This window comes from Flavobacterium keumense, assembly GCF_029866485.1.
GTDB classification, from domain to species: domain Bacteria; phylum Bacteroidota; class Bacteroidia; order Flavobacteriales; family Flavobacteriaceae; genus Flavobacterium; species Flavobacterium keumense.
Genome location: NZ_CP092332.1, coordinates 519,043 through 576,713, shown reverse-complemented (window position 1 = coordinate 576,713; position 57,671 = coordinate 519,043). Strand labels below are relative to the sequence as shown.

Genomic DNA, 57,671 nt, shown 5'->3' with positions numbered 1-57,671 from the left:
CTCTATAAAGAATAAATATTAGCCAAAGTTTAACGGCTAAACTAAAAAAATATAACTGATTGAATTTTAATTTTAGGTTTTTTATTGCTGGGAATTAGATCGGAAGACATTCCTATCAAATTCCTAGTGAGAGTTTTAGATGTCTTTAGTTATATTGTCGCAGTAAATAGTAACAATTTCGTTCAATCTTGTTGTATACCAATAAGACAATTTTTCTTATCTCGTCTTTCATCTTTTCTTTTAGTCCGTTACCGCCAAACGGAATTTTATTTCCTGTTTTGAGGTTGATTTGGTCAATGGCTTCTAAGATACTTTATAACCTTCATAAAATCAATGAGTTGATTTTATTTTAAATTTATAGTGTTCACAAGTTGAACCAATGACCTTAAATTCATTTTTAAGGTCATTTGTTGTTTTATATCGAACCGATAACCTTAAGAAAATCAATAAGTTGGTTTGATTTTAAATCAATATCGGGAGCAAGCAACAATAAGCCTTTACAGAAATGTAAAGGTTTTTTTGTTTTTACAGGTCAAACATAGGTCAAACAAATGGTTATTTTATTTTCTAAATTTTAAACATTTCTAATGTTTTTTAAACCAGAGTTCGAAACCGACATACTCAAAAAAATACTATCAAAATTTTTAGAATTGAAAATTTGTTTGGGTTAGATGTTGAAGGATATATAAAAGATTTAACACAAGAATCTAATTAGATAAATGTAATTATACTAATTGTTGGCAATTACAAGTGAGAGTACTTAAATATTGAATTTGATACAGTAGAAAAATTAAATCAACGGATAGATTATAGTGTTGCAGAACTTGTCATTGGAAGTGTTTCCGTCGATATAGAGGATACAGATCATTTTTCTCAAGAAGAAATATTGTATCTTGAAAACCAACATATTGTAATTTAATTTTTGAAAATCCGAAACAATTTTAAAACAAATGTTACAAATTTGAAATTTATTTAATCCTAATCAGTTGTTTTAAAATGATATATTTGGAATTTAATCTATAATTGATTTTGATAACTCAGGAGTAATGAAAAAAAGACAGTCTTTTTTAATAGTTTTCATCCTAATAATTGGGTTGATTTCTTGTGAAAATTATTCAGACAAGAGTTCTAGGATTAAAATTGGATTCTCACAAAGTATTTCAGAAGATGATAGTTGGAGAAAATCAATGGATAATTCGATGAAGGTTGAGGCGTCTCTGCATCCTGAAATAGACCTCTCCATTTATAATGCAAATAGTAGCTCCAAAAAACAAATAAATGATATTGAAAATATGATTGACAATCATATGGATGTCATTATTATTGCCCCTTTAGGAAATGATTCAATTACACCTGTTATAGACAAAGCTTTTAAAAAAGGAATTCCAATTATAATACTTGACAGAAAAGTTAATACGTCAAATTATACCACATTCATTGGGTCTGATAATGTAGAAGTTGGAAAAATTGCAGGAAAATATATTGCATCTAGAGCGAATAAAGTAACAAATGTACTTGAAATTAGAGCGACCACAAATATTTCTCCTGGAGTTGAAAGAAGTCTTGGTTTTAAACAAGTATTAAATCAATTCTCTAATATTAATAGAAAAAGTATTACTGCGGTTAGTCTGGATTCTTTAAATCAATCATTTAGCAGAGTCTTAGATAGTATTCCAAATTTGGATTATGTATTTGCGTTTAATGATAACATTGCACTACAAGTTTGGGATGTTGCTAAGAAAAAAAATAAAATAGGTAATATTAAATTCATCGGAGTCGATGGGTTAAATGGTCCTGTTGGAGGAATTCAAGCAGTTAAAGAAGGAAAACTAACAGCTACAGTTTTATATCCAACAGGAGGGAGTGAAGCTATAAAAATTGCATTACAAATTGTAAATAAAGAAATCGTACCCAAAAATACTAAACTTGCAACTACACTAATTGATTCTCTGAATGCTGATATAATGAGTAACCAATTTGATAAGGTTTCTCAACAAATGCTTAATATAGAACAACAGCAAAATGTAATTAAAGAACAAGAAAAAGAATATATCACACTTTTTAACTTAATTAAATTACTAACTTTCTTTATAGTTGTTATTGTTTTTTTGGTGCTTTTTAGTGTATACAGTATGATTTCTATACGGAATAAGAATAGAATGCTTCAGATAAATAACGATAAAATTAGTATTCAAAAAAATGAAATACAGAAATATGCAAAAAAATTAAAAATCAGTAATGAAGCTAAAATTAATTTTTTTACTGGAATTTCTCATGAATTCAAAACACCTCTTACATTAATTTTAAGTGCTGTCGAATCTTTGAATGATGAGTTCCAAAATAAAAACCAACATCTCAAGAAGGAATTAGTTTTGATGCACAATAATTCAATGAGATTGTTGCGCTTAATAAATCAGTTATTAGACTTCAGAAGAATCGAAAATAAAGATTTTACAATTAGGCCTAGTAAAATCAACTTATATAAATTCTCTGTTGAAATCTTTGAAGAATTTAAAAGAGAAGCTAAAAAGAAAAATATTGAATACACTATTGTTTCTAATTGTGAAGAATTGGAACTGTATGTTGACCAAAATTTAATGGATAAGGTTTATTATAATTTACTTTCGAACGCCTTTAAGTTTACACCCGATAATGGTAAAATACAAATTGAGATTAAAAAGAATGATGAATTAAGAAATGTTTGTATTTCATTCAAGGACAATGGAATTGGTATTCCAAAGGGAGAGAGAGATAAGATTTTTGAAATTTATTATCAAGGTTCAAACAGTACAAAAAATGGTTCTGGAATAGGGCTAAATTTATCTAAGAAATTCATTGATTTACACCATGGTACAATTGAAGTTCTTTCTGAAATTGGCACAGAATTTAGAGTGATTTTACCCATAGATAATCAATTTCCTGAATCAATTGTACAACTGCCTGATTCTACTTCAGGTACAACTAAATTAGACTATGAGTATTTCGATACAGACAGTAATACTCGCTCCTCAAATTTGGATTCAGAGGAAAAACAATCCATTTTAATAATTGAGGATAATTCTGAGTTATTAGAATTTCTGATTGCTAAAATGCAAATAGAATATTCCGTCTTTAGTTCAGACGGCAATGATGCAATTGAAAAAGCTTTTGAAACTATTCCAGATATAATACTATGTGATTTAAATCTTCCTGGTAAGAATGGGTTTGAAATCTGTAAAATTTTAAAATCAAATGAATTAACATCTCATATACCTACCATAATTTTAACCGCCATGGATGGTCAAGAAAATTATATTAAATCGTTAGAATCGGGTGCTGATTTATTTTTAAATAAACCGTTTAATTTAAAAGTTTTACAACAGTCTATAAAAAACTTACTTTTTAATAGAGAAAGAATAAGAACATTTTACTCCAAGAATAATAGTATCATTACTGATATTGTAGGAGTAGGAAAAAATGAAAAAGAGTTTTTAAATAAAATCGACGCCATTTTAAATTCCAATCTAGATAATTCTAATTTTTCAGTAGAAGAGTTAGCATCATGTTTACATATATCACGGGTACAATTGTATCGTAAAGTAAAAGCTATTTTGAATATTGGAATTGGAGATTATATTGTCAATTTTAGACTTGACAAAGCAATTCAAATGTTAAAAGATTCGGATTTAAATATTTCTGAAATTGCTTACTCGTGCGGATTTGCCTCCCCTAATTATTTTTCTACAGCTTTCAAAAACAAATATTTAATCTCTCCAAAAGAATACAGGAATTCGTTATAGAAATTGTACGGTGTAACATTTTTATAAATCACATTATTTTTCTTAAAATAAAAAAAATATAATTTTTATAAAATATTGATTTTTAGCATTTTAAAATAATATTTTAATTTTTATATAGATGTAACAATATCTAATACTCTTTAAAGGCACCCTCCTTATTTTTATAAAAAAATATAAAGATGAAGAAATGTATCTTTTTGGGTTTCCTATCTATGGTTATATTAGTGAGTTGTAGTTCTAAAAAAACATCAACACCACCTTCTCCAATTGACCCTAATCCAAAACCGCCAACAACTATCAATGCTAAAGAAATAGTATCATTCAAGTTTAATGAATCAAATGGAGAAACAACAAATGAAAGTAAAACCGGTTCAAATTTAACGATTAATGTTCCTAGTGGGGCTGCAGAGAGAATAGTAGGCGTAGAGGGTAATGCCATAGTTGTAAATGGTTTTTATGGTTGGGCCTCTGGGAAAATTAATGTCACTTATCCAACTTCAAATGTTGCAATAACTGGATGGGTAGCTCCTTCTGCTTTTCCTGTACAGAGAAAAGATGCTGACCCAATTACTGAAAATACTGTAGCTTCTATTTTCTCAAACGTGAATCCTTCAACAGGGGCTGGAGTTGCTTTAGGAGTTGATCAGTATGGGAGAATAATTGGTCAATGTATGGTAGGAAGCACATTAAGTCAGATCGTTTCGGACGTTCAAATTCCACTTAAAAAATGGAGTTTTATTACAATGAATGTGACTGGAACAAATGGAAAAGCCGAGCTTTATCTAAATGGAGATTTGGTACAAACTAAAACATTTACTGGAGGTAGTCTGGTGTGGGATAATTCAGCGTCAGTATTTATTGGGAAAGAGTCTAAGGTTAAAACTGTTGCGGGTTTTGATACTAATGGATTGACTGGGGCGATTGATAAAGTGAGTGTTTGGGACAATATTTTAACTACTAATGAAATTAAATCTCAATTTAGTACAGTGACTGTACCAACACCTAATTTGTCAATACCTATAGCAGAAAGATATAAAAACGATAAGCACAGACCTAAGTATCATTTAGCGCCTTCTGCTGGATGGACAAATGAGTCACATGGATTGTTTTATTTACAAGGAAAATACCATCTATTTAGTCAGCGTAACTTTAACGGTCCCTATTTAGAACATATCAATTGGGGACATTATGTGAGCACTGATTTGGTGAATTGGGAAGAAAAACAACAAGTATTATGGCCTCAGCCAGGTTTTGATGAAGTTGGTATTTGGTCAGGTCATGTTGTTGTTACGGGCGATAATCCTTATTTATTCTATACAGGAGTGAACAAAGCAAAAGCCGCAATTGGACTTGCTAAATCAAATTCACCTTTTGACACATGGAATAAAAACACTTCTCCTGTTATTACAAGTGCTCCTACAACCGGATATACTCATGCCGATTTTAGAGACCCTTTTGTTTTTGAATATAACTCAAATTGGTATATGATGGTGGGTACCGGATTAAGAAACGGAACCGCTAGAGGTGGATTGTTTTTATATAAATCAGCTTTGCCAGATTTTACTAAATGGGATTTACAAGGGACTATGTTAGAAGGTAGTCCTAGTGTAGATCAGACTGGTGAATTCTGGGAGATGCCTATATATTATAATTTTGGGTCTAAATCGATTCTTTTGATTAATAAACTTCCGAATGCGAATTCTTTATACTGGACAGGTAATTTTAATGGCTCAAAATTTATTGTTGATTCACAAGTTCCTACAAGTTTAGAATTAATCAATCAATTATTATCCCCTTCCATTGGTAAGGATGCTAATGGAAATTTAACTGCGATTGGGATTATTCCTGATAATGTAACTTCTGCAAAGCATAAGAGTCAAGGTTGGGCTAATGTATTCAGTTTACCAAGAGCATGGACTCTTGTAAATTCTAAAATCAAGCAGGTACCCCATCCCAATCTTCTAAATTTGAGAAGTGGTCAATCAACGTCTTTTAGTAATTTAAGTTATGATGACTCTAGTACCAATATCTTAAATGGAGCAAGTGGTTCTCAATATGAAATTGTTGCCACTACAAATCCAGGGACAGCAACTAAAGTAGGTTTCGTTTTACATAAAAATACAGCAACTACTGAACAAACACTTATATATTATGATGTAGCTAATAAAAGTTTTGTTGTAGATAGAAGTAAATCATCAGTACTTAGCGATGTGCCAAAAACAAATCAATCTACTGCATACGAACTTCCAGCCGGCGATATTAAATGGCGAATTTTTGTTGATGCTTCAGTAGTAGAGGTATTTATTAATGAAGAACTAGCTTTCGCTACAAGAGTATTTCCATCAGGTGTTGTTAATGGAATTGATCTCTATGCAAGGGGAGGAACCGCAAACGCTTCAGAAGTTAAAATTTATAATATAAGTACTGGAGGCGTAACCTCGGTCGCAAAAACCACCTCGGAAAAGGAGGAATTAATTCATCCTATTGTTTTTCCAAATCCATCTAATTCGTTTTTTAATTTTCATTTTGAAAATATTAAATCATTAAGCTCAATTTATGCATATGTATTTGATTTAAATGGTTTTCCTGTTAAAAAAATTGAAACAACAGTAGATAATTCTAATCCAACGTTCTATTGGGATGGGTTTTTAGATAATGGATTTAAAGCGAATCAAGGTGTATATATTGTAAAAGGATTTATTAATAATAGCTTATTTGAAGCTAAAATAATTTTGAATTAAAGATGATAAAACTAAAGATTGAACAACTAATTCTATGTGTATTTTCTCTATACTTTGTAAATGCTCAAGATATAAAACAAGCTGAAGAATTCAGGCCTAAAGTACATTTTACGCCTCAAAAAAATTGGATAAATGACCCTAATGGGATGTTTTATTATAACGGAGAATACCATCTATTTTACCAATATAATCCATATGCTGATGTATGGGGTCATATAAGTTGGGGTCATGCAAAAACTAAAGATTTAGTAAAATGGGAGCATTTGCCAATTGCATTAGAAGAGGAAAACAAAATAATGAATTTTTCAGGTTCAGCTGTAGTTGATTGGGAAAACACCAGTGGTTTTGGAAGTAAAAAAAATCCGCCAATAGTAGCTATCTATACCAGCTATGATGCAACAACGGGTTTTCAACATCAAAGTATAGCATACAGTAATGACAATGCTCGTACGTTCACTAAATATTCGAATAATCCAGTCTTAAATTTAAATAGCAAAGATTTTCGTGACCCAAAAGTATTTTGGGATGAAATTCATAAAAACTGGGTTATGATTGTAGCAATGTCTATGGAAAAGAAAATCCTATTTTATAGTTCTACTAATTTAAAAGAATGGACTAAAATGAGTGAGTTTGGCTCAAAAGGAATCACTGAAGGAGTTTGGGAATGTCCGGATTTATTTCCTTTAAGTTATAAAGATAAAACGAAATGGATATTAACGGTCAATTTGGGGAATGGAAATATAGCAGGGGGTTCTGGAATTCATTACTTTATTGGTGAATTCGACGGAAAAAATTTCGTTTTAGATGGAACTAAGACTTCATCTGGTTTAGAGTATCAATTTTTGGATTATGGTAAGGATTTTTATGCTGCTGTAACCTGGGATGGAATTCCTAATCAAACTACGAAATCGAGAAAATGGCTAGGATGGATGAATAATTGGCAATATGCTTCTGACATACCCTCAAGAGGGTGGAGAGGTTCAATGACTATCCCAAGAAATTTATATTTAGACAAAGACGATACAGGCTATCTATTAAGACAGGAGCCAATTAACTTAACTGAATCTTATGATAAGGGAATGTGTGTTCTGTCTAAAAAAATATCTATTGATGAGGTAAATACCCTTTTTGAAACAAATAATTCATATAGTTTGTCATTTGATTTGAGTTTTTCTTTCCTTCCTCAAAAAGCAAATGGAGATTTAATATTTCAAATTGTAAATGATGAAAAGCAATATATTAATTTGACTTATAATTCAAACACTGACAACTGGATTATAATTAGAAAAGATAAAGAGATTAATAAACAAGAATATCAATCTATTCAAACTCTAAAAGAAACAAGTTCTTATTCAAAAAAGAGAAAGCATGTTCGAATAATCATTGATAAAAATTCAGCTGAGATATTTTTAGACAATGGAAAGAAGGTAGCTACTAATTTATTTTTCCCTTCAGGCGAAAAGTCGGCTAGAGTTGAGATAAAATCTTTAAATCCAAAGATTAAATTATTAGATTTTTCTCTTCAAAAATTTAAATAAAAAATGAAAATCAATTTGAAAAAGACTGTTTTTAAGCAGTCTTTTTTTTTTGAACTATATTTTTTTCCTCATAAAAAAATGAATTTGATAAATGTAATTGTGTTCTTTTCTAGGTTTTAAGTAGATATTTTGCAATTGGTATTTTTAACTTCATTTTTTAAGATACATTTTTAGAACATCTTGTTACATATTTGAAATTTTATTAATAATAATCTACATAAATAAATTTTAAAATATTGATAATCAGGTTTTTGATTAAAATGTAACTTAATTGAATGTAATTGATACATTATGTAATTGTTAAAAAATCGATTTCGGATAGTTTTGGATAAAATTAAATACAATTCTATTATGAAGTTCAAAATTTTAATATGGTCATTGATTGCATCATTTGCAGGTTTTTTATTTGGATTTGATACAGTAGTTATTTCTGGTGCAGACAAAGCCTTGCAGCAATTGTGGCATTCGAGTGATTTCTTCCATGGATCAGTAGTGATGGCAATGGCATTATGGGGTACTGTAATAGGGGCTCTTTTTGGAGGAATACCTACAAACAAAATAGGTCGTAAAAAAACGTTGCTAATTATTGGATTCTTATTTTCAATTTCGGCTTTAGGGTCATCTCTAGCAAATAATCCATGGGTATTTGCATTTTTTAGATTTATAGGTGGATTAGGAATAGGTGCATCTACAATTGCAGCTCCTTCTTATATTTCAGAAATTGCTCCAGCTAAAGAAAGAGGACGCTTAGTAGGGTTTTATCAATTCAATATAGTTCTAGGGATTTTATGTGCTTTTTTATCCAATTTTTTCTTGAGTGATTTTGGAGAGAACTCTTGGAGATGGATGTTGGGAATTCAGTTATTTCCTTCCATTGTATATTCAATTCTAGTATTGTACATTCCTGAAAGTCCTAGGTGGCTATTGTCTAATAACAGAATTGAAGAAGCAAAAGAAGTTTTAAATCTTTTTACAACTCAAGATGAACAAGACCTTTTAGTTTCAGGGATTGAAAATACTAATATACCGTTAAGTGAAACTATTTTTATAAAAAAATATAGATACCCTTTAATACTAGTTTTTCTTATTTCTAGCTTCAATCAGTTGTCTGGAATTAATGCTTTTTTATATTATGCACCTAGAATTTTTGAAGAAGCAGGTCTAGGTTCTAAAACTGCATTGTTGAGTAGTATAGGTATTGGTATTATTAATTTAATTTTTACGATGCTAGGGGTCTACTTAATTGATAAGTTAGGTAGAAGAATATTAATGATTATTGGCTCTATTGGATATATAGCATCACTTTCATTAGTTGCATTAGCATTTTTTCTTCAATGGACAGGTTTAGCGGTACCTATTTTCCTTTTTGTTTTTATTGCGTCTCATGCAATAGGGCAAGGTGCTGTTATTTGGGTATTCATTTCTGAAATATTTCCCAATCATCTTCGAGCTTCTGGTCAATCTTTTGGAAGTTCGGTCCATTGGGTATTAGCCGCTATTATCCCATCGATGATACCAATTTTATTTTCAAATTATGGAGTGGGTAATGTATTTGCCTTCTTTGCCTTAATGATGGTTCTTCAGTTAGTTTTTGTACTCTTCATGATGCCAGAAACTAAAGGAATAACTCTAGAGGAAATGAATCAGAATCTTTCTAAACAAAAATAATTTTTAACTATTTACAAACCAAAACCAAATTATGTATGAAAATTAAGTATTTCAAAAATCAGAAAAGCATTTATACAATTATGATGCTTTTCATTGTACTTATCTCTTTTGCTCAGCAAAACAGGCTGAAAGGGAAGGTATACTCAGATGATGGAGCCCCTTTGCCAGGAGCTAGTGTACTTGTCCAAGGGACAAAACAAGGAACGGTTACTGATTTTGACGGTAATTTTACTATCAACGCTAACATAGGCAGTGTTTTAATAATAACTTATGTTGGCTATATCGATGGGAAAGTTGAGGTGAATTCGCAAACTAGTTATAAGATCACATTGAAATCAGCTACAAATACCCTGAATGAAATTGTAGTTACAGGATATAGTAGAGAGAAAAAATCTGACATATCCGGTGCTATTACAGTAGTAAAGGTTGCGGATATTGCTCAGGAATCTAGTCCTAATATTCTTACCGCTTTACAAGGGAGAGTTGCAGGATTACAGATAAATTCCGGAGGTACTCCTGGGGGTAATGATTCTCAAATCACGATTAGAGGATTAACAACAGTAAATAGTGGTTCTGCTCCATTGTGGGTTATTGATGGTGTACAAACAACAAATTCTTCGGCATTAAATCCAGAAGAAATTGAATCAATACAAGTATTAAAAGATGGTGCTTCTGCTGCAATATATGGTACTTCTGCTGCTAATGGTGTAATTGTAGTCACTACCAAAAAAGGTAAGAAAGGAGTTTCTGAATTTAGTTTTAAATCTGAAATAACAACAAATACACTTCGTGATAAAATTAAATTGTTAAATGCTCAACAATGGGCAGATGTAGAGTATCAATCACAATTAGGAGCAGGGATTGCTATACCTACTCATCCTATTTTACAAAATAATGGTTCAGGGTTTACTATTCCTCAGTTTTTAGATGCCAATGGTTTAGTTTCTTCTTCGGATACGGATTGGGTTAAAGCAATAACACAACAATCTATTTCTACTAATACAGATTTTTCATATAGAAAAGGTACTGATAAATTGAATTTGTATTCTCAATTAAGTTATTCTAAAGATAATGGTATTCAAAAATATACATATTACGATCGTATCAACATGAGGTTAAATGCTTCGTATAAATTATGGAAGGATAAAATAACTATTGGTGAGAATTTATTGTATTCTAAATTTAATGAAGTTAAAGCAAATGAATTTGAAAACTCAATTTTACAAAATCCATTAATCCCAATTTACACAAACAAGGGAGATTATGCTGCTCCTATCGGAGGAGGATTACAAGACAAACCAAATACTTTGGCCAATTTGTGGAGTAATAGGAATAATGTTCAGAAAAATAATCGAATTTTAGGAAATATCTATTTAGATTATTCAGTATTAGATAATTTAACGTTTAATACCACTTTGAATTTTGATTATGGAACTTATAAGTTCAATACAGCATCAGAATCTTTTTCAGTTAATGGGGCTGTCCCTTCTGTATTCCAAAACATTACAACATCAGCTGTTGATAACGATTACTTGGCAACTATTTTTACAAATACACTTAAATATGATAGAAAGTTCAATAAACATTCTGTTTCATTATTGTTAGGTGTTGAAAATTCTGCTAGAAAAGATAATTCCTTTACAGATTTAATAAGAGGTGTAGATATAACAGGAGCAAATGGCTATGTGGTTAAAAATGATGCTCAATTTCAGACAATTATAGGAAAAGTACAATCCTATAAGATTTCACAATTTGGGTCTTTAAAATATATTTTTAATGATAAATATATTTTATCTGGAAGTATCAGAAGAGATGGTTCTTCTCGTTTTGGACCGAATAACAAATATGCTATTTTCCCTGCTGGATCATTTGCTTGGAATGCAAATAAAGAAAATTTCCTAAAAAATAATAAATACGTTTCTAATTTAAAATTAAGAGCCTCTTGGGGGGTTAATGGGAATGATTTAATTGGAGATTATCTCTATTTATCTAGCTTTATTAATAATAGTGTAGCTGGAGTAGTTGAATTTTCTGATTATGATATTGCAGGTACAGGTATTGGTTCATCGAGTGGTGTATTGCAATCAAGACAAGCTAACCCTGATATTAAATGGGAAAAAACAGAACAATATAATGTGGGTTTTGATTTGGGGTTATTTAATGACCGTATTTCAATTCAGACTGATTATTTCGTGAAAACTACAAATGATTTGATTTTAAACCCTATTGCGCTTTCTGTAACTGGTGAATCTACACCTCCAACAATTAATGCGGGTTCTGTTAGCAACAAAGGTTTTGAAACAGTGCTGAGTTATAAAAACAAATCAGAAAATAGTTTTAAATATGGTTTAGATGTAAATTTTGCGATGTACAAAAATAACGTTGAAAGTTTAGATTCTGATTCGAATTTCTTATTAAATAATGGTGTAGCAATAACTCAAAAAGGTTCGCCAATTGCATCATTTTATGGTTTGATTGCTGATGGTATTTTTAGAACTCCAGAAGAAGTTGCAGTGCATGCCGACCAGCCAGGCAAAGCACTTGGTAGATTGCGATACAGAGATATTAATGGAGATGGTGTTATAAATCAATCAGATAGAACTATTATTGGTAGTCCACATCCAGATTTCATATATGGTGTGAATCTGTATGGATCTTATAAGAACTTTGATTTTTCTATGTATTTTGATGGAAAACAAGGAAACAAAATTTATAATACACAACGATATTTAATGGATTTTGACTATTTCGCTTTTAATCACGGTACCAATACTCTTGATGCTTGGTCACCAAGTAAAGCAAATTCAAATGTCCCAGCCTTATCAACGTTGAATACAAACAACGAATTACAACCTTCGAGTTATTATGTTGAAGATGGATCGTATATCAGATTGAAAACAATTTCATTAGGGTATACTTTTAATGAAAAAATCACAAAATTATTACGATTGAATAAATTAAGGATGTATTTATTAGGTCAGAATTTATTTTCAATCACTTCATTTACTGGGTTTGATTATGAGGTTTCGGGTCTTAGTGCCAATGGAATAGGAATTGCAGGTTATGGTATTCCGCATTCAAAATCTATCACTTTTGGTATTACTACTAATTTCTAAAATAATTTTAAGATGAAAAATAAATATAAAATAATACTAGTTGTACTGTTAGGATTCCAAATACAATCCTGCGTTAATGATAGCCAATTAGAAGTTGAAGAATATAATGTGTTATCTGCTGAAAATCTTGATCCAGATAAATTAGTTATTGCTGCATATAGTGCAATAGATTATAGATATAATACTGGTCAATTTAGGGATTTATGGCCATTTGACCATGCTCCTTCTAACTGGGCAACTTCAGATTTGAGAGCAGGAGATGCCTACAAAGGTGGTGGTGGAACTGGAGATAATCCAGGAGGAGGAATGTTGCAATTAGAAACTCACGATATATTTCCTTCTAGTGAAAACGTTTACAATTTATGGAGAGCCATCTATTTTGGTATTAAGAGAGTAGATACTGCTTTACGTGTTGTAACTGCAAAAAGTGAACAAGAATATCCAGCAAGAACAACTAGAATTGGAGAGTTAAAAGTTCTAAGAGCTCATTTTTACTTTGAAGCATTTAAAAATTTTGGTTCGTTTGTTTGGTATGATGAGAATACACCAATTGCAGAAATTAATAAAATTCCAAACTCCTTTGATTCAGCATTCATGTGGTCGAAGATTGAAGCAGATTTGAATGATGCTATATCAAAATTACCAGAAACCCAAACAGAGCTAGGAAGAGCTAATAAAATGGTAGCGTATGCATTTTTATGTAAAGCTCAGATTTTTCAAAAAAAATGGGCAAATGCTATTGAAAGCGCTGACAAAGTAATTGCTTCTGGTAAATACCAACTTGTTTCGGATTTAGAAAAATTATATTCTATTCCTGGTTATGGTGACAGAGAGAATATTTTTGCAATTCAGTTTTCAATTAAAGACGGTTCTCAATATGGGAATTTAAATTTTGGGGACTTATTAAATGCCCCTGATAGTCCAGGGGATGATGCTAATAATCCATATTTGAACGGAGATGACTTTCATAAACCTTCACAAAATTTGGTCAATTCGTTTAAAGTGGGATCAAACGGATTACCATTATTTGACACATATAACAATAGTAATGTAACTTCAACAGATGCTGTTGACCCAAGACTAGATCATACAGTTGGTAGACCTGGTATTACATGGAAAGATTGGTCAATTAGACAACAACAATTAGATTGGAGTAGAGACCCTGCTACCTATGGTTATTTTTTAAACAAAAAAAATGTGATTTCTCCTAAATCTAATGGGTTAGCTTCTAATCCTACTGGTTTTCCATGGGCATTAGGTAATTTGGATTTTCCGATTATCAAGTATAGCGATTTATTATTATGGAAAGCAGAAGCACTAATTGAATCAGGAAATGTAGTTTCAGGAATTAGTATTATAAATCAGATTAGAACAAGAGCTAAAAACTCTCCTTATGTAAAAGATTTTGTAAATCCTACTCAGAACGCTGCAAATTATTCTATAGGTATGTATCCGACAACTTTGTCTCAAGCTGAAGCTATTAAAGCATTACGAATGGAAAGACGACTAGAATTAGCTAATGAAGGACATACTTTTTACGATCTTGTTCGTTGGGGTATTGCCGAACAATACGTGAATAATTATATACAAACAGAAAAAACTAGACGTACCTATTTAACAACAGCAGTGTTACAATCTCACGAGTTGTATCTACCAATACCACAAATTGAAATTGATGCTAGTGCAGGAGTTTTAAAACAAAGAACAGGGTATTAATATTTAACTAAACCAAAATAAAATGAAAACATTTAACAAAAAACAATCCTATCTTAGATTCTTTGGAATCTTAATTACTATTGCTTTTACGATTCTATCATGTGCTAAAGATGATTTTTTTAACGATAGGGTCCCAGATTATTCGGAATCAATTATTCAATCTTTTAAGGTTGGTAATCAATATGCGGAAATTAATCATACACTAGGTACAATTACAATGACTTTGCCTTCTGGAACAGATTTGACTAAAGTAATACCGGAAATTCGTATGCCTGAAACGGCTACGGTATCACCAACTTCTGGTTCAACTATAGATTTTTCCAAAGGACCAGTTGTATTTCAAGTAAAATCAACAAATGGTGCCAATAGAAAATATACAGTTAGTATAGCAGCCTATGGCGACCCAAAGATACTCTCTTTCTCAATTGGGGACAAATTAGGGGTAATAGATGAAACTAATCGAACAATATCTGTAGAAATTGGCAGTCAGGATGGGAATTTAAATAATTTAGCTCCAACTTTTGTTATTGCAAAAGGAACTACTGTTGACATTTCATCTGGCGTTGCAAGAGATTTTACGACGCCTAAAGTTTACACAATTACTTCAAACAACGGATATACAGCTAGACAATATACGGTGAATGTTACTCAAATTGAAGCGCCGGCAATTTCATCGTTTACAATCAACGGGGTAGCAGGTATTATTGATAATGCAAATAATACTATTTTAGTAGTGTTACCTCCAGGGACAAATAAAACTGCACTTAGCCCTGTAATTACAGCCCCTTCAGGACAAACAATTAACCCAGCTTCTAATGCAACTAAAGATTTCACTCAAGTTGTTAATTATACTGTTACTAACAAAGAAAACTTAACTAAGACATATGCAGTTACAGTTCAGTTAATTGCACCTACTAAATATGCATTTTTAGGTTTAGAAAATGATGTTAATTCATTAATTGATGATGACGCAAAAGCTGCAGCAACTTGGATGCAATCTCATTATGGAGCAAATTTTAAATACATTAAAATTGCTAATATAACTGCTCAAAATATTGCAGATGTTAAAGTGGCAATGTTATATTATCTAACTCCAGCAGAAAATCAAGGATTTAGTTCTACAAATACTAATGTTGCAACGATGCTACCTATAGGATTGCGTCCAGGTGGAGCACAAGCTGAGGTATTAAAATCATGGGTTAAAGCAGGTGGAGATATGTTAATTGCAGGAGATCCTAATCCATTTATTTTCTCTTTGGGTCGTGTACCAGCTAATTTTGGTGATGCTAGAGCTCCAGGTAATTATGTTTATTCTGAATTCGGTTGTTCAAGTGCTTCAGGATGTGTTGATACTGGTAAACCTTCAGATGATATTTGGGGACTAGGAATGCGAGATGCTAATAATTCAGGAAACCGCAGAACTCATCCTATTTTTAATGGTTTAACTTTTACTAATGGTGAATATCTTTCTTTGCAAAATAGTGCAACTAGGGAGGTTCGTTTAATTTGGTGGCAACATTTTGATGGTATAATTAACCCTTCTTGTTGTGGTCAAGATGCAGCAACAAAATTTGAAAATGTTATGCAAGCTACAAAGTTTGGAACTCTAAGACATATTGGAGATTCATTTGGATATGGAGCTGTTGAATTTAAAAGAACAGATTTAACAAATTCAGCAAATTTCGATTCAAATATTCCAACTAATTTCAAGGGACATGTTTTTACCATTGCTAATACAATTGTAGGTTATGAATGGGATTCTAATGGGACTACAAATAGTTATCAAAATAATATTAAAGTTTTTACCCAAAATATTTTAGACTACTTGTATAGTCTTAATAATGATTAATAATTGAGGGTTTTTCTTAAATTAAAAATAAAAAACGAATGAAAAATTTAAAAATGGTTTTAAATATGAGATATATCGGGTTGCTATTACTAGCAACTCTGATATATTCTTGCGAGGATAGACTAAACTATGATGATAGTCTCCCATCTTCACTTAATATTGTTGAATCGATAAAAATAGGCAATACTGAAGCAACAATAGATAATTTATCTGGCGTGGTTAATTTTGTTCTACCCTCAGATACAAATTTATCAGCTGTAAAACTTATAATGAAAAGTCCTCAGGGTGTAACATTAAGTCCTGAATCTGGTTCCACAGTTAATCTTACAACACCATTAGAGTTGAAAGCTACTGTGAATGGGAAAGTTAGAAAATATATAATAAATGCTAGAGTTTTACCAAGTCAGATTGCCTTTGTTAATGATGCAGCATCTATTAATGATATTTTAGACGATGATGTAAAAGCTGCAGCGTTATGGGCTCAATCTATTTACGGGAATAAATTTGTTTATATTCCTTTCTCAGATTTAACTACTGAAAAATTAAAATCAGTCAATGTAGTTTTCTTTTACTATGACACTATAGGAACATCTGCTTTACCTCAAGGAAGTATTGATAAAAAAAGTATTTTAATTCAATATGTTGTTGAAGGTGGTAAGATGTTGCTTGGTGGTATGGCCACAAGTTATGCTGAATTATTAGGTAGAGATAAAAGTGGGATGTTAACTATTAAAGACAATGGTGCAGGAGGTAATAATCCTGATATATGGACAATTGATGGGGGAGTCAATTACGTTAATGACCAACGCAATCATCCTATTTATAATTTTAGTAATGTAATACCAACTGATTCAAATGGATTTGTACGAATTATTGATGGTGGGTTTAAAGAAAATCATAATACTTTATGGGACATTGCTCCATTATTAGGGCCTGGACATCAAAAAGGGCAATTTGCTGAATTTGAAAGATTATATGGTGGTAAGGTAATAGGGCTATGGGGAGGAGTAACTGATGAATGTTGTCCAGGTATTATCGAGTTTAAAGCAAATTCTGTATATTCAGGTACAATTATAGCTATTGGAATTGGTGGGATGGAATGGTCTATGAATGATGGAAGAACGAATCCTTATGATGGAAATGTAAGAGGAATTTATAAAAACGCGATTAATTATTTGCAAACAAAATAAAGTTTAATTAGTTTGTAGTAGATTATTGGGCAAGTTAATTCTTGCCCTTTGATTTTAATTTAATTTTAAATGGAAAAAAAATATGCACTAAGTGCAGTTAGTTTTGGAGAGGTTTTGTTTGATTTATTTCCAACCCATAAAAAAATCGGAGGAGCGCCTTTAAATGTAGCGCTAAGAATGAAATCGTTGGGTGTAAAAACAAAAATTATTAGTAAAGTTGGATTAGATGAAGAGGGTCAAGAGATAATTGATTATTTGAAATCCAAAGAAATAGATGTCTCTTTTATTCAAAAATCCAAAGAATACAGAACAGGAGTTGTACATGTAATGATAAATGAAAAAGGGAATGCGTCATATGATATTGCATATCCTTCTGCTTGGGATAAAATTGAACCAGACGAAGATTTACTTTCTTTAGTATCAAATTCGGATGTGTTTATTTTTGGGAGTTTAATTTGTAGAGATGAGGTGTCAAAAAATTCTTTATTCTCTATTATTAATCATTCAAATTATTCAGTATTTGATGTCAATTTGAGGCAACCGTATTATACAAAAGAAAATTTAATTGATTTAATGAAAGCGTCTGATTTCATTAAATTAAATGATGAAGAGTTATTCGAATTATCTCAAATGTTAGAGTCCCCATTCAATTCATTTGAGCAGAATATCCGTTTCATAGCTTCTCAAATGGGGTCGAGTCAAATTTGTGTTACGAAAGGTGCGTTTGGTGCTGTTTTGTTTTATAATGACAAGTTTTATTATAATAGTGGGTATTTTATAAAAGTAGCTGATACGGTGGGAGCGGGGGATTCATTTTTAGCTTCTTTAGTAACGAAACTTTTGCGTGGAGATTCACCTCAAAAGTCACTAAATTTTGCATGTGCAATAGGAGCATTAGTTGCTTCAAAAGAAGGAGCTAATCCTGAAATTTCAGAAAAAGAAATTAAAAAATTTATGATGTTGAAAGAGTTTAAAAATAGTGTGCAATAAATAAATTTTAAATTAAATACTTGATTTTATGATAGTTAAATAATTTCTAAGAAATTGAAATTTGTAACTTTCGTCAATAAGGGGAGCAAGTTGTACCAATGGCCTTAATTAATTTTAAGGTCATTTTTTTATTGTATATTGAACCCATAACCCTCAGAAAATCAATGAGTTGGTTTGATTTTAAATCTATAGCGCTCACAAGTTGAACCAATGACCTTAAATTCATTTTTAAGGTCATTTTTTTATTTTTATATTGAACCAATAACCCTCAGAAAATCAATGAGTTGGTTTGATTTTAAATCAATATCGGGAGCAAAACAAAACCCGATACGAAAGTGTCGGGTTTTTTTATTTTTTATTTCAAATAACTTTAGTTTTAACTTTTTCCAATTCAATCCCTGTTGATTTCCCCCAATCACAAAGTACTTTCAAGACCGGCTTTAGAGATTCACCCGTTTTAGTCAAAGTGTATTCAACTCTAGGGGGAAGTTCTTTAAAAACTTGCCGGTCTATTAAACCCAGAAATTCGAGTTCTTTAAGCTCCTGTGTTAACACCTTGCTTGATATGGCGGGAATATAAAATCTTAATTTTCCATACCGCATAGTTTGTTGTGACAAACAATACAAAATGATAGGTTTCCATTTACCTCCTATAAAAGACATAGTTCGCGTTACCGGACAATCGTATGGATTAGAAATAAATTTTGTGAAAGATATATTGGTTACCTCTAGGTTACTTGTATTTTTATCCATTAGTTTCAATTATAAAACAATATTAGTTTCTTTGTGAAACAAATATAAAAATAAATATGAAAAAAGGAATAATTATTATTGGAATGGGTAAAGGATTGAGTTTAGGAATTGCAAAAAAATTTGGTTCAGAAGGCTATCAAGTTGGGATGATTAGTAGAAATGAACAGAATTTAAAAGCTTATCAATCAGAACTTGCAACTGAAAACATTGAATCTTTGTATGCTACTGCAGATGTCTCAAATGAAAATGAACTAATTACTGCTTTAGAAAAATTAAAAGACAACATGTCTAATGTGAATATACTGCAATACAATGCGGTTGATTACAGAATGGTTCCTGTTTTAGAAGAAACTGCAGAAACGTTGACAAATGGTTTTAAAATTAGTGTTGCAAATGCGTTAACAGCAGTCAAATATTTACTTCCAACCTTAGCAGAAAACAAAGGTTCTGTTTTATTAACTGGTGGTGGCACTGCCAATTACCCTTATTCAGGCATGTCTAGTATTTCATTAGGGAAAGCCGGTATTAGAAACTTAACTTTTCAATTGAATGATGCTTTGAAAGAAAAGGAAATATACGTTGGATCAGTTACAATTTGCAACATGATTTCAGAAGATAGTGCTACACATAATCCAACCATTTTGGCGACCAAATTCTGGGAGTTAAATGAATCTAGAAACGAAGTTGAAATAACCTATTAATTATGAAAGTTCACCTTGTATTTGCACATCCTAATTTGGATTCATTTAATGGTCAATTAAGAACAACTGCGATTGATTTTTTTAAGGAAAACAATATAAATTACAGCATAAGTGATTTATATCAAATAAATTTTAAGGCTTCAGCTGATAAAGATGATTTTACCTATTTAGCAAACCCAAATTATTTTGATTTACAATTTGAACAAGCTCATGCATTACAAAACGGAAACTTTGTAGACGACATTAAAAGAGAGCAACAATTATTACAGGATGCTGATTTAATTATATTCCAATTCCCTTTATGGTGGTATAGTATGCCGGGTCTATTAAAAGGGTACATCGACCGAGTGTTTTCTATGGGTTGGGCTTATGGAGGAGCACAAGCATTGAAAGGCAAAAGAATATTAGTTTCTACTACAACAGGCGCTCCTGAAATGGCATGGACGGAGGATAATAGAGGAACAATAATAGATATTTTTAAACATTTGTTTATTGGAACTTTTGGATTAACAGGTTTAAATCCCGTTGAGCCATTTATTGTATACGGAGCAAAACGATTAGATGACTCCCAAAAAAACACTTGTATGATTGAATTTTCAAATTATTTACAAAATTTATCTGTTTAATTTTTTGATAGTTAAGTAAATTATCATCGCATCAAAATTGTAACTTTCTCCAATAGGGGGAGCAAAAGTCCAGCAGTAATGCTGGACTTTTTTGTTTATTAATGAGTTAATGTAACAGCTTTTTACTTTATTTAATTAACTTTAGAACAAATTTCTCTTTTTGTGATAAAGACTTTTTTCCCCTCTTCTCCTGTTTTATGTAAGTATATTGAATGCTTCTATATATATGAAGGTATGCCCAGTTCAACCTTTAGGTATGTTGCTTTCCCTCATTTCAATACCGGCCTTTCTTTCTTTAAAGGGGCGACTATTTTTAGGAATTACCCACAAATTACAATTACAGAAAGCGAACCTAAAGGAATTCAAATTGAACTTTTAGGAAAGTACAATAGCCCGTTGTTAATTGATTTCAAAGGGAAAATACAAGAAGTATCGATTATTTTTAAACCGTTAGGGATCAATCGTTTTTTTCGAGAAAATTACCAATCTATTGCACCTCATTTTTCTCAAGAGTTACTCCATGAAACATGGAAAAGTTTTGGCAATCAACTCACATTTACAGCATCCGATTTACCGGATTTGGAATCTTTTTTGCTTTCTCAATATGAAGCTACTCCAGAATTACATCCAATACAAAAAGCACTTTCAATGTTAAATGATAGTAATGAAAAAAGAGCTGTTACTGAAATTGCTAACGAATTAGGGTTTAATTTAAAAACATTTCAAAGATATTTCAATAAATACATGGGGTGTAGCCCTACAGAATACCGAAGAATAAGCAGATTCCGAAATTCGTTAACTAACAAGTTCAATAGTTCTGAATTGAAAAATTTTACCGATATAACCTATGAAGAAGGGTATTATGATCAGTCTTATTTAATTAAGGAATTTCGAAAACTAACCAATCACAATCCTAAAGATTTTTTTAAATTGACAAGTAAAGTAGATGGCGACAAGATAGTTTGGGAATTAAAATAGTGTCTTAAAAGTACAATTTTTAGAATAATTACAAATCTAAATTTGAACCAATTATTTAAATCTATAACAATGAAAACATCATTTAACAAAATACTGTATATTGGATTTTTACTTTTAGGTTTGTTCCAAGCCTTGTTTTCCAAAGACTATATGCAAGCGGGTTCCTCTATTGGTATCGCCCTAGCTTTCGATCCTTTTGATCAAGAACAAAAATGGAGCGACAGACCGACTTGGCAAAAAGCCGTTTTAATCGTTCATTTGGCCCTAGCTGGTCTTTTATTAGGGTATGCTATTGGATGGAATAGTAAATAAAGGGAAATTATAATTGTAATTTCATCATAATGTCTGTTTGTTCTTCATTGCCAAAAACAAATACATGTTGGTCAAAAGCTACAAATCCGTTTTTAGTATAGAACTGAAGTGCGCGATGATTTTCTTCCCAAACACCTAACCACACATATTCACAACGGTTGTTTTTTGCAATAGCAATGGCTTTTTCAAAAAGTAATTGTCCTATTTTTTGTCCGTGGTATTCATTCAACACATAAATGCGCTCAATTTCTAGGGATTTGTTGTCTTGAAGTTCGGTTTGTGCTTGTTCAACGTTTACTTTTAAGTAACCAATTACCTTGTCGTTGCATGTGGCAAAATAAAATTCGGAATCCGGATTTTGTAATTCAGCAGTAAGTTTTTCAGTAGCAAAGCCTTCTTTGAGATATAACTTCATATTCTCCTCTGTATTGGAAGAGGAGAAAGTTTCGACAAAGGTTTTTTTGCCTATTTCTTGAAGTTCAAAAAGATTTTCGAAGGTTATTTTTCTAATTCTGATCTGTTCCATAATTCAAAAGTAGGGTTTTGTCGTCGAAATGAGTAAATTTAGCCATTAAAAAATCGAAACCATGACTGTTTTTGAGAAAATGTTAGCTGGAGGTGTTATTGCTAATACTGATCCAGAAATGAGAGCCGTATGGGAAGTTGTACAACGCACCATTGAACTTTCGGCGCGATTAAATTCGGCTACAACAATAGCCCAAATCAGGCATGTTTTATCCCAAATCATAAACAAGCCAATACCATCTTCTACTAGAATATTTATTCCGTTTCACACCAATTTTGGTCAGCACATTACACTAGGAGAAAATGTATTCATCAATCATGGTTGCTCCTTTTTAGACTTAGGAGGTATTACTATTGAAGACGATGTTTTAATTGGCCCCAAAGTGAATATTATTACAGAAAACCACCCTATTGATCCCGCCAATCGCAAATCCTTAGATTTAGCCAAAGTGGTAATCAAGCAAAATGCGTGGATTGGTGCTGGAGCTACCCTACTGCCAGGGGTGACAATTGGCAAAAATTCGATTGTTGCGGCAGGAGCAGTAGTAACTAAAGATGTTCCTGACAATACCATTGTAGGAGGTGTTCCTGCACAAATTATTAGAAATAATATATAACAAAACCATGGAAATTACAATCACAATTACAGAGAAGGCTAAGGCTCAGATCATAACTTTTTTAAAAGAAGAAAATGATCTCGAGGCTAAATTTCGATTGTATGTTAGTCTTAGTCGTGCCCAAGGGTTTGAATATTCCTGTACTGTTGATAACGAGGTAAATGAAGATGATTTGATTTTAAAGTATCACGTTCAGGAGAATGAATTTGCGGTTGTAGTAGATAGTATGAGTATTCAATATTTGAATGGGGCTGTAGTGGATTGTATCCTGCAAGATGGCACGCCTTCTTTGGTTATATCTAATCCGAATGCACAAAAAGACTAGTTTTTGTTTTGATTTTTATGATATTAACGTACATAAAAGGGTATCATAAAGCAATGCCTATTGAACACTAAGTGTTTCAATATTTAAGAGAATTACATCTGGCTTAAGGCATTTTATCAAAAGCAATGTGTTCAATTATTGGATTGATTGTTTATTTGACAATCTGCTTTTTCTTTTTTAAATTTTCTGAAAGGCAATTGAGTTAAATACCATAAATTTACTGTTTATTATACAAAAATTATCAGGCTGTCTCTAGAACAATTGGTAGTTTATAAATTTTCCAAAGCCATGAGTAGTAACAGAAATATTATTTTTAGCACTATTTTTTTATTGATAACAATCGTTTTGTTTGGTCAAAACAATGAAAAAATGGCTCCGGCTTTTCGATTTTTAAAAGAGCGACAACGCACTAAAAATATAGATTCTGCCGTACCATCTTTATTTGCTAAACCCGAATCTAGAAGAAAAAATCAATTCACAGGGGTAAATGAATCAGGATATAATTGTATTATTTACACCCAATCGCCCGAAGTGTTAAAAACGAATGGAATTACGGTTCAAAGTATTCATAACTCATTTGTTACAGCTTGGCTTAACTTAGATCAAATTTCGAAAGTAGCAGCTTTGGCCGAGGTAGATTTTGTAGACAGTCCGAAAATTCTAAAGAAGAACAATGATATTTCTGTTGCCTCAACAGGTGCGGCTCTTTTACATGCTGGGAAATTAGACAATACCGTTTATAAAGGAGATGGTGTGATTGTAGCTATAATTGATACCGGAATTGACTGGGATCACCCTGATTTTAGAAGTATTTCAGACCAAACTAAAAGTAGAATTTTACGAATTTGGGATCAAACACTAACTCCAATAACAGGCGAATCCGCTCCAGCAGGATTTAACGTTGGAGTGGAATATACCCAAACTCAAATCAATGACGAAATTGATGGAACGCCAGCCGGGTTTGTTCGAGAGAAAGATATAGATGGACACGGTACTCACGTTGCAGGAATCGCAACAGGAAATGGAGCAGCTTTGAGTTCTAAATATGCAGGCTTAGCTCCCAATGCCGACATTGTTATCGTAAAAGCAGGCGATGGTTCTTTTGATACTTCAAATCTAATTTTGGCCTTGGATTATTTAAAAAATTTAGCAACAAGTATGGGTAAACCTATTGTGGTTAATTTAAGTCTCGGTTCACAGAATGGTGCACACGACGGAACAGATCCTCTTGAACGGGCCATAGATAATTTTACAGATACTGCAGCAGGACGTATAGTAGTCGTGGCTTCTGGTAATGAAAATGGAGAAAATCTTCACAAACAAATACCTTTGGCAGGAAATGCCAGTACAGCAATTAGTATGCAAGTGCCAGTGGCATCAGCTAGCACTTCAACCGATGTATTTCAGTTTACTTTATACGCAAATGATACGAGTACCTTAAGTGCTATTGTAACGGCACCCGATGGGACTCAATCGAGTTCGCTCTCAAATAATGGGGCTTCTGTTTTTGGAGGAAAAGCAAGAGTCTATTTGTCAAATTATATTGACCCTGAAAGTGGTGATCGAAAAGTGCAGGTTTATGTGACACGATCTACTACTGCTACAGATGTTTCTGGTACTTGGACTATTTCTTTAACCAATGCTACCGCAAATTCATTAACTATTGATGGATGGTTAGATACCAAAGGGGATGATTTCTTAAACATGACACTAACGGGAGGAGATAGTAATTATTTGGTAGGAACACCAGGTTCTGCAACTAAAGCAATTACTGTAGGGGCTTATATGGCAAAGATGGATTGGTATGGAGGAACATCTACAGGATTTGCGGGATATAATTATACTAATGGTACGCAAGATGATATCTGTGGCTTTAGTTCTATTGGTCCCCGACGAGACAATGTGCAAAAACCCAATATCACTGCCAATGGACAAGCTGTGGTTTCTTGTTTATCTTCTGATTCAGGGTTAGCTAATAGCTCACCCTATATGGTAGTTAATGGTTTGTATCAAGTTGAACAAGGTACAAGTATGGCCTCTCCTGCTGTGGCTGGATGTGTTGCGTTATTATTACAAAAAAAGCCAACGGCTAGTTTTGATCAAATTAAAACAGCCATAACAACAACAGCAACTAAAGAGTCTTTCACGGGAACAACAGATAACAATACTTGGGGAAGTGGAAAAATAGATGTGTATAAAGCCGCTTCTAGTTTTTCGTATTGTCAACCATTGGCTAGAACAACCTATAATTATGAACAAGCTTACGGGTTTTCCACTAATTATTCATACAATTTATCTTCTAAAAGGGCTGCATTGCGTTTTACTTCTACCTCAGAAGGAAATCTAGGGGGTGTTTATTTTAAAACCACAACAGGGAACACACTTACTAGTCTTACAGTTGAGTTGAGAACTAATAATGCAGGGGTTCCAGGAACATTGATAGGTTCATTGCCAATTACTGCGTCTAAAATTTCAAAAAACACTTGGAACTATTTTGATTTGAGTTCTTTAAATGTTACGGTTGCCAATACGACGGATTATTTTTTGGTTTTAGTTCCCGGCTCAACAGATACTTTTGGTTTAGGCCAAGAAACCACAAACAGTAGTAGGTCCTATACTTCGACTAATGGAACTACTTGGACTTCTGTAGCTAATTTGAGAATTCGTCCCGTTGTCTATGCCAATACAGGAAGTTTAATTCCTTCAATGGCACGTACCTCGGCAGCAGGAACCGAGACACAAACAAAATGTATCAATACACCAATTACACCCATTACGTATAGCACTGTTGGTGCTACAGGAGCTACTTTTTCAGGATTGCCATCAGGTGTAACAGGAACTTGGTCTGCCAATACAATTACTATCGGTGGTTCGGCAACAGTAGCAGGAACATTTGCTTATGTAGTTAATTTAATAGTGGGTTGTAACGCTGTTTCTGCTACAGGAACTTTAACCATAAACGATGTGCCAACAATCAGCAATGTAACTGTTGTAACGCCTAATAGTGTGTCTGTTAGCGGGTCTAATTTTATTGTTGGAGGTCAACAACCTACTGTAAGTATAGGAGGTGTTGCAGGCACTATTGTAAGCGCAACCAACACGACTATTGTAGTTAGTTTTCCTTCGGGAAATAGTAGTGGTAATGTTGTTGTGACCAATGCTTGTGGGGTAAATTCGGCACCTTATACTTTTTATTATTCTCCACCTGTAATTGCATTTAATCCAACAGATTATTTGTTCACACAAGGAATAACTATTGCAGCAATTACACCTCAATTATCAGGTAATCCAGCTACTTCATTTTCGATTAGTCCAGCCTTACCTTCGGGTTTGAATTTTAGTACAAGTACCGGAATTATTTCGGGTAAACCAACAGCATCTATTGTCCAAACTAATTATACTATCAGTGCTATTAATTCAGGAGGAAGTACATCGGCAGTAATTAAAATTACCGTAGCACCAGACACAGATGGAGATGGAATCAGGGACGATATTGATCTTTGTCCTAATTCGGGAACAGGAGTAACAGTCGATTTTAATGGGTGTGAAATTTTTGTTTTACCGTCCAATAATTATGCAGTTATAGCCACAGCTACCTCTTGTGTTGGTCAACAAAATGGAGCCATTAGTGTAAGTGCAACCAATACAAATTACACTTATACCGTTACAATAAATGGTCAAACGGGTTTTGAATTGAATTCGGCTAATAGTTTTAAAAATCAAGTGCAAAATTTGGCGCCCGGTAACTATGAAGTTTGTATTAGTATTCAAGGAAAAACGAATTATTTACAATGCTATACGTTAAAAGTAACTGAGCCAACACCTTTATTGGCTACAAACAAAATAAGTACAAACGATAAACAAGTAACCTATACTTTGAGTGATGCATCGAGTTACACCGTTACGCTTAATGGAATTACTCAAACGTATATGACTAACGAAATTACATTAGACTTAGTTTCAGGCCAAAACACCATTAGTATTGCTACTGATTTGAATTGTCAAGGAAAAATCACAGATAGTATCTTTGTAAGCGAAAAAGTAATTGTATATCCAAATCCTACCCGCGATTATGCACATATATGTAGCGGGATTCGATAATGATGTTGCCATAACCATTACAAATCTTTCGGGTCAAATGGTAACAGTTGTTTCAAAATCAGTTCCTGAGGGAAGAATACTAGATTTGAATCTGAGTCCGTATCCCGTAGGTTTGTATCTGGTACATCTGAAAAGCAAAACGATTAATGAAACCATTAAAGTAATAAAACAATAACAGTATGAAAACAGCAATAACTTTAATAGGTCTATTCTTTTTGATTGTTATAACATCGTGTGGAGGTAGTGATTCAGGACCTTCAACACCTATTATTAATTCGCCAGGAAAATCAGTTTTAATAGCCCCTGTGAATAATAAAACCTGCGAAAATGGCACCAATAGTTCCACTACTCAAAGTACAGTTACTTTCAGTTGGAACAGTACGTCGGATACTGAAAGCTACGATTTAAAAATTATCAATTTGAATACTCAGGAAGTAACCTCCCAGACAGGAATTACAACCACGTCCAAAGACGTAACTCTTACCCGAGGTGTACCATATTCTTGGACTATTACCTCCAAAAATAAAGGAACGACAACGACCGTTAGTGACACTTGGAAATTTTATTTAGCGGGTAATGGGGTAACTAATTATGCGCCATTCCCTGCAGCAGCGGTGAGTCCGTTACCAGGAGTTGTTACTACTCCAGTCGATGGTAAAGTAACCCTAACTTGGGAAACTAGTGATGTAGAAGGAAGTGCGTTGACCTATACGCTATATTTTGATACCATTGATGGGAAACAAACTCCGCTAGATACTAATAAAAATTTGACCGCTAAGTCCAAAGAAGTTTCGGTAAATCCCAACACTATTTACTATTGGAGAGTAGTCACTAGCGACGGGAATAACACGTCCACCAGTGTTGTATATACTTTTAAAACCAATTAACAAAACCATAGGCCATGAAAAAACACCTATTTTCGTTTCTTTTAATCGCAATAAGTTGCGGGATGTATTCTCAAGAAAAAACAAATGCAAATACATTAACCGAAGCCGAAAAACAGGATGGTTGGCAATTACTTTTTGATGGTCACTCCACTGCGGGTTGGCATTTGTATAACGAAGGAAACATCAAGTCGGCTTGGGCAGTTAAAAATGGCGAATTGGTTTGCGATCCAAATACAGAGAAAGTACAACGAGGGGACTTGGTTTCAGACAATCAATATGAGAATTTTGATTTTACCTTTGAATGGAAAATTTCAGAAGCAGGAAATAGCGGAGTGTTTATCAATGTGCAAGAAGCACCTGAATTTCCAACCGCTTGGACTACAGGTCCAGAATACCAATTATTAGACAATGCCAATATGCCTAAAGATTATCTTCAAGACGGCAAACACGCTGCAGGCTGTATCTATAGCTTATCACCTTTGTTACATCCGGTTCAACCAAAACCTTCAGGGCAATGGAATAGTTCTCGAATTCTGCAACAAAACGGAGTCATTACCTTTTGGCTAAACGGAATCGAAACAGGTCACGAAGACATGAAAACAGATCGTTGGAAACAATTAATTGCAGCAAGCAAATTGGGTAATTTCCCTTCTTTTGGAAAAGCAGTTCGTGGAAAAATAGCTTTTCAAGATTGGGCAAAAGGCGTGGCTTTACGCAATATTAAAATCAGAGAAATCAAATAATTTTTCTTTTATTTTCTATAATCCAAAGCAGGTTTTCTGTCGCCAAGAAGCGGAATGTATTTAAAATCTTTTCCTCTTTTTTCTTCCAATTCTGTTTTGGCTTTCAAAATTTGGGAAGGGTTTAAAAACAAATCGATCGCTGTTAAGGCAATAGTTTTGGCAGCGACCATCATACCTTTGTTTCCAATGTCTGTTCCACCAGCGGCAACGGCTTGCCAACTATGAGCGGGAGTGCCAGGAACCCAAGTAGCGCTGCTCATGCCTGCAGTTGGAACGGTAAAACTCACATCGCCCACATCTGTTGAACCGAAACTAGGGTCTAAAGGTTTGTAGGGTTGAATGCTACTCGCCTTTTCCAAACTACCGTTTTCAATTCCTAAGGATTGGATGATTTGGTTTCCAAATTCTTTTTCTTCTTGGGTATAAGTAACACCTCCTACTTTGACCAAATTAGCATACATCATCTTTTGGAGTGTTATATTAGGAAGTAATTCGTGTGTACCACCAATGAGTTCGTATTCCATTTTGGTTCCTGTTCCTAGAGCAGCTCCTTCGGCCGCCTTAGTAATACGATCAAAAATTTCGAGTACTGTTTTTCGGTTACTGTGACGCACATAGTAATAGACTTCGGCAAAATCAGGCACTACATTGGGTGCTTTTCCACCATTGGTAATCACATAATGAATCCGCGCATCCGAAGGGATATGTTCGCGCATCATGTTTACCATCATGTCCATCGCTTCAACTCCGTCTAAGGCAGATCGCCCTTTTTCGGGAGCCATTCCAGCATGAGAGGCTATTCCATAGAATCTAAATTTAGCGGATTTATTGGCTAAAGCCGACCCAGGATTGGCATCATTAGCGTCATGAGGATGCCAATGCAAAGCAGCATCTACATCGTTAAATAAGCCTTCGCGAACTAAATACACTTTTCCTGAACCGCCTTCTTCTGCAGGGCAACCATAAAAGCGGATAGTCCCTTTTTTATGGTTGGTTTTCAACCAATTTTTGACTTCTATCGCCGCAGCTGTAGAGGCTGTTCCAAACAAATGATGCCCACAAGCATGTCCTGCCGCTTTTCCTGCTGATTTTTTTTCCGTCACTGCTTCTTGCGATAGACCAGGTAAAGCATCGTATTCGCCTAAAATAGCAATCACGGGTAGTCCTTCTCCATATTCAGCGATAAAAGCCGTAGGAATTCCAGCTACACCTTTAGTGATTTTGAATTCTTCGTTGCTTAGAGTTTGCTGTAACAAGGCCGCACTTTTTTCTTCTTGGTACCCCATTTCGGCAAAGTGCCAAATTTGTTGCGCAATGGTTCCGTAGAAGTCTTTTTTAGCATTTAAATTGGATAGGATTTTGTCTGTTTTTTGTGCAAAAACAACTCCTGAAAACAATAAGAAAAACAGTATGTGCTGTACTTTTTTCATAAAAAATGGTTTAACTAAATTGTTTGATATATGTTGAAGGCACTACACCTTTGCGCTCTTTAAAAGCATCAATAAATTTTGATCTTGAAGAAAACCCCACATTTTGCGAAATACCTTCAACAGTAAGTTTAGTTGCTTTTCCTTCTTCAATTAGTTTGCACGCATAATCAATCCGTTGATTGTTTTTCCATTCACTAAACGAAATTTTCAATTCAGTGTTAAAATAATTAGACAATATTCTTTCTGAGACTTGTAAATCTAAAGCCATTTTAGACAAATTAAATCCCGGCAAAATAAAAGGACAGGCTACCATATACTTGTCTAATAATGTTGTAATATTTTGATTGATTTCTACAGCATTCCCTTTTTTTAATTGTGTCGCTCTATTTCTAGCCAAAGAAGCATCTGGATAAGAAATAGTATCAAATAATATCTTTGGGAATAAAAATAAAATTACATTTTGTAAAGAAAAGGCAACGCCTAAAAATCTAAAATAGTTTTTTTGGTTAATGATTCCTTGGTAATCATTTAAAATAAAATCAGCATAAGAATCTAATAAACAATAAGAGGCAATAAATGATTGAAGCCCAATTAAAGAATAGATCCATTTTTGAATCATACTATGATGTGTAGGAAGTACACCAACAGAAGCGAGTCTCTTTTTGGTAGTTTGTTTAAAATAACCCCAACTTAGCACACAGTAAATAAAAAGATGTAATGGGCGTATAAATAGCATTTTTTTCAAAGAAAAAAACGAAATTGAAAAATCATAATCTTGAGTTACAGCTTGAATATGATGGGCAATTTCTACTTTTTTTGAAAAGGGGAGTGTGGTATAAGGTAGGCTGTAAAGAATCACTACTACTGCAGGAAACAAATGCAAATAATCTTTTGGAGTGATGTTTTTATTTTCGGCGACGGCATATTTAACATAATAAAATAAAAGGGGACCAATGACAAAAGACAGCGGCATGAAATTAACAAAAAACACACCTTCCCAAAACGGAGATTTACTAAAATGTAACCCAAAATAGACTAAAACAATAAGGTTACTACACAAGAAAAACAACGCTAGATACAAATTAGAGCGATTAAAATCTTTTCTATAGTAAAAAAGAATAAACGAAGTAAATATGCCAAAAAAAGGCGTAAGCATTTCCATAAAGCGCTGATAAATAGATTGTGTAAGCACGAATATAGTTTTTTTTTGAAAACCAACGTAATTTTTAAAAGGATTCTTAAAAATTGCAAAGTGTACCAAAACGCCAAAAAGGAACAGATTTTACGTACAGATTTAGCCTTATAAACGATTGGGGTTTTATTTTTGAAATCAAACCAAAAAACCCCACATTTATGAAAAAAGTAATTTTATTTGTAATCCTAGCTTTAGGATTACAACAAGCACAAGCGCAGTACAAATTTTTACAGTACAGAAATGTACCTGAGAAAAATGAAGCCGAATTTGTAAAACGAGAAACCCAATATTGGTCAAAAATTGCCAAAGAAAACATTAAATCAGGCAAAATGCTTGCTTGGAGTTTGTGGAAAAAAGTTGGTGTTATTGGCGACTCCGAAACCAAACCCAACTATTTGTTTGTCAATGACTTTAAATCGGTAGCTGATTTTGACACCATGGAAAGCGGATGGGCCGATCCAGAAAAAGTATTATCCGATATAAAGATGGCAGCCATAGAAACCAATTCTATTTCTAAAGTGGTTGCTACTTACATCATGAAAACAGAGGCTGGAATTCAAGGAGAACCGAAATTTGTGGTAGTTAATTATGCCAAACCAACCAATATCCAAGCGTTTGTTGATGAAAACAAGAATCTTTGGAAGCCATTTTTCGAAAAAGAACAAAAAAACGGATTCAAATTAAACGGATGGGGACTACAAACAGTGGTATATCCTCAAGGTAACGATGTGCCGTTTTCTGCTCTTACCTGGGATGGATTTTCAAAAATATCCGAGGCTTTAGATCATATTCAATATAAACCATTGAGCCAAACGCGTTTTGCACCTATCGTTAAAGATTCTAAAATGAGTACAATCACTCCTAATGGATTTGAGTTGTCTCCAATATATGAATTAGTGATGTATGTTGATGCATCAACCAAATAAATTAAATAATTAAACCCCACAAAAATCATGAAAAAAGTACTTTTTATTATCGCTATGGCGGTATCAATGACACAAATGAACGCACAAACAGAAGGTGGAAAATACCTTGATCCTGATTCAAAATTTAAAAACAGACCTTTTGTTTTTTCGAATAGAGGAGAAACCGAAGCAATAATGAAATTAAACGAAGCGTATAATAAAATAGATTTCAAAACGTGTATGTCTTTTTGTGCCGACAAAGTAACCTTTACAGATTTTGAAGGCAATAAAGAGGTACTAACAGGAAAAGATTGGGAAGGATTTTTTGCTGGTTTCAAATCATTAGACTGGAAAATTATTGGAATTGTTCCTATTCGAATTAAAGACACAGACCCTTCGTCAGGAGTAATTGTTGTAGCTACCGAAACTCGTGTAGGTAAAGACGGAACCGTTTGGAAAAAAGAATTAACAGAAATGTTCATGTTTGATTTAAACATGAAAATCAATAGTATAACGCAGTACGCACAAGCTATTAAATAATTAATTTAAACTCAATCACAATGAAAAAAACAATTGCACTTATTGCCCTAACTAGTTTATTATTAGTTTCTTGTAAAAAAGAAGTAGCTGCTGAGGTTGCCGCTAAAAATCCAAATGAAGGAGGAATTAATCTTTCTAATTCAGAAAACACAGATATGATTAGAAAAATGAATGAGTATGCTAGTAAATTTGATACGGAAAGCATTAAAAAATTATATGTTCCAAACGCAGTTATTCATGACAATATGAATACAATGACCATTGACCAGAACATGAAAAACTTAGCTTCGTTGCAAGATCAAGGAGTTACAATTACGTTACCAAAAGACCCTTTAGTTTGGGAAGTTGTGAATAATAAACCAGATGAAAAGACTGGAATCACTAATTATGTTATTTCGTATTATGAAATTACTCTGGCCAAAGCTGAAAAAAAGGCAACGATTATCTTTAACATGAATTTTGCGATTAAAGATGGAAAAATCCAAGAAGAATGGGACACCTATGATACAGCACCATTAACCGAACTATTAAAATAAACAATCAAAGATGAAAAATTTTTTAACAATTTTAGCCATCAGCTTGACGTTGTTTGCTTGTGAAAGTGCGGCAGACAAAAGTGAAAAAATCGCCCAATACAACATCAAATTTTATTCAAAAGTTTGGGATGAGGTTATTAATGATGGCAAAGTTTCGGTTCTAGATACCGCTTATGCACCAAACGTAGTATTGCACACCGTTCCTGAGATTAAAGGAGTGGCTAATGCCAAAGCCTATTATGCCAATTATGTTACTGGATTCTCTAATCGTGAATTTACTGTGAAAGAAACTTTTGCCCAAGGGAACAAGTTAACAAAATACTGGAAATTTAAGGGAACACATACTGGCGATTTCTTCGGTATTTCAGCCACGGGTAAGAAAATTGACGTGGAAGGATGTACCATTGCTACCATTGTTAATGGAAAAATTACAGAGGAAAGAGATTTCTTTGATAATTACGAATTTCTAAAACAACTTGGATTACTACCTAAATAAAAACCAAATTGCAGCAACAATTTTAAATTTTGATTACTTTGTTAAAACCCTGATAGCTACTGTCAGGGTTTTGTTTTTTAGTATATTTACAAAATGATGTTGCAAGAAATTCCAATAGCCGAGGTGCTAGTATTACGTCAAAAAGTACTTTGGCCAGATAAAGACATTGATTTTGTTCGGACTCCAAACGATGACACAGGGATTCATTTTGGAATTTTTCTAGAAGGTCAATGGATTTCTTGTATTTCTATTTTTGAAGAAGAACATCAGCGTGCTGTTTTTAGAAAATTTGCCACTTTGTTTGAGTTTCAAGGGAAAGGCTATGGAAGTCATTTGCTCGAATATAGTTTTTTGTATTTGCAACAGCGAAAATGTAAGACTGTTTATTGTAGCGCTCGCTATGAAAAACAAGGCTTTTATAAAAAATTTGGAATGATTCCCAAAGGCGAAATGTATCTCAAAAATGGATTAAACTATATTCGGATGGAGCGCAATTTTTAATAATTTACATTTCATTGTGTACAATTGACGCATTAATTGTATGTTTGTATTTATTTTTAATAAATCAACTCCATTCTATTCTATGTATAAAATTTTAATTGCCATCATTGCTTTTCTTTTTAGCACATTCACTCATGCGCAATACGTTAATATTGAGGCTTCTACAGGTGGATTTTCGTTTATTCCTGCCTTTACGTCTGACGCGCCACATTTTGTAATCAATGCTGGAACCAACGAAAACAAGGCGTTTTCGTTTCATTTATTGTCTACTGTTCGAATGAGTAATTTTACTCCAAGAGGAGTGGTAATTATCTCTCGATATAAATTGATAGACAAAAAGTTAAAAGCCACTGTTGGAATTCATTTGCCGGCGATTCAAATTAGCGATGATTATCACGTAGACACCTTCTTTGCACAAGAATTTATGGCGAGTTATCCAGTGTCAAAAAAGGTTGCGATAAGTGCCTTATATTTACATGGCAAAGGAAAAAACAATGACTTCGAAGCCAATTTCTTGTCTTTTAATACCAATATTGTTCAGGGTGATTTTAGTTTCTTGTCGCAATTATATGGATTGGATTTGGACCACACTTATGGTGTTTCTGAAACGATTACTTACAAAGTAAACAAGAATATTGATTTTAGAGGGTTTGCCAATAAAACGGTATCGGACGGAAAATTCAGTTGGACATTAGGAGCCAGATACAATTTGTAATTATTTACCTCATTGCGTTTAATTGACACAATATTTTATATATTTGAAACACATTTGCTAAAAACTACCAAAAAACTACATATAATGAAAAAACAAATTGTATTACCTGCTTTGTTAATGCTCCTTGGAACACAAATGGAAGCACAAAAAAAATGGTCTGAAACTCCCAAAGGAAGTTTTCATCTTATTGAAAATAAAGGTGGACAAACTTTAGGGTATTCGCCAAAATCTGGAGTGAAGATCTTGACTATTGATGGATTAGCCTTCAAAGATTTGAATAAAAATGGAAAATTAGACAGTTACGAAGATTGGCGAAAACCCGTAGCAGAACGTGCCAAAGATTTGGCTAGTAAAATGACTGTAGATCAAATAGCAGGATTAATGCTATACAGTCGTCATCAATCGGTTCCAGCACAAGCGGGAGGGTATTTTGCAGGAACGTATAACGGCAAACCTTTTCCAGAAAGTGGTGCCAAACCCTATGATTTGTCCGACCAACAAAAAGCATTTTTAACTACCGATAATTTGCGTCACGTTTTAATGACTTCGGTAGAAAACCCAACGGTTTCGGCGCTTTGGAACAATAACGTACAAGAATTAGTAGAAGGTATTGGAATGGGAATTCCAGCTAATAATAGCTCTGACCCACGACACGGTGCCAATAAAGATTCCGAATACAACGCGGGTTCAGGTGGTGCTATTTCGCAATGGCCAGAAGAATTAGGTCTTGCCGCTACTTTTGATCCAGCTGTTACAGCACAATTTGGTGAAATTGCCGCTAAAGAGTACCGTGCCTTAGGGATTACGACAGCACTTTCGCCACAAATCGACTTGGCTACCGAGCCAAGATGGAACCGTTTTGTAGGTACTTTTGGCGAAGACCCAAAACTCGCTACAGATATGGCAAGAGCTTATGTAGATGGATTTCAATCGTCTCCAAAACCCATTGCCGCTTATGAAGGCTGGGGTAACCAAAGTGTAAATGCAATGATCAAACACTGGCCAAGTGGTGGTCCAGAAGAAGGAGGTCGTGATGGACATTTTGCCTATGGAAAATTTGCGGTGTATCCAGGAAATAATTTTGAAATGCATTTAAAAACCTTTATTGATGGGGCGTTTAAATTGAACGGAGGGACTAAAAAAGCATCAGCGGTCATGCCATACTATACGATTTCGTATAACCAAGATAAAAAGTACGGTGAAAACGTAGGGAATGGTTTTAGCAAATATATCGTAACTGATTTGTTGAGAAACAAATACGGCTATGATGGCGTGGTATGTACCGATTGGTTAATTACCGGCGACGAAGGAAAAACACCAGATGTTTTTGCGGGTAAATCATGGGGAACTGAAAAAATGACTATTGCCGAAAGACATTACAAAGTAATGATGGCAGGTGTGGATCAGTTTGGCGGGAACAACGACATTAAACCGGTTTTAGAAGCCTACCAAATGGGAGTAAAAGAACATGGTGAAGTAGCAATGCGTAGCCGTTTTGAAAGATCAGCGGTGCGTTTATTGTTGAACGTATTTAGAGTAGGATTATTTGAAAACGCTTATTTGGATCCAGAACAAACCAAAGCCATTGTTGGTAAACCAGAGTTTATGAAAGCGGGTTATGAAGCTCAGTTAAAATCCATTGTTTTAATTAAAAACCAAAACAAAACCTTGCCAATTGCTAAAGGAAAAACAGTATATGTTCCAAAAAGAACTACACCACCAGGAATTAATTTCTTTGGATTTCCAACACCAGAAAAAACAGAATACCCAGTTAATTTAGAACTGATTAAAAAATATTACAACGTAACAGACGACCCTGCAAAAGCTGATTTTGCTATGGTATTTATCAAAAGCCCTGTAAGTAATGGGTATAGCAGAGCCGATAGAGAAGCAGGAGGAAATGGCTACATGCCAATTAGCTTACAATTGAAAGACTACACTGCGGTAGATGCTAGAGCCCAAAGTATTGCGGCAGGAGATCCTGTGGTAGACCCAACCATTACGAATCGTTCGTATTTAAATAAAACTTCAAAATCCAATTCGTATCCTGATTTGAATACTATTTTAGAAACTAAAAAAGCAATGAATGGAAAACCGGTAGTAATTGCTATTACCGTATCTAATCCAATGGTTTTTGGCGAATTTGAAAAAGAAGTCCATGCTATTGTAGGTGAGTTTGGAGTACAAACAGAAGCCTTGTTAGATATTGTTTCTGGAAAAACAGAGCCATCAGGTTTATTACCATTGCAAATGCCAATAGATATGACTACCGTCGAAAAACAATTGGAAGACGTGCCTCACGACATGATACCGTATAGAGATTCAAACGGGAATGTATATGATTTTGGTTTCGGGTTAAACTGGAACGGCGTAATCAAAGATGCTAGAACAGAAAAGTATAGTGTTAAAAAATAATTGAACTTGAAAGCCATTTACAACAATGTAAGTGGCTTTTATTTTAAAAGATGTAAAGAGGAATATAATAATCTATTATCTTTATAATTAGTAATTCTAAATAGAAATTGAAGTGTATGAAAAAAATTAAAAAAATAATCTTCGCATTGTTGTTAGTTGTAAATTATACGAATGCACAAACAACGCTTACGGGAAAGATACTGAATTATAAAAACAAACCTGTTCAGGGAGCTGTTATGTATTTGGACTCAGTAGAAACCAAGGTAGTGAGCAATAAATTAGGAGAATTTAGTTTAGTCGTTCCAGAGAATGTGAAAAACATAAAAGTACATTCTAAAAAATACGGTTGGTTAAGCAGTGCCTATGCCAAAGAAACAAAAATGGACTTTATGTATTTAGCTCCTGCTCCATCTGAGGATAAATTGGTTACTCCTCCCAATGGTTTAAAACCAGAAAAAGACAAGAATACGGTTTCTTATCGAACCATTTATGATATGATTAGAGGTAGAATTGCTGGCGTGGTTGTTCAGCCAGATAATACGATAATTATTAGAGGAATTAATTCTATTAAAAACAATGCAGAACCATTGTTTATTGTAGATGGGAATGTGGTTTCAAGCATTGATTTTATTGTACCCAATGAGGTAAAAAGTATCACTGTTTTAAAAGATGCCGAAGCCTCTATTTATGGTTCAAGAGGTGCGAGTGGAGTGCTAGTGATCAAGCTGAAAAATGAATAGCACAAATTATTTAGGTTAAAAACAAATGTTTGATTTATATAATAATTTATTTGAATTTTGTTTTTTTTGTATTGATTTACAAAGGATTTTTGCATAACACTAACAAAAAACAGTTTGTTTTATGTCAAAAAGTATAGAAAAACAAAAGAAAAGATATGGATTGTTATTTTGTATTTTTTTTACCAGTTTAATTTTTTCACAAGAAGCAACGAAATCAAGGTCTTTTTCAGGAGCAACAACTATTACTAACAACGGAATATCACTTTTACCAACCTTTTCCTTAGGAAAACCAGCTGCAATTTTTGATTTCTCAATTAAGGGCAAAAAATGGAGTTTTGATCCACAATTGCGTTTTTCATTAGAAGGTAAGCCTTGGTCATTTATCTTTTGGGGGAGGTATAAGGCTGTAAACGATTCTAGATTTAAATTAAGTTTTGGAGCGCATCCAGCGATTGCTTTTAAACAAGAAAAAATACAGCTGCTAAATGGAGATTTTAAGACTATTATGAATGCCTATCGCTATACCGCAACAGAGATTGCGCCTAGTTTTACTTTGTCTAAAAATTGTAGTATAGGGATGTATTATCTATATTCTCATGGTTGGGATCCAGGAACCACATTAAACACTCATTTTATTACTTTAAATAGCACTATTTCCAATCTTAAATTAGTCAAAGGAATAGATTTAAAAGTACAACCCCAGTTGTATTATTTGAAAATGGATAGTAAGGAGGGTTATTATTTTTCTTCGACAATGACTCTTTCCACTCCTTTGATACCTTTGACATTGTCTTCTATTGTGAACAAAGCTATTGCAACTTCTATTTCAGGAAAAGATAGTATATGGAATCTTTCCTTGAGTTATTCATATTAAGTGGAATTTTAATTGATAGGAATGGAAAAAGCAGAATCGTTATCAGAGTTTTATCGAAATAAATTTGATTGGTTACCAGATAATCTCAAAAACGAAATGGGACATTTTAACGTGTTCGATTTGCAACCTTTCATTGGAGAGAAAGCCCAGCCAATTCCATATAAGCGTCGTGATTTTTACAAGATCAGTTTGGCCAAAGGAAACAGTAGAGTGTATTTTGCAGATCAAGTAGTAGAAGTTAAAAAACAAGCGTTATGTTTTTCTAACCCTCAAATTCCCTATAAATGGGAACATTTAGAAGAATATAAAGCGGGCTCTTTTTGCATTTTCAACACTCTTTTTTTTCATCAATTTGGCAACCTTAATCAATATTCCGTTTTTCAACCTAATGGGACACATATTTTTGAGTTGACAGACGAACAACTGGCCAAAATTGAACCGATTTACAAAAAAATGCAAGAGGAAATTAAGTCAGATTACGTTTATAAATACGATGTGTTGCGCAATTTGGTTTTTGAATTATTGCATTTTGCGATGAAAATGGAGCCATTAACTAGTTTGGACAACAAACACTTGAATGCTTCGCAACGCATAACAGCTTTGTTTTTGGAGTTATTAGAACGTCAATTCCCAATAGACGAAGTACACCAGAGAATACAATTGCGTAGCGCTTCTGAATTTGCCACGCAACTTAATGTACATGTCAACCATTTGAATCGAGCCATTAAAGAAGTAACTCAGAAAACGACTTCCCAACTCATAGCAGATCGGATAGCACAAGAGGCTAAAATTTTGTTGAAACAGAGTCTTTGGAATGTAGCTGAAATCGGTTTTGCTTTAGGCTTTCAAGAAGCAACGCATTTCAATAGTTTTTTCAAAAAACAGTTGGGTACTTCACCTCTAAAATACAGAAAACATATTTTTAGTTAGCTTCTTTTTTTGAACTTCCAATCAACAACACTTCCATTTCAAACTGTTCTCGAGGCCCTTTTGCCTTGTTCTTTATTTGGGAACGATAGTTGTAAATGGTAGAGGCAGAGTAGCGCAAGAATTCGGCAATCTTAGCACTGTCTTTTATTCCCAAACGAATTAGAGCAAAAATACGTAACTCAGGATTAAGTAATTCTCCTTTTTTGATTTGAATACTATCAGGCTCTGTTAGAAGGCTCTTAAATTCCTCAATAAATGTTGGAAAAAGCAACATAAAGGTTTGATCAAATTGGGTATAGAATTCTTTCAGTTCCTTATCAATAAATGCTTTTGATTTGACAGTGCTCACCAAGTCATTTACTTTTCCTGCGGTAGCCATCACCTTTAGTTTTTGGCTATATTCTTCCATTTTTCCAATATAGATGGAGCATTGATCCATATAGCGACCAATATAAATCTCTTTGAGCAAACTCGTTTCGGCTAATTCAGAATTTGTTTGATTTAGTTTTGTATTAAAACTTTGTAATTGTTCGTTTAGTAAGGAAAGTTGGTTGTTAGCCGATTCAACATTTTTCTGGGCTTTGGCCAATTTTTTCATTTGCTTAAAAAGCAAAATCAAAACAGCTAATAAAAATAATGAAAGTACACTCGCGCTAATTAAAAAAACAATCAACTGGGATTTAGCCGATTTGTTTTTAGCCTCATACGTTTCGTTGATGATGGGTAACATCTTTGAAATTTCGTAGGTTCGCAGTTTCGAATTACAAAAAACAGCGTCGTCCAAAGAACGTTTAATGTACTCGTAAGCCGATTCAATGTCGCCTTCTTCATACAATATAAAAGCGAGTTCTCGTAGCGAAATGTTTTCTTTTTTAACCAATTCCAAATCCGAAATAGCAGAAAGTGCTAACCATTTTTTCTCTTGCGTTTTGTCTTTTTTAGCTTTGTAATTTTCAGATATTAGATAGTCAATCACGGCTCTGTTTGGGTCGGTTTTTGGTGTTTTATTAAAATACGGGAGCAACAAATTAATAGCCTGATTGTATTTTTTTTGAGACAGAAATTGTCCAGATAATGCGAGAACAAATCCAATTGAATTTTTAGGCAAATTGAGTATAGCCTTGTCCCGATAGTGGTCTCCCAAGCGATTGTATTTGTTTTTTTCTTCTGTATCATTAGCATAACTCGAAAGTCCTCCATAAATGATTCTTTTTGTCCAGTAGAATTCTCCTTTTAACTCTGGAATTACTTTAGGTTCCATTGAGTTGAGAATTTCCAAAGCCTGATTGTACATTCCGAGTGTACCTAGAATCGAAGCCAAATTGAGTTGGGCTTTGTTTATTTGAATGTTGTTTTGATTTTTATAGGCACTATTCAAACTTCTTTTAGCATATACCAAGGCCGAATCCGACTGATAGGATTTGTACTCATCGTATAATTTTTCGTTGAGCGAATAGCGGATTTCATTGGATGACGAAGAACGAAGACGACTTTTGAGCTGATTGATTGCGCTATTTTTTTTGTTTAAGTACAAAGGTTCATTCTCAAGTGTTTGGTCTAGTTCTTTTTTCAAAAGGGCAAAAGAATCCTGTGCCAATAAAGAATTGGATATAAAAAATAAGAGTAAAATAGACCAATAATTTTTAAACACAGCTTTCAGGGGTTACTACTTAATTAAATACAAATTTAAGCATCTTTTATTTCACGTATTCCAACGCCAATTTTTCAAGTTTCTTGAATTGGTGTTTGAAAAACGTATATCAAATATCGTAAATCTGAATTTTATTATTCTTTTGTTACATACAAATGTCGAATAATTTCTGAAATCAATCCTGTCCAACCCGTTTGATGATTAGCGCCAAGGCCTTTTCCTGTATCGCCATCAAAATATTCAAAGAACAAATGATTTTGATTGAAATTAGGATTTTTTTGGAATGTATCATACTCACCATACATCGGAATTTTTTGATTGGAATCGGGTACAAAAAGCGCTAATAGTCGTTTAGATACTTCTTCGGCAGCTTCTTTGATATTCATCATTTTTCCTGAATTAGTAGGGTATTCTACTTCATAATCAGGACCGTAATAGCTCGAAAATTTTTCCAGAGAGTCCAAAATCAAATAGTTCATTGGAAACCAAATAGGCCCTCTCCAATTGGAGTTGCCCCCAAACATATCTCCAGTAGCTTCGGCAGGAGTGTAGTCTACTCGAACAGTTCCGCCATCATAATTAAATTGATAGGGGTGTTCTTTATGGTATTTAGAAAGTGAACGAATGCCATAATCAGATAAAAACTCTGTTTCGTCAAACATCCGTTTCATAATCATTTTCATTCGGTGACCTCTTAAAATCGCAAGTAAACGGGTTTCTCCTGAGCCAGGATTGTCCCAACTTGAAACTAAACTTGCTAAATCAGGACGGTTGTTCAATACCCATTCTACACGACGTTTAAAATCAGGAAGTTGCTCTAAAAGTTCGGGAGTTAAGACTTCTACCGCAAATAGCGGGATTAAACCTACCATAGAACGCACTTTGAGCAATTCGGCATCACCGTTGGGTTTATGCAACATATCGTAGTAAAATTGATCGTCTTCGTCCCAAAGGTTGAGTTTGTCTCCACCAATAGCTTGCATCGCACCGGCGATATGCAAATAATGTTCAAAGAACTTTGAAGCCATATCTTGATACACCGGATTTTTAATAGCGATTTCACAGGCTATTCGTAACATGTTTAAGCTATACATAGCCATCCACCCTGTTCCGTCGGCTTGTTCTAAGTGTCCGCCTGTTGGCAAATCAGCAGAGCGATCAAACACCCCAATATTGTCCATTCCAAGGAAACCTCCACCAAAGATGTTGTTACCGCCTTCGTCTTTCAAATTAACCCACCAAGTAAAGTTCAGAAGCAGTTTGTGAAAGATGCGTTCTAAGAAAACAGTATCTCCTACACCGCCGTTCATTTCCTTGTCAATCTCATACACTTTCCAAGTGGCCCAAGCGTGTACAGGTGGATTAACATCTGAAAAAGACCATTCATAAGCAGGAATTTGCCCGTTAGGGTGCATATAATATTCTCGTAAGATGACTGATAATTGTCTTTTGGCAAAATCAGGATCTAATCGAGCCAAAGGTAGCGTGTGAAAGGCCAAATCCCAAGCTGCAAACCAAGGATATTCCCATTTGTCAGGCATGGATAAAATATTAGCCGCATAAAGGTGTTTCCAAGCGTTATTTCGTCCTTTTTTACGTTCGGGATCAGGTTTTGGCATGGCAGGGTCGCCTTTGGTCCATTCAAAAACATTGAAATAATACCATTGTTTGGTCCAAAGCATTCCTGCGTACGATTGTCTTTGAATGGATTTTAAATTTTCGTCTTCAATTCCTTTTTGAAGTGAAGCATAAAACTCATCAGCCTCTATTTGACGTTGTTCAAAAATCGCATCAAAATCGGCAAAAGCATTTTCTGGAGTTTGATTTGTAAAACGCAGTTTAAATACTTTTTTCCCTTTACCAGGAATAGTCTGAGAATATTTTACAGAAGCCTTGGTTCCAATATGATTCGGATTGACAGCTTCAATTTTATTATCTACAATATAATCATTAATACCGTCTTTAGTGTAATGACTTAAGTTAGGGGAGTTGTACAGTTTCTCAAAATTGGTTTCGTTCTCACAAAACAAAAACGCATCTGCCTCTTCAGCATATAATTTGAATCGGCCCACCACCTGATGATTTATCTCAATATGAGAGGTCCCGATACCGGTTAAACTTGGTTTGTGTTTGTAATTTTCATAACCCCAACACCAAGTGTTTCTGAACCAAACGGTTGGCAAAACGGTAATTGGAGCATCAATTTCAGAGTGATTTTCAACGGTTACTTTGATTAAAAGATCTTGTTCATCGGCCTTGGCATATTCCATTGAAATATCAAAATAAGCCTCATTATCAAATATTCCGGTATCAAGCAATTCATATTCAGGCTCTAATCGAGAGCGTTTCTTGCTTTCTTCAACCAATTTTGAATATGGAAATGCTGCTTGAGGGTATTTGTACAACATTTTTTGATAGGAATGTGTAGGAGTAGAGTCTTGGTAATAGTAGATTTCTTTTACATCCTCTCCGTGGTTGGACTCGCTTCCAGTTAAACCAAAAAAGCGTTCTTTTAAAATATGGTCGTTATGATTCCAAAAAGCAAAAGCAAAACAAATATGCTGTTTGTTATCTGAGATTCCGCCAATACCTTCTTCTCCCCAGCGATAGGCTTTTGAACGAGCCATGTCGTGGGTAATGCTATTCCATGCATCTCCATTTTTAGAGTAATCTTCTCTTACGGTTCCCCATTGGCGTTCGGTAAGATAGGGACCCCATTTTTTCCACCCTTTATTATCGTTTCGTAGTTGTAATCTAGTTCTCTCTGCGCCTTTCTCTGACATGATAGTGTAATCTGAATTTGGTGTTGCAATTTATATAAATACGCTTTAAAAACAGCTGATTATTCTGCAAAAATCCAATCGTTTTGGTGTCAAAAAAGGAATTTTGTTCCCTATTTTATCATCGTTTTGAATTCTTTTTTTAAGTTTTGATTGGCTAAAACAACTATTTTGCTTCTTTTTAGAGGAGGGTAAATTTTATTTTTAGGTTTAATAATCTTTGTCTTTTACAGAAATAAAAGAAAATCGCTTATGGATTCTATCTTTTTTATTCTTTTTAAATTTTTTCAAAACAGTTTTTAAATACTTAATAATCAGAAAAATAAAATCTTTTTTCAAACAGTCATTATTTTAGAAATCCGATTAATTTGAAAAAAAATCAAAAATTTTTAAAAAGTTGTAAAATCACAACTTTTTTTAAAATCAGATCAACTTATTTTGGAATCAGAAAAATGAAATGAAAAATAATAGTTTTTAAAAGAGTTAAAAAAAATAAAAACTAATTAGTGATTAGGAGAGATGTGGGGACATTTATAACAGTATGCATTTATTAAAAATCATGTAGTGTTTTCCTAATCATTTCCTTTTAATTATGAACTTTCATCGATTTAGTTTGCTTGATAGTTTAGATAATTAAAGGGAGAATCAAATATCATACTGGCTACCTCTTGCCAGTATGGTTTTGATTTAATGAGGCACAAACTATTTTGAAAAGACAAAAGTATCAAATGAATATTCTTAAATATATTATTAACGAAGAGAAAATCCCTGTGATTTTTAGTGCAAAAATTTTGCACCAAGAAATTTTACAGCGTGGTGTTTCTGCTGGTTTTTTAATTTTAAATTATGACATTGATGCCAATTTGTTTGTTGTAAAGTGTTTTGGCGAAAGCACCTCAATGAATCTAAAAGTAGATGATCAAGACGAACGCATCATCAGTGAATTTTTAAACAAACAATTCTATACATTAGGACACTTGCCAGAGGATATTTCTTTTGTGTAATTATTACTTAGATGCTTATCTGTTTACTTTGATATGTTTCTTGATAATTTTACTTAAATAGGTAGTATCAATTCCTAGAAAAGAAGCCAAATGTTTCTGACTGATTCGATTAAAAACAGCCTTTTGTTTTTCAAATAAATAGTCATAGCGACTTTCGGCATTCATAAATCGAAGAGCACTGGCTTGTTCTTGGTAATCACATAATTTGTTAAATAATTCGTTGGAGGCAAACAAAGCGGCTTTATGATTATTTTTCATAATAAAATCGAGAGTTGATTTTTTAATCGAAATAATTTCGCAATCTTCCAGAGCTTCAATACAATGTTCACTGGGTTTTTGTTTATGATAACTACTAACCGATGTAATGAAATCGCCTTCTTGGACAAACCAAGTATTAACTTCCCTTCCGTCGTTTAATACATAAACTCGAAGTAGTCCTTTTTGGACATAGAAAATTTCTTTGCAAATTTCTCCTTGTTTGAGTAGCGTTTCTTTTTTCTTAAATTTTTTTGTAAATAATAAAGAGACAAGTTTGTTTACAATATGAAGGTCTTTTGGTTGAAAATACAGTCCTGATTCCAGGCATTTGTCAATAATGTTCATTTATAGGGGCAATTGTTTTTAGGTTGATTTGGATTAAACGGCTTTTTTTCTATTTTTTAATTCTTCGTTAGATTTGTAATTACTAATAATTTTACTTAGGTAAGCGGTATCCGTCCCTAAATAAGCCGCTAAGTGTTTTTGGCTAATACGCTCTAGAATATCTCCTTTATGAGTTTTAAGAAAAGCATACTTTTCTTCAGCATTCATCATACGCAACATTTCCGCTTGTGCCGAAAACTCTGCAATATTCGTCATGAGTTCATTTACAGTAAACAATGCTAGTTTATGATTGTTTCTTAAAAGCATTAACCAAGTGTCTTTTTTTATGCTCATGATAATTGAGTCTTCTAGCGCTTCTATGTACTCTTCTGAAGGTATTTGATAATGAAAACTATGACAAGCATAAACGAATTGACCTTCCTTTACGAACCAAGTATTAACCTCTTTACCGTCTTCTCGAATATAATAAACCCTAAGTAGGCCTTTCTGGACATAAAACATTTTGGTGTTTACTTCGCCTGCGCGTAGTAAGAGATCTTTTTTTTTAATTTTTTTACTGAATAAAAAAGAGGCTAATTTTTCAATAAGTAAAAGATCTTTTTTCGTAAAAAATTTATTGCCTTGTAGTGCTTTCTCAATTATGTTCATAACTAATTTTGGTTTTTAGTTTTGTAATTCTTTATAATTTAGATATGATTTTACTCAAATAAGTTGTTTCAATTCCTAAAAATGAAGCAATATGTTTTTGACTTAATCGGTTTAAAATGTCAGGTTTTTTGTTTAATAGAAATTCATACTTTTTTTCGGCGTTCATAAACCGTAAAGATTGACATTGATCATGATATTCGCAAAGATTTATATATAATTGGTCGATAACAAATAAAGCCAATTTGAGGTTGTTTTTTAACATCCATTCATAGGTACTTTTCTTAATTTCCAACACTTCACAATCTTCGATTGCTTCAATATATTCGTCACTTGGAGTTTGATAGTAGAAACTAGTTACAGAATTAATGAATTCTCCTTCTTTTACAAACCAAGTGTTTATTTCTTTTCCTTCATGAATTACATATACTCGCAACAACCCTTTTTGAACATAATATATTTTATTGTTAATACTACCCTCACGTAAAAGAATTTCTTTCTTTTTAACTTTTTTCACAAATAAAAAAGTAGCCAACTGTTCTAATAAAGGCAAGTCTTTATTTGCAAAGAAATTCCCTGACATAAGCACCTTTTTGATAATATTCATATTTAATATATTTAGTTCTTGTGATTAGAAATAATTTTACTTAAATAAGTAGTTTCAATTCCTATGAATGAAGCGATGTGTTTTTGACTTAATCGGCCCAAAATATCAGGTTTTTTTGTAGCTAGAAATTCGTATTTCTTTTCAGCATTCATAAAACGTAATAATTGACATTGATCACTGTATTCGCATAGTTTGATATAGAGTTCATTTATTGAAAACAAAGCCAGCTTATGATTGTATTTTAGTAATGTTTCAAAAGTACTTTTTTTAATATACAATATTTCACAATCTTCTAATGCTTGAATGTATTCTTCGCTTGGAATGTCATTATAATAACTATTTACAGAACTGATAAAATCGTTTTCTTTTACAAACCAAGTATTTACTTCTTTTCCTTCGTATTCTAAATAGACCCTAAGAAGTCCTTTTTTTACGAAAAAAATACAATCATTGACTTTTCCAGCTTCGAGCAAAAACGCTCTTTTTTTAATTTTTTTTGAAAATAAAAAAGCGGCAATTTGTTGCATTAAGGGTAGTTCTGTTTTTTGAACGGAAGCGTTTTGTTTTAAGTTGCTTAGGGGCTTCATTTTATTTTAGATTTGGGTATGGGAAATTATTTTTACGTTCTGCTAGTATTATAGCAGATAAAAAATCATCACAAATATAGAAAAAAAATAAAATTTATCTAAAAAGTTGTGATTTTACAACTTTTTAGATAAAACAGAGTATTACTTTTGGCACATAAATGAAAAGGGTTTATATTAATTGTGCTGATTTTTTAATACTATGAAAGGAATTATGAATCGATTTAGTTTTTCCGAATCCTATTCTAATAAGGTTTCGAAAGTTTCTAAAGAAGATATTTTTTGTTTCCATCAAATGTTATTAAAAATGAAGAAAAAACGGCCCAATTTAAATGTGAATAGGATAATGTTGAGATTGTACCCTAATTTTAAATTACCTGAATAAAACAAAAATTAAATATAAATTACTAATTGCCCTTAAAAAGATCCCAAATCTTTTACAATTCCAAATCAAATTATAGATCAGCAATTGCTGATTTATAATTTTTTTTTGTGAATAACATCAAAGTTATAGAAATAAGGATTACGGTAAAATAGTAGAATGCTTACTTTTGTCGTGGTTTTAAAAAGTAGTTAAAGAGTATTTCATGAGAAAAATAATTTTTTTATGTATTATATCAATACAATTTTCTTTTAGTCAAAAACTCCACCATCAGGTTGTTGCTTCGCAAGGAGGCATTTACAACATCAGTAATGGTTTTAGAATTTTACAGTCTGTAGGTCAAGTAAATGCAATGATTGGGAATTATAAAATTGCTAATTTGGTAATTGGACAAGGATATATTCAAAGTTTTGCTTTAGGTAGTAATAGCTTGCCCATTCAAAATCCCATTTCTATGATCCTTTATCCCAATCCTGTAATAGATACGATTACTTTTACTTTTTCTTCCAATATAGGGGAAAAAGCCCAGTTGTATTTATTTGATAGTAGAGGTAGATTAATTTATAGTCATTTGGCCGAATTGTATCAAAACAGTTCAAAATATGACCTTTCGAATATTGCAGAGGGAGTGTATTTTGCTAAAATAGAAACATCAAATCATATTTTTTCTACTAAATTAATTAAAACTCAATGAAAAAAATACTAATAACGGTGTTGTTTACATTAACAATGTTACAAGGGTACACACAAGAAATTTATTTCTTAACAGGAAAAAACCATACTAATTATAAAATACGGTATACTGGTTCTGAATTGATAAATAATCTTGAAAAGAAAGGTGACGGGGATAGTTACGAAATAGGTCTTGCATTACCTATAAAAGTACAACGCCTGGCTTTTGATAATAATTTAAATTATACAATAGGACTAACCTTGAATCAATACAACGCTGTAGCTGGTGACTTGGCTAATAATTATATATGGAAAACCGAGTATATAGGTATTCAAAATGCTCTAATATATTCATTTGTTAGATCTAATCATATTGATCTAGCATTAAAAGGAGGAATTAATTTGTCCACAATGTTGTATGGGAATCAAACCATTAATAACTCAAGATTCAATTTGAATAATCAAAGAGACTTTAATGGTCTAGTTTTAACTCCTGTACTAGGAATTCGGGCTAAATGTAATTTATCCGAATACGGCTATTTAAGTTTGGGATATAATTATTCTAAAAGTACTAACTTAACGAATGACACTAATAAAAAATTATCATTTTTAACTCACCAGATTTTATTTGGAATCTCTTTCGAATTGTATTAATAGTAAGCTTATGAAAAAAATTATTATTTTATTTGTTTTATTAACTTCTTCTTTAATTTATGCACAAAACGCAGGTATAACTTATCAGGCTGTAATTTACAATCCTAGTACAGAAATTTTACCAGGGGTTAATAATACTAACGCTATCCTGTCCAATAAAGAGATTTGTTTACGGTTTTCTATTCTTGATGCCACATCTAATTTAGAATATCAAGAAACACAAAGAGTAAAAACGGATCATTTTGGAATGGTAAATTTGATTGTTGGTTTAGGAAACCAAGTGGGAGGTTCAGCATTTAATTTTAATTCTATTGTTTGGAATAGTAATCAAAAGAAAATGAAGGTGGAAATTGATGTAAAAGGCACTTGTTCTAATTTTATTGAGGTTAGTAATCAAGATTTTTCAGCGGTCCCGTTTGCATATGCTTCTAAAGTAGCAGAGTCTGTATCTGGAATTGTACCAATTATTAATGGTGGAACAGGTTCCAGCACTGTTTCTGGAGCTAAGACAAATTTAGGTCTGAATAATGTAGATAATACATCCGACGCAAACAAACCTATCTCTATTGCTACTCAAAATGCATTAAATACAAAAGAAGATAAGTCAAATAAATCTACTACCACAACACTAGGTACGAGCGATTTATTATATCCAACTCAGAATGCTGTTAAAGTGTATGTAGATACTCAGATTTCTAATGCTACTATTCTAGATGCAACATCAAATTCAAAAGGTAAATTAAAATTAGCTGGTGATTTAGGAGGTACTGCAGATGCTCCTACCGTACCAGGATTAGCTAATAAAGAAAATACAATAACATCGGGAACTACCTCACAGTTTTGGAGAGGAGACAAAACATGGCAAGATTTGACTAAGTCAACAGTTGGTTTAAGTAACGTTGATAACACTTCTGATGCTAATAAACCTATATCAAATGCGACTCAGACTGCATTAAATGCTAAAGAGGATTCCTCTAATAAGTCCACCAATATTACTCTTGGAACAAGTGATGTACTGTATCCTACACAGAATGCAGTAAAGACCTATGTTGATAATCAAGTGAATTCGGGTGTTATTGATGCCACTTCAGTTTCAAAAGGTAAATTAAAATTAGCTGGTGATTTAGGAGGTACTGCAGATGCTCCTACCGTACCAGGATTGGCTAATAAAGAAAATACAATTACATCGGGAACCACCTCACAGTTTTGGAGAGGAGACAAAACATGGCAAGCTTTGACCAAGTCAACAGTTGGTTTAAGTAACGTTGATAACACTTCTGATATTAATAAACCTATATCAAATGCGACTCAAACTGCATTAAATGGTAAAGAGGATTCCTCTAACAAGTCCACTAATGGTACTCTTGGAACAAGTGATGTTTTATATCCAACCCAAAATGCAGTAAAAACGTATGTAGATGGTCAAATCGCTGCAATCATTCCGCAAGATGCCACATCTACAGATAAAGGGAATGTACAATTAGCAGGTGATTTAGCAGGAACAAATAGTTCAGCCACAAATCCAGTTATTTCAAATGCTGCTATTAATACTGTAAAAATTGCAGATAACGCAGTAACTAACGTAAAAATTGGTGGAGTAATTTCAGTAGAAAAAGGAGGTACAGGGGCAGATTTGAGCTCAAATGCTGGCTATGTAAAACAAGCTACAACAGGAGCTAATTTCTCAACAGTATCTACTATACCGGTTGCTGATGTTGCTGGAGCAGTAAGCTCAGTAAATGGAGTGACACCAGTTAATGGAAATGTTTCGGTTTTAATTGGTAACGTTTATACAGGCAATACCATAACACCAACAACAGGAACAACTCCCATTCGATCGGATATATATATTGTATCTGGACAAACGGGAACTCCAAATGACAATGGTCGTACGTTTATCTATGATGGTAGTGTTTGGCATGAGATTTCCACCAATGTTGCAGCCTTAGACAACACCTTTGTAAAGTTGTCAGGTAGTACAATGTCTGGCAATCTTGTTTTTCCTACAACTAGAAAGATTACAATTGACGATGCGCCAACAGCAAGTACTGATGTTACAAATAAAGATTATGTAGATACTAAAATAGGAGGAACAGGGAACACTAATTTTATTCCAAAATTTTCTTCTTCTAAAACACTTACAAATAGTTCTATTTTTGATAATGGCAATCTAGGAATTGGAACATCTACCCCAGGGAATAAGTTAGAAATTACACATGGCACAGCTGGAAATTCAGGCTTGCGATTCACAAACCTAAATTCATCAAGTTCAGCATCCACATCGGCTAGTAAAGTTTTGGGGCTGAATAGTACCGGAGATGTTATTCTAACAAATATTCCAGGAACACAAAATATTGTTTCTTTTTCAACAGCAAATCCAAATACAGGAAGTCCTATTTTTACCCCCAATACTCCTATTGATCAAACAGTGATTTATCAATCGACAGTAGATAATAGTCTATGGACGTTTAATGGGAACACTTATGTAACGTACACTGCACCAGCAACAACGGCTTGGAATTTAGCCAATACTATAAACGATGCGGGGAGTAATAAAACGTCAAGTATTTGGAGGTCAGGAGGAATAATTGCAGGTGGAACTTCATCTACATTAATGTATGGAAATATAACTGCTAATGGAGGTTCAAATTTTAGTGGAGTTCCTGCTTTTGGGACAGCCTCAATAGGTTTAATCAGAAATACTGCAGCTGGATGGACAGGAAGTGGTTTTTTATTTTCAAATTCAACAGCTGGATCAAATGCATTTTCAATGGTATACAATAACGACAAGGCTTATTTCGGACATTTAACACCTTCAAACACATATGCATTATATGGTGTTTGGAACAATACAGGTTTTAAATTAGGTGAAAATGCTAACACGAGTGCAGTTAATAAATTAGACGTTGAAGGTGCAGTGGCCATAGGCTCTTATGCAGGATTTAATTCTGCTCCTTCAAATGGATTAATTGTTAGTGGAAATGTGGGTATAGGTGCAAATACACCCACTACTCGATTACAAGTAAATTCTTCTATTGCAACAAATACTGTAAATACGGAAGGAATATTTAGATTGCAACGACCTCAAAATCCAGGTGTCAAATGGGAGAATATTGCTCAATTTAATTTGGGAAGTTATGCGGTTACAACAGGCGGTAGTACAAACGCAACGAGTAGATTAGATTTAGCCATGAATGACGGTGATGGAGTAGCTACTAGTAATATTATGACATGGCAAGCGAATGGTAACGTGGGAATTGGTACAACTGCTCCAATAAGTGCTTTTTCAAATACATCTTCAGCAATTCAAGGTTCAAATTCCACAAATGCTTTTACTGGAGGATTCACTTGGTCATCACCAGGTACTGGTTTTGCAGGGTCTTTTTATTCCCAACCAACTAATGGTAATGGTTTACAAGTTAAAATTGCCGGAAATACAAGCGCCAATAATGCTTTAGAAGTTTCATCTGGAGCAACTCAGACAGGTTCATTAACACCTTTGTTTAATGTTCTGGGAAATGGTAATGTAGGCGTAGGAACTTCTTCACCATTAACTAAATTGATAGTTAATGACAATGCTTATATTTCCAATATACCTACAACTACAGCAAACTTAATGGATAATTCTACGTTTAGACCATTAACTCGTTTTCAAACTACTTCTGGGATTAATAATAATGCTATAAGTCATTATTTGACTACTACGGTAGCAGCTATTCAGGCACATAATTATTCGACAGGAGTATCTTTACCTTATGTTTTACAACCTGCGGGAGGTAATGTGGGTATAGGTACTTCAGCACCATCAGCATTATTGGAAATTACTAGTCCTTCTGGAAATGGAGTTGCTCCTAAATTGAGGTTAACGAATCCAATTGGAAAAAAGTGGGAATTACAAAGTGGTATCTCTGGGATAAATGATACTTATTTTGGCATATATAATGTTACGGATAATGTACAAATATTAACAGCTAAAAATACAGGAGAAGTTGGAATAGGGACTACGGCTCCTTCAGCACAATTACATACAACGGGTTCAGTACGATTTGCTGGGGCGGGTACGCCAGGTGCTGGAAAAGTATTAACATCTGATGCTTCTGGGAATGCTACTTGGCAAAATGCGGTCGGTTCAACGACTGTTAGTAGTAAAACAGCTGATTATATCTTAACATCATCTGATAATGCTGGATTTATTGTGATAAATAGTGCTACATTAGTTACTATTACAGTTCCTTCAACATTATCAGCCGGTTTTTATTGCCAAATTATTCAACAAGGAACAGGGCAAGTAAGCGTAGTAGGTGATACTGGTGTATCGGTTACGAGTGCAATGGGAACAAAGAGTAGAACCATAGGTTCATCTATAGGTGTAATACTTACTACTTCAACAACAGCTTTTCTATCAGGCGATACCGGATTTTAATTAAAATTATTATGAAAAAAATACTACTAGTTTTATTTTTTCCACTTTTTGCATTGGCTCAAATTTCCCCCGAGTTTTTACAATTAAAACCTGTATATACTAATTATGTTAGATTTGATTATACAGGAGCCATTCAAACATGGACGGTTCCAGCAGGCGTTACACAAATTTATGTAGATGTAGTTGGGGCGCAAGGAGGTTCTTCGAGTCCGTATCTTGGAGGAAAAGGAGGAAAAGTAAGTGGTCTTTTATCAGTTACTCCTGGTGGCGTATTGCAAATTACTGTAGGAGGTCAATCTATGGATAATATAGCAGTTTATGGTTTTGGGGGTAACGGAGGACGATCAACAATTTATGGGACTATTGCCAGGGCTGGTGGTGGCTTAAGTGCTATTTCTACAGCTGCACCAGTTACACAAGCTAACGCATTATTAATAGCTGGCGGTGGCGGAGGAACAGCTACAAATAGTTATGCTGGTAACGGTGGTGCAGGTGGTGGATTAAATGGCATTAGCGCAACATCAAATTATGGCGGCGTTAATACTAGAGGTGGTGGAGCAAGTCAGATAGCTGGAGGAGTTGCTGGATCAACATCTGATGTAAATTCAACTAATCCAACCGCTGGTGCCGCTATTAATGGTGGTGCGGGCGGAATTGTTGGAGGAGCCAGTGCAGGATGGAATGGCGGCGGCGGCGGCGGTGCAGGTTATTTTGGTGGCGGTGGCGGCGCAGGAGGAGGAAATGCTCAAGGCGCAGGAGGAGGCGGTTCTTCTTGGACACATGCTTCAGTGTCGCAGGTTTCCAATGTGTCAAACTTTAACACAGGTCATGGGAGAGTAATAATCTATTACAAATAGTTATTGATACCAGTATAAGTAATTTATACATCAAATGCTATTACGCTTAATTTTTCAATTGTGAAAATTCCAATGTGTTAGTAAATATAGAGTTTTTTTATGATTATATTAATTGCCTTTTAGTAAAAATAAATCGATAGAGATTAAAAATTATATTTTTTGAAAAGTTGTGATTTTACAACTTTTTTTATTTAAACTAACATTATTTTTGCCTACTTTTTAATATTTAATTTGAAATTGTTTTAAAAGATAATAATCATATGTTTAGATAGTTTATCTTGCTAAGATAATTTTTAAGGAACAAATTAAGATTGTGAATAAGCAAACGACATGAAACAATTAAATCGGCTTAGTATTTTCTAAATGGATAAATGAGACTTTCTTAAATTGATTTTTCAAAAATTGTTGAAATAGAATTACATATAATAGTCTAATTTAATTCCCAATAAATTCCTCCTAAATCCCCAGACAAATTCTCTAATTAACAGTTTAACGCCCCACAAAAAAGTTGCAAAATTATAAGTATGAAAAATATTTTTTTTAATTGGAATAAACTATTAAGAAAGGACTTGTTTTTATCTTATTTATTACTTTTTATGGTACAGATAAATTATTCTCAGTGTACTATAACGAGTTTTACAGTTGCTAAAACTAATGCAACTTGTTTCTCTAATGGAGAAATTAAAGTAAGTATTCCAACAGGTCAGTCAGGTTGTGAAACTAGATTTGCAACATTAGTCCCTGTTACAGGAACTTCTAACATACCAGTTCCAAGTCAAACGCAAACATTAACTTTCTCAAGTACAGGAGGGGATGTGGTTTTTGGGTCGTTACCAGCAGGGAAATACAACGTCGCGACTTCTGATGGGATTACTACAACCAATTATACAAATAACCCAGTTACCATTACGTCTAGTTATACTCCGATGACATTGACCTTGTCTAGTACTGCACCCACTTGTACATTGACAAGTTCGGGTTATACTCAAAATGGGACATTCACAACTACAATAACAGGAGGAACGGGACCGTTTGATTATACTTTAACTTCGGCTTTTGGAGTGCAAACAGTTAGTAGTAGCTCTAGAACACAAGTATTTAATAATATCAAAGCAGGTGAAAATGTTACAATTTTAGTAACTGATAAAGTGAATGGAAATGTAGGATGTCAAGTCTCAGTAACACAAAATTACGTTACCTCTACCGCTGTTCCAGCAGCTTTAGATTATGGAACCAGACCTTATAATTTTATAAGGGACTGTTCAGATCCCAATCAATCTAAAATTAAATTTTATATCAATTTATCTAATTTAACAGCAGCTCGACTAGCACTATTACAACAGCCAGGAAACGCTAAAATTACTATAGCAGGAGTAGACTATCCATTAACGTATGTTGCCATCAGGAATGGATTCATGTATGACCCTGTAGCAGTAAATGGCCCACAATTAGTAAACGGGATGACTATTAAAACGTCATTTAATTGGGAATGTGGAACTCTCACACGAACTTCACCAGTTGTAATGCCAGATAATTATTTCAATTACTATACTCGTACAAATGTAGCGACAGATTGTAGTTTGAAATTACAGTTTGTTATTTTTGGAGATCAAGATAATACACAGGGAGGTTATGTAGATAGACATATTTACTTTTGTCCTAATAACACAGTTGAAATAGCAAAAAGGATCTCTACAAACCCTGATGTCTATCAGGTTTTATCGGGATCAGACATTTCACCTGATCCAGCTTTGACTAGCAATGATTTGAATGTTACTACTGATCCAAGTATAATTATACCTTCTGCGGGAAATACATTTACTGTAAATGAAGGAGGTTATTACCGAATTACTGTTTCGGATCAATACCATACTGTAGTTAACTATTATAATGCAGGAACATTAACTAATCCCTTATCTAACGTTGTAATTAACCCTACTGCCTCAGTAATAGCAGGAACTTCGGGATTTAGTTTCCCTATTTACAATTCGGGTATAAAGTACCCAGTGAGTGTTAAAGTAGAACGTACAGATGGGCAAACTTTAATTAATCATACGGCAGCTGAGCCTTTAAGTCTTGCAGGTACTTACACCTACAATTTTCCCATGTTTGTCACTTGGAACTCGGATCCAGGTGTATTGGGAGGGATATATGATTTACCTCCAGGAGAATATCGATTTACTCTTACTGATGGCTGTTCTAATACAAAAGTATTTACAGCTACGAATGCAACTTATGCAAATTACACTCCTACTTTTTCTGTTACACAAGGGTGCAATAATTCTAATTCGATTACGTTTAATTTGAATAAAAATGGCTTTGCCTTCGGCACCAATTGGTCTAGTGGAGATGTTATATTGTATACTAAAAATTCTTC

At 33.5% G+C, this 57,671-nt stretch carries 45 protein-coding genes (1 of these 45 running past the window's edge); 35 read left to right on the top strand and 10 right to left on the bottom strand.

What is annotated here, in order from left to right; all coding sequences use genetic code 11:
- The first annotated feature begins 1,046 nt into the window (after positions 1-1,046).
- From MG292_RS02525 to MG292_RS02485, 9 genes are all read left to right on the top strand, one after another.
- On the top strand, positions 1,047-3,779 hold the full coding sequence (locus tag MG292_RS02525) for a substrate-binding domain-containing protein (RefSeq protein WP_264534264.1): 2,733 nt from the start codon (positions 1,047-1,049) through the stop codon (positions 3,777-3,779).
- A gap of 179 nt (positions 3,780-3,958) precedes the next feature.
- On the top strand, positions 3,959-6,520 hold the full coding sequence (locus MG292_RS02520) for a glycoside hydrolase family 32 protein (RefSeq protein ID WP_264534265.1): 2,562 nt from the start codon (positions 3,959-3,961) through the stop codon (positions 6,518-6,520).
- Between the two features lie 2 nt (positions 6,521-6,522).
- Complete coding sequence (locus MG292_RS02515) at positions 6,523-8,058, top strand: glycoside hydrolase family 32 protein (protein ID WP_264534266.1); 1,536 nt, start codon at positions 6,523-6,525, stop codon at positions 8,056-8,058.
- Positions 8,059-8,409: 351 nt separating this feature from the next.
- Positions 8,410-9,726, top strand: a complete 1,317-nt coding sequence (locus MG292_RS02510; protein ID WP_413614225.1) for a sugar porter family MFS transporter — start codon at positions 8,410-8,412, stop codon at positions 9,724-9,726.
- Positions 9,727-9,761: 35 nt separating this feature from the next.
- Entirely contained in the window at positions 9,762-12,842 is a 3,081-nt protein-coding gene (locus tag MG292_RS02505) for a SusC/RagA family TonB-linked outer membrane protein (protein WP_264534267.1), read from the top strand.
- Between the two features lie 12 nt (positions 12,843-12,854).
- Positions 12,855-14,558: a RagB/SusD family nutrient uptake outer membrane protein gene (locus tag MG292_RS02500; RefSeq protein ID WP_264534268.1), complete on the top strand. Its 1,704-nt coding sequence runs from the start codon at positions 12,855-12,857 to the stop codon at positions 14,556-14,558.
- 22 nt (positions 14,559-14,580) lie between these two features.
- Positions 14,581-16,407, top strand: a complete 1,827-nt coding sequence (locus MG292_RS02495; RefSeq protein WP_264534269.1) for a DUF4960 domain-containing protein — start codon at positions 14,581-14,583, stop codon at positions 16,405-16,407.
- Positions 16,408-16,676: 269 nt separating this feature from the next.
- Complete coding sequence (locus MG292_RS02490; protein WP_264534270.1) at positions 16,677-17,597, top strand: DUF4960 domain-containing protein; 921 nt, start codon at positions 16,677-16,679, stop codon at positions 17,595-17,597.
- Between the two features lie 69 nt (positions 17,598-17,666).
- Positions 17,667-18,587, top strand: a complete 921-nt coding sequence (locus tag MG292_RS02485; RefSeq protein ID WP_264534271.1) for a carbohydrate kinase family protein — start codon at positions 17,667-17,669, stop codon at positions 18,585-18,587.
- Between the two features lie 360 nt (positions 18,588-18,947).
- On the opposite strand, the gene MG292_RS02480 is transcribed toward MG292_RS02485, so the two are convergent.
- Positions 18,948-19,340, bottom strand: a complete 393-nt coding sequence (locus MG292_RS02480) for a winged helix-turn-helix transcriptional regulator (RefSeq protein ID WP_264534272.1) — start codon at positions 19,338-19,340, stop codon at positions 18,948-18,950.
- Between the two features lie 56 nt (positions 19,341-19,396).
- Between MG292_RS02480 and MG292_RS02475 the strand changes: the two genes are divergently transcribed.
- The 4 genes from MG292_RS02475 to MG292_RS02460 all read left to right on the top strand — a co-directional run bounded on the left by MG292_RS02475 (position 19,397) and on the right by MG292_RS02460 (position 21,957).
- The gene (locus MG292_RS02475; protein ID WP_264534273.1) at positions 19,397-20,041 is read left to right on the top strand and encodes an SDR family NAD(P)-dependent oxidoreductase; all 645 of its coding nucleotides are present in this window, start codon (positions 19,397-19,399) and stop codon (positions 20,039-20,041) included.
- A gap of 2 nt (positions 20,042-20,043) precedes the next feature.
- Entirely contained in the window at positions 20,044-20,667 is a 624-nt protein-coding gene (locus MG292_RS02470) for an NAD(P)H-dependent oxidoreductase (RefSeq protein ID WP_264534274.1), read from the top strand.
- 162 nt (positions 20,668-20,829) lie between these two features.
- A complete protein-coding gene (locus MG292_RS02465; protein WP_319799842.1) occupies positions 20,830-21,645 on the top strand; it encodes an AraC family transcriptional regulator in 816 nt (271 codons plus the stop codon).
- A gap of 69 nt (positions 21,646-21,714) precedes the next feature.
- Positions 21,715-21,957 (top strand): hypothetical protein, encoded by a 243-nt coding sequence (locus MG292_RS02460; protein WP_264534276.1) that lies wholly within the window; start codon positions 21,715-21,717, stop codon positions 21,955-21,957.
- Between the two features lie 7 nt (positions 21,958-21,964).
- Here the strand turns inward: MG292_RS02460 and MG292_RS02455 are convergent, their stop codons facing one another.
- The gene (locus MG292_RS02455; protein WP_264534277.1) at positions 21,965-22,483 is read right to left on the bottom strand and encodes a GNAT family N-acetyltransferase; all 519 of its coding nucleotides are present in this window, start codon (positions 22,481-22,483) and stop codon (positions 21,965-21,967) included.
- A gap of 61 nt (positions 22,484-22,544) precedes the next feature.
- Here MG292_RS02455 and MG292_RS02450 point away from each other — a divergent pair, with 61 nt between their 5' ends.
- From MG292_RS02450 to MG292_RS02425, 6 genes are all read left to right on the top strand, one after another.
- The gene (locus MG292_RS02450) at positions 22,545-23,099 is read left to right on the top strand and encodes a sugar O-acetyltransferase (RefSeq protein ID WP_264534278.1); all 555 of its coding nucleotides are present in this window, start codon (positions 22,545-22,547) and stop codon (positions 23,097-23,099) included.
- A 7-nt stretch (positions 23,100-23,106) separates the two neighbouring features.
- The gene (locus tag MG292_RS02445; protein WP_264534279.1) at positions 23,107-23,424 is read left to right on the top strand and encodes a HesB/IscA family protein; all 318 of its coding nucleotides are present in this window, start codon (positions 23,107-23,109) and stop codon (positions 23,422-23,424) included.
- A 369-nt stretch (positions 23,425-23,793) separates the two neighbouring features.
- A complete protein-coding gene (locus tag MG292_RS02440) occupies positions 23,794-27,525 on the top strand; it encodes a S8 family serine peptidase (RefSeq protein WP_280158061.1) in 3,732 nt (1,243 codons plus the stop codon).
- Positions 27,497-27,700, top strand: a complete 204-nt coding sequence (locus tag MG292_RS02435) for a T9SS type A sorting domain-containing protein (RefSeq protein ID WP_280158059.1) — start codon at positions 27,497-27,499, stop codon at positions 27,698-27,700. The genes MG292_RS02440 and MG292_RS02435 overlap by 29 nt, the downstream gene beginning before the upstream one ends.
- 4 nt (positions 27,701-27,704) lie before the next feature.
- Positions 27,705-28,412: a hypothetical protein gene (locus MG292_RS02430; protein ID WP_264534281.1), complete on the top strand. Its 708-nt coding sequence runs from the start codon at positions 27,705-27,707 to the stop codon at positions 28,410-28,412.
- A 14-nt stretch (positions 28,413-28,426) separates the two neighbouring features.
- Positions 28,427-29,155, top strand: coding sequence for a 3-keto-disaccharide hydrolase (locus tag MG292_RS02425; protein WP_264534282.1), 729 nt, complete (start codon positions 28,427-28,429; stop codon positions 29,153-29,155).
- Between the two features lie 8 nt (positions 29,156-29,163).
- On the opposite strand, the gene MG292_RS02420 is transcribed toward MG292_RS02425, so the two are convergent.
- Together MG292_RS02420 and MG292_RS02415 are read right to left on the bottom strand one after the other, a co-directional pair.
- Positions 29,164-30,585 (bottom strand): amidohydrolase, encoded by a 1,422-nt coding sequence (locus tag MG292_RS02420; RefSeq protein WP_264534283.1) that lies wholly within the window; start codon positions 30,583-30,585, stop codon positions 29,164-29,166.
- 10 nt (positions 30,586-30,595) lie between these two features.
- Positions 30,596-31,777: a helix-turn-helix domain-containing protein gene (locus tag MG292_RS02415; RefSeq protein WP_280158058.1), complete on the bottom strand. Its 1,182-nt coding sequence runs from the start codon at positions 31,775-31,777 to the stop codon at positions 30,596-30,598.
- Between the two features lie 161 nt (positions 31,778-31,938).
- Between MG292_RS02415 and MG292_RS02410 the strand changes: the two genes are divergently transcribed.
- The 10 genes from MG292_RS02410 to MG292_RS02365 all read left to right on the top strand — a co-directional run bounded on the left by MG292_RS02410 (position 31,939) and on the right by MG292_RS02365 (position 40,432).
- Positions 31,939-32,706, top strand: a complete 768-nt coding sequence (locus MG292_RS02410; RefSeq protein ID WP_264534285.1) for a hypothetical protein — start codon at positions 31,939-31,941, stop codon at positions 32,704-32,706.
- Positions 32,707-32,733: 27 nt separating this feature from the next.
- Positions 32,734-33,225: a hypothetical protein gene (locus tag MG292_RS02405; protein WP_264534286.1), complete on the top strand. Its 492-nt coding sequence runs from the start codon at positions 32,734-32,736 to the stop codon at positions 33,223-33,225.
- 20 nt (positions 33,226-33,245) lie between these two features.
- On the top strand, positions 33,246-33,761 hold the full coding sequence (locus tag MG292_RS02400; RefSeq protein ID WP_264534287.1) for a calponin homology domain-containing protein: 516 nt from the start codon (positions 33,246-33,248) through the stop codon (positions 33,759-33,761).
- Positions 33,762-33,771: 10 nt separating this feature from the next.
- A complete protein-coding gene (locus MG292_RS02395) occupies positions 33,772-34,257 on the top strand; it encodes an ester cyclase (protein ID WP_264534288.1) in 486 nt (161 codons plus the stop codon).
- A 93-nt stretch (positions 34,258-34,350) separates the two neighbouring features.
- Positions 34,351-34,758: a GNAT family N-acetyltransferase gene (locus MG292_RS02390; protein ID WP_264534289.1), complete on the top strand. Its 408-nt coding sequence runs from the start codon at positions 34,351-34,353 to the stop codon at positions 34,756-34,758.
- Positions 34,759-34,840: 82 nt separating this feature from the next.
- Positions 34,841-35,473 (top strand): hypothetical protein, encoded by a 633-nt coding sequence (locus MG292_RS02385; RefSeq protein WP_264534290.1) that lies wholly within the window; start codon positions 34,841-34,843, stop codon positions 35,471-35,473.
- 84 nt (positions 35,474-35,557) lie between these two features.
- Complete coding sequence (locus MG292_RS02380; protein ID WP_264534291.1) at positions 35,558-37,888, top strand: glycoside hydrolase family 3 protein; 2,331 nt, start codon at positions 35,558-35,560, stop codon at positions 37,886-37,888.
- Between the two features lie 116 nt (positions 37,889-38,004).
- Complete coding sequence (locus tag MG292_RS02375) at positions 38,005-38,628, top strand: TonB-dependent receptor plug domain-containing protein (protein ID WP_264534292.1); 624 nt, start codon at positions 38,005-38,007, stop codon at positions 38,626-38,628.
- A gap of 121 nt (positions 38,629-38,749) precedes the next feature.
- Positions 38,750-39,502 (top strand): hypothetical protein, encoded by a 753-nt coding sequence (locus MG292_RS02370; RefSeq protein ID WP_264534293.1) that lies wholly within the window; start codon positions 38,750-38,752, stop codon positions 39,500-39,502.
- A gap of 21 nt (positions 39,503-39,523) precedes the next feature.
- Positions 39,524-40,432, top strand: coding sequence for a helix-turn-helix domain-containing protein (locus MG292_RS02365; RefSeq protein ID WP_264534294.1), 909 nt, complete (start codon positions 39,524-39,526; stop codon positions 40,430-40,432).
- On the opposite strand, the gene MG292_RS02360 is transcribed toward MG292_RS02365, so the two are convergent.
- Together MG292_RS02360 and MG292_RS02355 are read right to left on the bottom strand one after the other, a co-directional pair.
- The gene (locus MG292_RS02360) at positions 40,425-42,005 is read right to left on the bottom strand and encodes a DUF6377 domain-containing protein (RefSeq protein WP_264534295.1); all 1,581 of its coding nucleotides are present in this window, start codon (positions 42,003-42,005) and stop codon (positions 40,425-40,427) included. The two genes, MG292_RS02365 and MG292_RS02360, sit on opposite strands and share 8 nt — an antisense overlap.
- A 212-nt stretch (positions 42,006-42,217) precedes the next feature.
- The gene (locus MG292_RS02355; protein ID WP_264534296.1) at positions 42,218-44,866 is read right to left on the bottom strand and encodes an MGH1-like glycoside hydrolase domain-containing protein; all 2,649 of its coding nucleotides are present in this window, start codon (positions 44,864-44,866) and stop codon (positions 42,218-42,220) included.
- 725 nt (positions 44,867-45,591) lie between these two features.
- Here MG292_RS02355 and MG292_RS02350 point away from each other — a divergent pair.
- Positions 45,592-45,867 carry a hypothetical protein gene (locus tag MG292_RS02350; protein WP_264534297.1) on the top strand — a complete coding sequence of 92 codons (276 nt, stop codon included), beginning with the start codon at positions 45,592-45,594 and terminating at the stop codon, positions 45,865-45,867.
- Positions 45,868-45,882: 15 nt separating this feature from the next.
- On the opposite strand, the gene MG292_RS02345 is transcribed toward MG292_RS02350, so the two are convergent.
- The 4 genes from MG292_RS02345 to MG292_RS02330 are packed head-to-tail and all read right to left on the bottom strand — an operon-like array spanning position 45,883 to position 48,309.
- Positions 45,883-46,470, bottom strand: coding sequence for a Crp/Fnr family transcriptional regulator (locus MG292_RS02345; RefSeq protein ID WP_264534298.1), 588 nt, complete (start codon positions 46,468-46,470; stop codon positions 45,883-45,885).
- Between the two features lie 33 nt (positions 46,471-46,503).
- Complete coding sequence (locus tag MG292_RS02340; protein ID WP_264534299.1) at positions 46,504-47,118, bottom strand: Crp/Fnr family transcriptional regulator; 615 nt, start codon at positions 47,116-47,118, stop codon at positions 46,504-46,506.
- 31 nt (positions 47,119-47,149) lie between these two features.
- Positions 47,150-47,722 carry a Crp/Fnr family transcriptional regulator gene (locus tag MG292_RS02335; RefSeq protein WP_264534300.1) on the bottom strand — a complete coding sequence of 191 codons (573 nt, stop codon included), beginning with the start codon at positions 47,720-47,722 and terminating at the stop codon, positions 47,150-47,152.
- Between the two features lie 11 nt (positions 47,723-47,733).
- The gene (locus MG292_RS02330) at positions 47,734-48,309 is read right to left on the bottom strand and encodes a Crp/Fnr family transcriptional regulator (protein ID WP_264534301.1); all 576 of its coding nucleotides are present in this window, start codon (positions 48,307-48,309) and stop codon (positions 47,734-47,736) included.
- Between the two features lie 584 nt (positions 48,310-48,893).
- Here MG292_RS02330 and MG292_RS02325 point away from each other — a divergent pair.
- The 5 genes from MG292_RS02325 to MG292_RS02305 all read left to right on the top strand — a co-directional run.
- A complete protein-coding gene (locus MG292_RS02325; protein ID WP_264534302.1) occupies positions 48,894-49,382 on the top strand; it encodes a T9SS type A sorting domain-containing protein in 489 nt (162 codons plus the stop codon).
- Positions 49,379-50,014, top strand: a complete 636-nt coding sequence (locus tag MG292_RS02320; protein WP_264534303.1) for a hypothetical protein — start codon at positions 49,379-49,381, stop codon at positions 50,012-50,014. The genes MG292_RS02325 and MG292_RS02320 overlap by 4 nt, the downstream gene beginning before the upstream one ends.
- A 10-nt stretch (positions 50,015-50,024) precedes the next feature.
- Positions 50,025-54,437 (top strand): beta strand repeat-containing protein, encoded by a 4,413-nt coding sequence (locus MG292_RS02315; protein WP_264534304.1) that lies wholly within the window; start codon positions 50,025-50,027, stop codon positions 54,435-54,437.
- Positions 54,438-54,448: 11 nt separating this feature from the next.
- Complete coding sequence (locus tag MG292_RS02310; protein ID WP_264534305.1) at positions 54,449-55,294, top strand: glycine-rich protein; 846 nt, start codon at positions 54,449-54,451, stop codon at positions 55,292-55,294.
- Between the two features lie 524 nt (positions 55,295-55,818).
- Positions 55,819-57,671, top strand: partial view of a T9SS type B sorting domain-containing protein gene (locus MG292_RS02305; RefSeq protein WP_264534306.1) — the start only. Its footprint extends 5,545 nt past the window's final position; the window shows 1,853 of its 7,398 coding nt (coding positions 1-1,853); the start codon lies at positions 55,819-55,821; the stop codon falls past the right edge of the window.

Bases quoted from the DNA above. Each gene is read 5' to 3' on its own strand.
- MG292_RS02525 (WP_264534264.1), top strand. From the start codon at position 1,047: ATGAAAAAAAGACAGTCTTTTTTAATAGTTTTCATCCTAATAATTGGG.
- MG292_RS02520 (WP_264534265.1), top strand. From the start codon at position 3,959: ATGAAGAAATGTATCTTTTTGGGTTTCCTATCTATGGTTATATTAGTG.
- MG292_RS02515 (WP_264534266.1), top strand. From the start codon at position 6,523: ATGATAAAACTAAAGATTGAACAACTAATTCTATGTGTATTTTCTCTA.
- MG292_RS02510 (WP_413614225.1), top strand. From the start codon at position 8,410: ATGAAGTTCAAAATTTTAATATGGTCATTGATTGCATCATTTGCAGGT.
- MG292_RS02505 (WP_264534267.1), top strand. From the start codon at position 9,762: ATGAAAATTAAGTATTTCAAAAATCAGAAAAGCATTTATACAATTATG.
- MG292_RS02500 (WP_264534268.1), top strand. From the start codon at position 12,855: ATGAAAAATAAATATAAAATAATACTAGTTGTACTGTTAGGATTCCAA.
- MG292_RS02495 (WP_264534269.1), top strand. From the start codon at position 14,581: ATGAAAACATTTAACAAAAAACAATCCTATCTTAGATTCTTTGGAATC.
- MG292_RS02490 (WP_264534270.1), top strand. From the start codon at position 16,677: ATGAAAAGTCCTCAGGGTGTAACATTAAGTCCTGAATCTGGTTCCACA.
- MG292_RS02485 (WP_264534271.1), top strand. From the start codon at position 17,667: ATGGAAAAAAAATATGCACTAAGTGCAGTTAGTTTTGGAGAGGTTTTG.
- MG292_RS02480 (WP_264534272.1), bottom strand. From the start codon at position 19,340: ATGGATAAAAATACAAGTAACCTAGAGGTAACCAATATATCTTTCACA.
- MG292_RS02475 (WP_264534273.1), top strand. From the start codon at position 19,397: ATGAAAAAAGGAATAATTATTATTGGAATGGGTAAAGGATTGAGTTTA.
- MG292_RS02470 (WP_264534274.1), top strand. From the start codon at position 20,044: ATGAAAGTTCACCTTGTATTTGCACATCCTAATTTGGATTCATTTAAT.
- MG292_RS02460 (WP_264534276.1), top strand. From the start codon at position 21,715: ATGAAAACATCATTTAACAAAATACTGTATATTGGATTTTTACTTTTA.
- MG292_RS02455 (WP_264534277.1), bottom strand. From the start codon at position 22,483: ATGGAACAGATCAGAATTAGAAAAATAACCTTCGAAAATCTTTTTGAA.
- MG292_RS02450 (WP_264534278.1), top strand. From the start codon at position 22,545: ATGACTGTTTTTGAGAAAATGTTAGCTGGAGGTGTTATTGCTAATACT.
- MG292_RS02445 (WP_264534279.1), top strand. From the start codon at position 23,107: ATGGAAATTACAATCACAATTACAGAGAAGGCTAAGGCTCAGATCATA.
- MG292_RS02440 (WP_280158061.1), top strand. From the start codon at position 23,794: ATGGCTCCGGCTTTTCGATTTTTAAAAGAGCGACAACGCACTAAAAAT.
- MG292_RS02435 (WP_280158059.1), top strand. From the start codon at position 27,497: ATGCACATATATGTAGCGGGATTCGATAATGATGTTGCCATAACCATT.
- MG292_RS02430 (WP_264534281.1), top strand. From the start codon at position 27,705: ATGAAAACAGCAATAACTTTAATAGGTCTATTCTTTTTGATTGTTATA.
- MG292_RS02425 (WP_264534282.1), top strand. From the start codon at position 28,427: ATGAAAAAACACCTATTTTCGTTTCTTTTAATCGCAATAAGTTGCGGG.
- MG292_RS02420 (WP_264534283.1), bottom strand. From the start codon at position 30,585: ATGAAAAAAGTACAGCACATACTGTTTTTCTTATTGTTTTCAGGAGTT.
- MG292_RS02410 (WP_264534285.1), top strand. From the start codon at position 31,939: ATGAAAAAAGTAATTTTATTTGTAATCCTAGCTTTAGGATTACAACAA.
- MG292_RS02405 (WP_264534286.1), top strand. From the start codon at position 32,734: ATGAAAAAAGTACTTTTTATTATCGCTATGGCGGTATCAATGACACAA.
- MG292_RS02400 (WP_264534287.1), top strand. From the start codon at position 33,246: ATGAAAAAAACAATTGCACTTATTGCCCTAACTAGTTTATTATTAGTT.
- MG292_RS02395 (WP_264534288.1), top strand. From the start codon at position 33,772: ATGAAAAATTTTTTAACAATTTTAGCCATCAGCTTGACGTTGTTTGCT.
- MG292_RS02390 (WP_264534289.1), top strand. From the start codon at position 34,351: ATGATGTTGCAAGAAATTCCAATAGCCGAGGTGCTAGTATTACGTCAA.
- MG292_RS02385 (WP_264534290.1), top strand. From the start codon at position 34,841: ATGTATAAAATTTTAATTGCCATCATTGCTTTTCTTTTTAGCACATTC.
- MG292_RS02380 (WP_264534291.1), top strand. From the start codon at position 35,558: ATGAAAAAACAAATTGTATTACCTGCTTTGTTAATGCTCCTTGGAACA.
- MG292_RS02375 (WP_264534292.1), top strand. From the start codon at position 38,005: ATGAAAAAAATTAAAAAAATAATCTTCGCATTGTTGTTAGTTGTAAAT.
- MG292_RS02370 (WP_264534293.1), top strand. From the start codon at position 38,750: ATGTCAAAAAGTATAGAAAAACAAAAGAAAAGATATGGATTGTTATTT.
- MG292_RS02365 (WP_264534294.1), top strand. From the start codon at position 39,524: ATGGAAAAAGCAGAATCGTTATCAGAGTTTTATCGAAATAAATTTGAT.
- MG292_RS02355 (WP_264534296.1), bottom strand. From the start codon at position 44,866: ATGTCAGAGAAAGGCGCAGAGAGAACTAGATTACAACTACGAAACGAT.
- MG292_RS02350 (WP_264534297.1), top strand. From the start codon at position 45,592: ATGAATATTCTTAAATATATTATTAACGAAGAGAAAATCCCTGTGATT.
- MG292_RS02345 (WP_264534298.1), bottom strand. From the start codon at position 46,470: ATGAACATTATTGACAAATGCCTGGAATCAGGACTGTATTTTCAACCA.
- MG292_RS02340 (WP_264534299.1), bottom strand. From the start codon at position 47,118: ATGAACATAATTGAGAAAGCACTACAAGGCAATAAATTTTTTACGAAA.
- MG292_RS02335 (WP_264534300.1), bottom strand. From the start codon at position 47,722: ATGAATATTATCAAAAAGGTGCTTATGTCAGGGAATTTCTTTGCAAAT.
- MG292_RS02330 (WP_264534301.1), bottom strand. From the start codon at position 48,309: ATGAAGCCCCTAAGCAACTTAAAACAAAACGCTTCCGTTCAAAAAACA.
- MG292_RS02325 (WP_264534302.1), top strand. From the start codon at position 48,894: ATGAGAAAAATAATTTTTTTATGTATTATATCAATACAATTTTCTTTT.
- MG292_RS02320 (WP_264534303.1), top strand. From the start codon at position 49,379: ATGAAAAAAATACTAATAACGGTGTTGTTTACATTAACAATGTTACAA.
- MG292_RS02315 (WP_264534304.1), top strand. From the start codon at position 50,025: ATGAAAAAAATTATTATTTTATTTGTTTTATTAACTTCTTCTTTAATT.
- MG292_RS02310 (WP_264534305.1), top strand. From the start codon at position 54,449: ATGAAAAAAATACTACTAGTTTTATTTTTTCCACTTTTTGCATTGGCT.